42 protein-coding genes (2 of these 42 running past the window's edge) are annotated in these 57,671 nt (G+C 59.5%); 29 read left to right on the plus strand and 13 right to left on the minus strand.

Features of this window, described 5'->3' with window-relative positions:
* From ACM6IR_RS21555 to ACM6IR_RS21605, 11 genes are all read left to right on the plus strand, one after another.
* On the plus strand, positions 1–1,185 hold the 3' portion of the coding sequence (locus ACM6IR_RS21555; RefSeq protein WP_414909557.1) for an efflux RND transporter periplasmic adaptor subunit. The gene continues 135 nt to the left of window position 1, outside the view; 1,185 of the gene's 1,320 nt are visible here — the last part of the coding sequence; its start codon lies beyond the left edge, outside the window; the stop codon is at positions 1,183–1,185.
* Positions 1,186–3,282: a biotin/lipoyl-binding protein gene (locus ACM6IR_RS21560; RefSeq protein ID WP_414909558.1), complete on the plus strand. Its 2,097-nt coding sequence runs from the start codon at positions 1,186–1,188 to the stop codon at positions 3,280–3,282.
* A gap of 92 nt (positions 3,283–3,374) precedes the next feature.
* On the plus strand, positions 3,375–4,220 hold the full coding sequence (locus ACM6IR_RS21565; RefSeq protein WP_414909559.1) for a sulfotransferase family protein: 846 nt from the start codon (positions 3,375–3,377) through the stop codon (positions 4,218–4,220).
* Between the two features lie 51 nt (positions 4,221–4,271).
* Positions 4,272–13,409: an Ig-like domain-containing protein gene (locus ACM6IR_RS21570; protein WP_414909560.1), complete on the plus strand. Its 9,138-nt coding sequence runs from the start codon at positions 4,272–4,274 to the stop codon at positions 13,407–13,409.
* Positions 13,410–13,453: 44 nt separating this feature from the next.
* Positions 13,454–14,968 carry a TolC family protein gene (locus ACM6IR_RS21575; RefSeq protein ID WP_414909561.1) on the plus strand — a complete coding sequence of 505 codons (1,515 nt, stop codon included), beginning with the start codon at positions 13,454–13,456 and terminating at the stop codon, positions 14,966–14,968.
* A 196-nt stretch (positions 14,969–15,164) separates the two neighbouring features.
* Positions 15,165–15,773 carry an adenylyl-sulfate kinase gene (cysC, locus tag ACM6IR_RS21580; protein WP_414909562.1) on the plus strand — a complete coding sequence of 203 codons (609 nt, stop codon included), beginning with the start codon at positions 15,165–15,167 and terminating at the stop codon, positions 15,771–15,773.
* Positions 15,774–16,139: 366 nt separating this feature from the next.
* Entirely contained in the window at positions 16,140–16,328 is a 189-nt protein-coding gene (locus tag ACM6IR_RS21585) for a hypothetical protein (protein ID WP_414909563.1), read from the plus strand.
* Positions 16,329–16,636: 308 nt separating this feature from the next.
* Positions 16,637–17,008 (plus strand): bacteriocin, encoded by a 372-nt coding sequence (locus ACM6IR_RS21590; RefSeq protein ID WP_414909564.1) that lies wholly within the window; start codon positions 16,637–16,639, stop codon positions 17,006–17,008.
* Positions 17,009–17,470: 462 nt separating this feature from the next.
* Positions 17,471–17,932, plus strand: coding sequence for a glycine zipper domain-containing protein (locus ACM6IR_RS21595; RefSeq protein ID WP_414909565.1), 462 nt, complete (start codon positions 17,471–17,473; stop codon positions 17,930–17,932).
* Between the two features lie 128 nt (positions 17,933–18,060).
* Complete coding sequence (locus ACM6IR_RS21600; protein WP_414909566.1) at positions 18,061–18,246, plus strand: hypothetical protein; 186 nt, start codon at positions 18,061–18,063, stop codon at positions 18,244–18,246.
* A 105-nt stretch (positions 18,247–18,351) separates the two neighbouring features.
* On the plus strand, positions 18,352–18,564 hold the full coding sequence (locus tag ACM6IR_RS21605; RefSeq protein ID WP_414909567.1) for a hypothetical protein: 213 nt from the start codon (positions 18,352–18,354) through the stop codon (positions 18,562–18,564).
* 117 nt (positions 18,565–18,681) lie between these two features.
* On the opposite strand, the gene ACM6IR_RS21610 is transcribed toward ACM6IR_RS21605, so the two are convergent.
* From ACM6IR_RS21610 to ACM6IR_RS21620, 3 genes are read right to left on the minus strand one after another with little or no spacing between them, the layout of a single operon-like run.
* A complete protein-coding gene (locus ACM6IR_RS21610; RefSeq protein WP_414909568.1) occupies positions 18,682–19,077 on the minus strand; it encodes a hypothetical protein in 396 nt (131 codons plus the stop codon).
* Positions 19,078–19,083: 6 nt separating this feature from the next.
* Positions 19,084–19,485: a hypothetical protein gene (locus tag ACM6IR_RS21615; RefSeq protein WP_414909569.1), complete on the minus strand. Its 402-nt coding sequence runs from the start codon at positions 19,483–19,485 to the stop codon at positions 19,084–19,086.
* The gene (locus ACM6IR_RS21620; RefSeq protein ID WP_414909570.1) at positions 19,475–24,355 is read right to left on the minus strand and encodes an RHS repeat-associated core domain-containing protein; all 4,881 of its coding nucleotides are present in this window, start codon (positions 24,353–24,355) and stop codon (positions 19,475–19,477) included. Before ACM6IR_RS21620 ends, ACM6IR_RS21615 begins: the two co-directional genes overlap by 11 nt.
* Before the next feature lie 236 nt (positions 24,356–24,591).
* On the opposite strand from ACM6IR_RS21620, the gene ACM6IR_RS21625 reads away from it, so the two are divergent.
* On the plus strand, positions 24,592–25,287 hold the full coding sequence (locus tag ACM6IR_RS21625; RefSeq protein WP_414909571.1) for an HAD-IA family hydrolase: 696 nt from the start codon (positions 24,592–24,594) through the stop codon (positions 25,285–25,287).
* A 125-nt stretch (positions 25,288–25,412) separates the two neighbouring features.
* Here ACM6IR_RS21625 and ACM6IR_RS21630 read toward each other — a convergent pair whose 3' ends face one another.
* Entirely contained in the window at positions 25,413–26,159 is a 747-nt protein-coding gene (locus ACM6IR_RS21630) for a 3-oxoacyl-ACP reductase family protein (protein WP_414909572.1), read from the minus strand.
* Positions 26,160–26,284: 125 nt separating this feature from the next.
* On the opposite strand from ACM6IR_RS21630, the gene ACM6IR_RS21635 reads away from it, so the two are divergent.
* Positions 26,285–27,208: a LysR family transcriptional regulator gene (locus ACM6IR_RS21635; RefSeq protein WP_414909644.1), complete on the plus strand. Its 924-nt coding sequence runs from the start codon at positions 26,285–26,287 to the stop codon at positions 27,206–27,208.
* Between the two features lie 179 nt (positions 27,209–27,387).
* Here the strand turns inward: ACM6IR_RS21635 and ACM6IR_RS21640 are convergent, their stop codons facing one another.
* Positions 27,388–28,128, minus strand: coding sequence for a phosphoadenylyl-sulfate reductase (locus ACM6IR_RS21640; RefSeq protein WP_223487587.1), 741 nt, complete (start codon positions 28,126–28,128; stop codon positions 27,388–27,390).
* Positions 28,129–28,301: 173 nt separating this feature from the next.
* Between ACM6IR_RS21640 and thrH the strand changes: the two genes are divergently transcribed.
* Positions 28,302–28,919 (plus strand): bifunctional phosphoserine phosphatase/homoserine phosphotransferase ThrH, encoded by a 618-nt coding sequence (gene thrH, locus ACM6IR_RS21645; protein ID WP_414909573.1) that lies wholly within the window; start codon positions 28,302–28,304, stop codon positions 28,917–28,919.
* A gap of 87 nt (positions 28,920–29,006) precedes the next feature.
* On the opposite strand, the gene pabB is transcribed toward thrH, so the two are convergent.
* The 4 genes from pabB to ACM6IR_RS21665 all read right to left on the minus strand — a co-directional run bounded on the left by pabB (position 29,007) and on the right by ACM6IR_RS21665 (position 33,630).
* A complete protein-coding gene (pabB, locus tag ACM6IR_RS21650; RefSeq protein ID WP_414909574.1) occupies positions 29,007–30,353 on the minus strand; it encodes an aminodeoxychorismate synthase component I in 1,347 nt (448 codons plus the stop codon).
* A gap of 213 nt (positions 30,354–30,566) precedes the next feature.
* Positions 30,567–31,553: an alpha-L-glutamate ligase-like protein gene (locus ACM6IR_RS21655; protein WP_414909575.1), complete on the minus strand. Its 987-nt coding sequence runs from the start codon at positions 31,551–31,553 to the stop codon at positions 30,567–30,569.
* Positions 31,553–33,088 (minus strand): inactive transglutaminase family protein, encoded by a 1,536-nt coding sequence (locus tag ACM6IR_RS21660; protein ID WP_414909576.1) that lies wholly within the window; start codon positions 33,086–33,088, stop codon positions 31,553–31,555. The genes ACM6IR_RS21655 and ACM6IR_RS21660 overlap by 1 nt, the downstream gene beginning before the upstream one ends.
* 5 nt (positions 33,089–33,093) lie before the next feature.
* A complete protein-coding gene (locus ACM6IR_RS21665) occupies positions 33,094–33,630 on the minus strand; it encodes an ATP-dependent zinc protease (protein WP_414909577.1) in 537 nt (178 codons plus the stop codon).
* Positions 33,631–33,932: 302 nt separating this feature from the next.
* On the opposite strand from ACM6IR_RS21665, the gene ACM6IR_RS21670 reads away from it, so the two are divergent.
* From ACM6IR_RS21670 to prpD, 6 genes are all read left to right on the plus strand, one after another.
* Positions 33,933–34,652: a GntR family transcriptional regulator gene (locus ACM6IR_RS21670; protein ID WP_414909645.1), complete on the plus strand. Its 720-nt coding sequence runs from the start codon at positions 33,933–33,935 to the stop codon at positions 34,650–34,652.
* The gene (gene prpB, locus ACM6IR_RS21675) at positions 34,649–35,539 is read left to right on the plus strand and encodes a methylisocitrate lyase (RefSeq protein ID WP_162438309.1); all 891 of its coding nucleotides are present in this window, start codon (positions 34,649–34,651) and stop codon (positions 35,537–35,539) included. Before ACM6IR_RS21670 ends, prpB begins: the two co-directional genes overlap by 4 nt.
* A 199-nt stretch (positions 35,540–35,738) precedes the next feature.
* Positions 35,739–36,866 (plus strand): 2-methylcitrate synthase, encoded by a 1,128-nt coding sequence (gene prpC, locus ACM6IR_RS21680; protein ID WP_414909578.1) that lies wholly within the window; start codon positions 35,739–35,741, stop codon positions 36,864–36,866.
* Between the two features lie 203 nt (positions 36,867–37,069).
* Positions 37,070–39,664 carry a Fe/S-dependent 2-methylisocitrate dehydratase AcnD gene (gene acnD, locus ACM6IR_RS21685; RefSeq protein WP_414909579.1) on the plus strand — a complete coding sequence of 865 codons (2,595 nt, stop codon included), beginning with the start codon at positions 37,070–37,072 and terminating at the stop codon, positions 39,662–39,664.
* Between the two features lie 62 nt (positions 39,665–39,726).
* Positions 39,727–40,917, plus strand: coding sequence for a 2-methylaconitate cis-trans isomerase PrpF (gene prpF / locus ACM6IR_RS21690; protein ID WP_414909580.1), 1,191 nt, complete (start codon positions 39,727–39,729; stop codon positions 40,915–40,917).
* A 201-nt stretch (positions 40,918–41,118) separates the two neighbouring features.
* Positions 41,119–42,603, plus strand: coding sequence for a 2-methylcitrate dehydratase (gene prpD, locus ACM6IR_RS21695; RefSeq protein WP_414909581.1), 1,485 nt, complete (start codon positions 41,119–41,121; stop codon positions 42,601–42,603).
* Between the two features lie 96 nt (positions 42,604–42,699).
* On the opposite strand, the gene ACM6IR_RS21700 is transcribed toward prpD, so the two are convergent.
* Positions 42,700–43,632, minus strand: coding sequence for a DMT family transporter (locus tag ACM6IR_RS21700; protein WP_414909582.1), 933 nt, complete (start codon positions 43,630–43,632; stop codon positions 42,700–42,702).
* A 92-nt stretch (positions 43,633–43,724) separates the two neighbouring features.
* Here ACM6IR_RS21700 and ACM6IR_RS21705 point away from each other — a divergent pair, with 92 nt between their 5' ends.
* Complete coding sequence (locus ACM6IR_RS21705; protein ID WP_414909583.1) at positions 43,725–45,134, plus strand: PLP-dependent aminotransferase family protein; 1,410 nt, start codon at positions 43,725–43,727, stop codon at positions 45,132–45,134.
* A gap of 123 nt (positions 45,135–45,257) precedes the next feature.
* Here the strand turns inward: ACM6IR_RS21705 and ACM6IR_RS21710 are convergent, their stop codons facing one another.
* Positions 45,258–46,076, minus strand: a complete 819-nt coding sequence (locus ACM6IR_RS21710; protein WP_414909584.1) for a pyruvate, water dikinase regulatory protein — start codon at positions 46,074–46,076, stop codon at positions 45,258–45,260.
* A 174-nt stretch (positions 46,077–46,250) separates the two neighbouring features.
* Here ACM6IR_RS21710 and ppsA point away from each other — a divergent pair, with 174 nt between their 5' ends.
* The 8 genes from ppsA (at position 46,251) to ACM6IR_RS21750 (ending at position 54,469) form a co-directional block, all read left to right on the plus strand.
* Positions 46,251–48,626 (plus strand): phosphoenolpyruvate synthase, encoded by a 2,376-nt coding sequence (gene ppsA, locus ACM6IR_RS21715; protein WP_414909585.1) that lies wholly within the window; start codon positions 46,251–46,253, stop codon positions 48,624–48,626.
* A gap of 234 nt (positions 48,627–48,860) precedes the next feature.
* On the plus strand, positions 48,861–49,856 hold the full coding sequence (locus ACM6IR_RS21720) for an alpha/beta fold hydrolase (protein WP_414909586.1): 996 nt from the start codon (positions 48,861–48,863) through the stop codon (positions 49,854–49,856).
* A 115-nt stretch (positions 49,857–49,971) separates the two neighbouring features.
* Positions 49,972–50,463, plus strand: coding sequence for a ribonuclease E activity regulator RraA (gene rraA / locus ACM6IR_RS21725; RefSeq protein ID WP_414909587.1), 492 nt, complete (start codon positions 49,972–49,974; stop codon positions 50,461–50,463).
* A gap of 39 nt (positions 50,464–50,502) precedes the next feature.
* Positions 50,503–51,498 (plus strand): zinc transporter ZntB, encoded by a 996-nt coding sequence (locus ACM6IR_RS21730; RefSeq protein ID WP_414909588.1) that lies wholly within the window; start codon positions 50,503–50,505, stop codon positions 51,496–51,498.
* A gap of 63 nt (positions 51,499–51,561) precedes the next feature.
* Entirely contained in the window at positions 51,562–51,810 is a 249-nt protein-coding gene (locus ACM6IR_RS21735; protein WP_414909589.1) for a CrfX protein, read from the plus strand.
* Between the two features lie 2 nt (positions 51,811–51,812).
* On the plus strand, positions 51,813–52,637 hold the full coding sequence (locus tag ACM6IR_RS21740) for a mechanosensitive ion channel family protein (RefSeq protein ID WP_008027407.1): 825 nt from the start codon (positions 51,813–51,815) through the stop codon (positions 52,635–52,637).
* An 87-nt stretch (positions 52,638–52,724) separates the two neighbouring features.
* Positions 52,725–53,315: an RNA polymerase sigma factor SigX gene (gene sigX / locus ACM6IR_RS21745; protein WP_026331741.1), complete on the plus strand. Its 591-nt coding sequence runs from the start codon at positions 52,725–52,727 to the stop codon at positions 53,313–53,315.
* A 107-nt stretch (positions 53,316–53,422) separates the two neighbouring features.
* Positions 53,423–54,469 (plus strand): OmpA family protein, encoded by a 1,047-nt coding sequence (locus ACM6IR_RS21750; protein WP_414909590.1) that lies wholly within the window; start codon positions 53,423–53,425, stop codon positions 54,467–54,469.
* Between the two features lie 123 nt (positions 54,470–54,592).
* On the opposite strand, the gene cobA is transcribed toward ACM6IR_RS21750, so the two are convergent.
* Both cobA and ACM6IR_RS21760 read right to left on the minus strand, forming a co-directional pair.
* On the minus strand, positions 54,593–55,366 hold the full coding sequence (gene cobA / locus ACM6IR_RS21755; RefSeq protein WP_414909591.1) for a uroporphyrinogen-III C-methyltransferase: 774 nt from the start codon (positions 55,364–55,366) through the stop codon (positions 54,593–54,595).
* Positions 55,367–55,376: 10 nt separating this feature from the next.
* Positions 55,377–57,671: the 3' portion of a molybdopterin-dependent oxidoreductase gene (locus tag ACM6IR_RS21760; RefSeq protein ID WP_414909592.1), read on the minus strand. The gene runs 423 nt beyond the window's last position; only the last 2,295 of its 2,718 coding nucleotides appear in the window; its start codon lies beyond the right edge, outside the window — the gene reads right to left on this strand; it ends in the stop codon at positions 55,377–55,379.

A 57,671-nucleotide genomic window follows, 5' to 3' on the forward strand; every position in this document is an offset into this window, starting at 1 on the left:
TTTCGTCATGCGGCGCTGTTGATCGCCGGCAAGGTGTGCGCGGTCACGGGTGTCAGCGTCATAGAGCCGAATGCGCCATTTGTGGCGTTCGTCGAACAAGCGGTGGCGCAGTTGTTCAAGCTCGACCTGGTAAAACAGGCGCGGGTTGTACCGGCCACTGCGTTAAGCGGCTCGATTCAGGCCGACTGGCAAAGTCTTTCCGCTTCGCAGGTGTTTTGGCTGCCACTGATCGATCATCAGGGCGAGGTCTTTGGCGGTTTGTGGCTGGCTCGTGATTTGCTGTGGAACCCATCCGAGCAAGTGCTGCTGTCGCAATTGGGCGACACGTTCAGCCACGCCTGGCTGGCGCTGCAACCGCGTCAACCGTGGCGCCTGCGCTGGACTCGCAAACGTCAGGTCGCCTTGGCGGCGGTGTTGCTGCTGGGCTTGTTGATCCCGGTACGTCAGTCGGTGCTGGCGCCGGCCGAAGTCGTGCCACTTGGCGGTCGGGTGGTGGCTGCGCCGTTGGACGGGGTGATCGCCGAATTCCTGGTCAAACCCAACCAGAGTGTGAAGACCGGCGACTTGTTGTTACGTTTCGAAGGCACCACGCTCAAAGCCCAGGCCGATGTCGCCGACCGTGCCTTGGGCGTGGCGGAAGCCGAGCTCAAGGCCAACGCCCAGCGCGCCTTTGCCGACGCCGAGTCGAGTTCGAAAATTGATTTGTTGGCTGCCAGGGTCGAGCAGAAACGAGCTGAACGCGATTACGCCCGCGAACTGCTCAAGCGCAGCGAAGTCCGCGCCGAACGCGACGGTATTGCGGTGTTCGCCGACGCCGAGCGCTGGACCGGAAAACCGGTACAGACCGGCGAGCGTCTGATGGAAATCGCTGATCCGAATCAGGCGGAATTGCGCGTTGAGCTGGCGGTCGGCGATGCCATTGCACTGGAGCCGGGCGCGCAGGTGGCGCTGTTTCTCGACAGTGACCCCCTGCAACGCCATTTGGCCAGACTGGAGCGTTCGGCCTATGAGGCGCAACCGACTGCCGGCGGGCAGTTGGCTTATCGGCTCGATGCCAGTTTCGAGGCAGCGCCGCCGCGTATCGGTTTGCGCGGTACGGCGAAAATCTTCGGCGATCGCGCGCCGTTGGCGCTGTACCTGTTGCGCAAGCCACTGGCCGGTTTGCGTCAAAGTGTAGGCCTCTAGATGACACTGCCGAGCCTGCGCGCCGATTTACAGTTGCAGATGGCCGCCCCGGCGCTGGACGGGTCGCCGCGCTGGACCTTGGCCGACCCGCTACGCGGGCGCTACTTCAAACTCGGGGCCGCGGCCATGCGCTTGCTGCGTCATTGGTCTTTGGGCGATCCCGAGCAAGTGCTGCGCGCCGCCAATCGCGAACCGGGTTTGCCACTGGACGCCACGGAGCTTGAGCATCTGCTGAGTTTTTTGCGGGCCCACGACTTGATCTCCGCTCTCGACCCGCAACAGCGCGCCAGCTATGGCATCAAGGCCGCCGCGCAGCGTCAGAGTGTGTGGCAGATCTTGCTGCACCAATACCTGTTCTTCCGGATTCCACTGTGGCGCCCCGACGCTTTCCTCAATAGTGCATGGCCATGGCTCGCGCGTTTTGGCCCTGGTGCGCTGCGCTACGGTTTGCCACTGACACTGGGCCTGGGTGTATTTCTGGTGTCGCGGGACTGGCAGCGTTTTATCGCGACGTTCCCGCACTTGTTCAGCCTCGGTGGTGCGCTGGCGTTTGGCGCGGCGCTGTTCTTCGCCAAGCTCTGTCACGAGTTCGGCCATGCCTTCATGGCCAAGCGCGCCGGCTGCCGGGTGCAGAGTATGGGGGTGGCGTTCATGGTGCTGCTGCCGATGTTTTACACCGATGTCAGCGATGCCTGGCGGGTCAATGATCGTCGCGCGCGCTTGCTGATCGGCGCGGGCGGGGTGCTTGCCGAATTGCTGCTGGCGTGTATCGCCTTGCTCGCCTGGTCGCTGTTGCCGGACGGACCAGCGCGTACGGCGGCGTTCATGCTCGCCAGCGCGACCTGGCTCACCACGCTGGCAGTCAACCTCAACCCGTTCATGCGCTTCGATGGTTATTTTTTGCTCAGTGACTTCTGGGAGGTGGATAACCTCCAGGGCCGGGCATTTGCCTTGTGTCGTTGGCAATTGCGTGAGGCGTTATTTGGTTATGGTGCGCCGGCACCGGAGCCTTGGTCGCCATCAATGCAGCGACGTTTGCTGTGGTGGGGATATGGCTCGTGGCTGTGGCGCGCGGTGTTGTTTTTCGGAATTGCGCTGGCGGTGTATCACCTGTTCTTCAAGTTATTGGGGATCTTGCTGATGATGGTCGAGCTGGTGTGGTTCATCTTCTTGCCGGTTGCGCGCGAGTGGCGCGAATGGTGGAGCCGCCGCGAACAGGCCCATGCACCGCGGGCGTTTCTCAGTGGTTTGGGATTGTTGGCGGTAATTGTCGCGCTGGTGCTGCCGTGGCACAGCGCGGTGGAACTGCCGAGCATGCTGGAGGCTGGCCGGGCGCATGCCTTGCATGCGCCGGTGGCGGCACGGGTCAAACAGCTGAATGTCCGTGATGGACAGATCGTGGCTCAGGGCGATGTGCTGATTGAGCTGGAGTCGCCGGACCTGGATTCGCGTCAGGCCATCGTGCGCCGGGAAATCGAGATCCAGCAATTGCAGATGCGGCGTCAGGCCGGGCGCAGCGAAACCGCTGCTGATGCGGGTATCGTCGAACAGCGGCTGGCGGAGGCGGTGGCCGAGTACCGGGGATTGGCGGCGCAGCGCGAACGCCTGCTGCTGCGGGCCCCTCAGGCCGGCAAGGTGCGCGATCTGTTGCCGCAACTGGCCGTTGGCCGTTGGCTGTCGCCCAAAGACACCCTGGTTCGAGTTGTCGAAGAGGGCGCGCGACTGCGCGGTTATTTGGCCGAAGCCGAGCTGTGGCGGGTGGTCCCCGGTGCGACAGGACGGTTTATCGCCGAAGACCCGATGCACCCGGCGGTAGCGGTCGAGCTGACTGAAATCGACACCAACGGCGCGGCGGTTGTCGATCAGGAAGCGCTGACCTCCGACCACCACGGACCGATCGCCGTGCGCCGCGATCAAAGTCAGCGTGCCGAGCCTGTGCAAGCGCAATACGCGGTGCGGCTCAAAGTCCTCGACAGCATTGCCACCCCGGTGCAGCCATTGCGTGGTCTGGTGGTGTTGCAGGGGCGCAGTGAGTCATTGCTGGGTACCGCCTGGCGTCGATTGGCGGCGTTGGGCGTGAGGGAGAGTGGTTTTTGACGGGTACTTGCTTCGATTTGATATCAATACACCACTAGTTGGAAGGCAATATGTAGGCTACGCTTCGCCCTACAAAGGGACTTACGACTACGGTGAATGGATTGCAGCAATTCCATTTTATTTCCGGCTTGCCGCGCTCAGGCTCGACCCTGCTTTCTGCAATCCTCTTGCAGAACCCGCGTTTTCACGCCGGTATGACCAGCCCCGTCGGGGCCTTGTTCAGCGGCATTCTCGATCAGTGCAGTGCCGGCAGCGAGTTCGGTGCGGTGATCGACACACCGTTGCGCCGTCGCTTGCTGCGGGGGCTGTTCGATTCCTACTACGCCGACAAAGCCGATAAGCAGATCGTCTTCGACACCAATCGCCAATGGAGCTCGCGGCTCCCGGCGCTGAACGATCTGTTTCCCCAGGCCAAGGTCATCGCCTGCGTGCGCAATGTCGCCTGGGTCATGGACAGCCTTGAACGGTTGTATCGCGCCAATCCTTTTGAAAATACCAAACTGTTCGGCGATGCGGTCGAGCGCAACACGGTGTACAGCCGTTGCGAAACGCTGGCGCAACGCAATCGCCTGGTGGGATTTGCCTGGGCTGCGCTCAAGGAAGCCTATTACGGTGAGCACGCCGAGTCGTTGCTGATCGTCGATTACGACCTGCTGACCCAGGCCCCCGATCGGGTCATGCGGTTGATCTACGATTTCATCGGCGAACCCTGGTTCGAACATGACTTCAACCACCTGGCCTACGATGCGCCGGAATTCGACCAGGCGCTTGGGGTTGCAGGTCTGCACAAGGTCAGATCCAGGGTTTCCCTGGAGTCACGGCGCACCATTCTGCCGCCGGACCTGTTTGCGCAATACGCCGAACTGTCCTTTTGGCTCGATGGCTCTGCCAGCGCCGCCAATGTCATTCGTATGAAAGCCGACGCCGCTATCAGTTGATCGCGGCGTTTTCATTTGCGCGGTATGAACGTTCGAGTCTGGGTGAGCAGCATGTGGTGGAGCAAAGGCAAGTCGCGGATCACGGAGGGCGCACGCGTCCTGGCATCGCCATTGATCATGTCCCTGGAACCGCGAATGCTTTTCGACGGCGCGGTGGCGGCTACGGTTGCCGAGACCGCCCAGGCTGACAGCCACACCACCGCTGACGCCGCCAAGGCCCCGATTACCGATCACCCGGCTGCGAGCAAGGACACCCATGCCCAGGCCGACAGTGCGGCACCGGTGACACCAACCCCAACCGCCGTGCCGGGGCAGAGCGTGGTGTTCGTCGACGCCCGGGTCAAGGACGCCGACAGCCTGCTCAAAGGCGTAGCCCCCGGCACTCAGGTGATCCAGCTCGACGCGAGCAAGGACGGCTTGCAACAGATTGCCGACTACCTCGATCATCATCAGGGCGTCAGCTCGGTGCAGATCATCGCCCACGGCAACGCCGGTGACCTGTGGCTGGGTGACAGCTACCTGACGGCTGACAATGTGGCGGCCCGCAGCGCGGTGCTGGCCGAGATCGGCAAGGACATGAACGTCGGCGGCGACATCCTGATCTACGCCTGCTACACCGCCGAAGGTACGCGCGGCTTGAGTTTTGTCGACTCGCTGGCGCAGTTGACCGGCCGTGATATCGCCGCGTCCAACAACCGCACCGGCGTGGGCGGCGACTGGAACCTGGAAATCGCCACGGGCAACATCGAAAGCGCCAACGTGCTGTCGACAACGGCCATGAGCGAGTACCAATGGGGCCTGGCCACCTGGACTGCCAGCAACAACGCCAACACCGGCGTGGGTTCGTTGCGCGCCGCGATTGCCTCGGCGCAGAACGGCGATATCGTCACCTTCAACGCCAGCATGACGGTGCAGCTCACCTCCGAGCTGCTGGTCAGCAAGAACATCACCATCGAGGGTGACCTGAACCACGATGGCGTGGCGGATGTGACCCTGGACGGTCAGTACAAGACCCGAGTGATCGAAATCGCTTCGGGCAGCACCGTGACCCTCGACGGATTGGTGATCACCCGAGGCCTGGTTTCTGGTACGGGTGGCAATGGCGGATTTGGCGCGGCCGGCTCGATGGGCGGCGGGATTTTCAACGCCGGGATTCTGACCCTGAAAAACGTCAGCGTGACCTCCAACGCCGCTTCGGGCGGCGGTGGCGGCGGTGGTGTCACGGGCGCGTTCTATGGTGGTGGCGGCGGTGGCGGCGGTGGGTTGGGCGGCCAGGGCGGCGGCCACGGTGGTACGGCGGGGCCGGGCACCGGCACCTTGGGCGGTCAGGCGGGCGGTGGCGGCGTGGGCGGCTACGGCGGCGGTTACGACGCCGTTCACATGGGCGGCCGCGGCGGTACCAGCACCGGTGGTTCGGGCGGTATCGGGGTTGCCTATTACAGCAACGGCGGTAATGGCTCGACGGCCACCAATGGCACAATTTCCATCGGTGGCGGCGGTGGCGGCGCCGGTTGGGACAAGGTCGGTGGTGCGGGCGGCAACGCGGCCGGCGGGGTCTACAACGCCTTGACCGGTACCATGACCATCGTCGGTACGTCGCACATCACCAACAACATCGGTGCAGGCGGCGGCGGTGGTGGCGGTGGTGGTTACGGCAGCAACGCCAGCAACGGCGGGATCGGCGGCAGGGGAGTCGGTGCGATCTGGAACAAAGGCACCTTGCTGATCACTGCGGCCAACTTCGCGGCCATTTCCGGCAACGCAGCCGGCAGCGGTGCCGGCGGTCCGGCGCTGGGCGGGGGCACGACTGGCATCAGCCCTACGGCGGTAGCGACGATCTACAACGACGGTGGCGTCCTGAATACCGCGTATGCGCCTCCGGCCACCGCGACCATCGTGGTGGCGAACAGCGCCTTGCACATCGGTTCGACCTCGCTGGTGACCTTCACGTTCTCTGAGGCCGTGACCGGTTTCACCAACGCCGACCTGACCGTGGCCAACGGTACCCTGAGCGCGGTGAGCAGCAGCGATGGCGGGGTCACCTGGACGGCGATCTTTACCCCGAGTTCAAGCGTCACGGGCAGCACCAACCACATCATCCTGGACAACACCGGCGTCCAGACCGTGTCGCTGGGCGGCGTCGGCGTCGGCACCACTACGTCCAATAATTACGCCGTCGACACCGTGCGGCCAACGGCGACCGTTGTGGTCGCCAATAGCACAGTGAATATCGGCGGATCCACAGTGACCATTACGTTCAGCGAAGCGGTGACAGGTTTCAGCAACGCCGACCTGACTGTTTCCAACGGCACCCTCGGCACGGTGAGCAGCAGCGATGGCGGCATCACCTGGACCGGGACCTTCAGCCCGACCGCCAGCATCACCGACACCACCAACCTGATCACCCTGGATAACACCGGAATCGCCGATCTGGCCGGTAATGCGGGCAGCGGCACCACCGATTCGAACAACTACGCCATCGATACCGTGCGCCCGACCGCGACCATCGTGGTGGCTGACAGTACCCTCACGGCCGGTGAAACGTCGTTGGTAACCATCACCTTCTCCGAAGCGGTGAGCGGCTTCACCAACACCGACCTGAGCATCGCCAATGGCACGCTGAGCGCGGTGAGCAGCAGCGACGGCGGCATCACCTGGACCGCGACCTTCACCCCGACCGACGGGGTGTCCGATGCCACCAACCTGATCACCCTGAGCAACACAGGGGTCAGTGACCTGGCGGGCAACGCCGGCAGCGGCACCACCGACTCGGGCAATTACGTGGTCAACACCGCGCACCCGAGCGCGACCATTGTGGTCGCCGACAACGCCTTGAACATCGGTGAAACCTCGCTGGTGACCATCACCTTCACTGAGGCGGTGAGCGGTTTCACCAACGCCGACCTGGCCATTGCCAACGGCACGCTGACCGCGGTCAGCAGCAGCGATGGCGGTGTGACCTGGACGGCGACCTTTACCCCGAGCAACGCCATTACTGACGCCACCAACCTGATTACCCTGGACAACACCGGGGTCACGGCGGTCTCCTCGAGCAACGTCGGTATCGGCAGCAGCGTCTCCAATAACTACGCCGTCGACACCGTGCGCCCGACCGCGACCATTGTGTTCTCCGACACCGCGCTGAAAATCGGCGATACCTCACAGGTCACCTTCACGTTCTCTGAAGCCGTGAGCGGTTTCACCAACGCCGACCTGACGATTGCCAACGGCACGCTGACCGCGGTCAGCAGCAGCGATGGCGGCATCACCTGGACCGGGACCTTCACCCCGAGCGCCAGCACCACCGACGCCACCAACCTGATCACCCTGGACAACACCGGAATCGCCGATCTGGCCGGTAATGCGGGCAGCGGCACCACCGATTCGAACAACTATGCCATCGATACCGTGCGCCCGACCGCGACCATCGTGGTGGCCGACGGCACGCTCACGGCCGATGAAACCTCGCTGGTGACCATCACCTTCTCCGAAGCGGTGAGCGGTTTCACCAACGCCGACCTAAGCATCGCCAATGGCACGCTGAGCGCGGTCAGCAGCAGTGACGGCGGGATCACCTGGACCGCGACTCTCACCCCGACCGACGGGGTGGCGGATGCCACTAACCTGATCACCCTGAGCAACACGGGTGTCAGTGACCTGGCGGGCAACGCGGGCAGCGGCACCACCGACTCGGGCAACTACGTAATCAACACCGCACACCCGAGCGCGACCATTGTGGTCGCCGACAACGCCTTGAACATCGGTGAAACCTCGCTGGTGACCATTACCTTCACTGAGGCGGTGAGCGGTTTCACCAACGCTGACCTGACGATTGCCAGCGGTACGCTAACGGCGGTCAGCTCAAGTGACGGCGGCATTACCTGGACGGCGACCTTCACCCCGACCAACGCGATTACTGACGCCACCAACCTGATCACCCTGGACAACACCGGGGTCACGGCGGTCTCCTCGAGCAACGTCGGTACCGGCAGCAGCGTCTCCAATAACTACGCCATCGACACCGTACGCCCGACCGCGACTATCGTGGTGGCCGATAACGCGCTGAAAATCGGCGACACCTCGCTGGTGACCATCACCTTCTCCGAGGCGGTAACCAGCTTCACTAACGCCGACCTGACCATTGCCAACGGCACGCTGACCGCCGTGAGCAGCAGTGATGGCGGCATCACCTGGACCGCGACCTTTACTCCGAGCGCCAGCACCACCGACGCCACTAACCTGATCACCCTGGACAACACCGGAATCACCGACCTGTCCGGCAATGCCGGGAGCGGCACCACCGACTCCAACAACTACGCCATCGACACCCAGCGTCCGACCGCCACGATTGTGCTGGCCGACCCGACGCTGGCCATCGGCGACACCTCGCTGGTGACTATCACGTTCTCCGAGGCGGTGACCGGCTTCACCAACGCCGACCTGACGATTCCCAACGGTACGCTGACGGCGGTCAGCAGCAGTGATGGCGGTATCACCTGGACGGCCACGTTCACCCCGACCGTGGGCATCAACGATACGACCAACCTGATCACCCTGGCCAACGCCGGTGTGGCCGACGTGGCCGGCAATGCGGGCAGCGGGATCACCAATTCCGGTAACTTCACCATCGACACTGTGCGTCCGACCGCGACTATCGTGGTGGCCGACAACGCGCTGAAAATCGGTGAAACCTCGCTGGTGACCATCACCTTCTCCGAGGCGGTGACCGGCTTGACCAACGCCGACCTGACGATTACCAACGGCACGCTGACCGCGGTCAGCAGCAGCGATGGCGGTGTCACCTGGACGGCAACCTATACTCCGACCAACGCCATTACCGACGCCACCAACCTGATCACCCTGGACAACACCGGTGTGCAGAACGGTTCCGGTAACGTTGGCAGCGGCACCACCGACTCCAACAACTACGCCATCGACACCCAGCGTCCGACCGCCACGATTGTGCTGGCCGACCCGACGCTGGCCATCGGCGACACCTCGCTGGTGACCATCACCTTCTCCGAGGCAGTGACCGGCTTCACCAACGCCGACCTGACCATTGCCAACGGCACCCTGACCTCGGTCAGTAGCAGTGATGGCGGCATCACCTGGACCGCGACCTTTACTCCGAGCGCCAGCACCTCCGACGCCACTAACCTGATCAGCCTGGACAACACCGGCGTCACCGACCTGGCCGGTAATGCGGGGAGCGGCAGCACCGACTCGAACAACTTCGCCATCGACACCCAGCGTCCGACCGCGACCATTGTGCTGGCCGACCCGACGCTGGCTGCCGGTGAAACTTCGCTGGTGACCATCACCTTCAGCGAGGCGGTGACCGGTTTCACCAACGCCGACCTGACGATCCCCAACGGCACCCTGACCGCGGTCAGCAGCAGTGATGGCGGTATCACCTGGACCGCCACATTCACCCCGACTGCGGGCATCAACGATACGACCAACCTGATCACCCTGGCCAACGCCGGCGTGGCTGACCTGGCCGGCAATGCGGGCAGCGGCACCACCAATTCCGGTAACTTCACCATCGACACTGTGCGTCCGACCGCGACCATCGTGGTGGCCGACAATGCGCTGAAAATCGGTGACACCTCGCTGGTGACTATCACCTTTTCCGAGGCGGTGAGCGGCTTCAGCAACGCCGATCTGACGATTACCAACGGCACGCTGACCGCGGTCAGCAGCAGCGATGGCGGCGTGACCTGGACGGCGACCTTTACCCCGAGCAGCGCCATTACCGACGCCACCAACCTGATCACCCTGGACAATACCGGCGTGCAGAACGGTTCCGGCAACGTCGGTACAGGCAGTACCGATTCGAACAACTACGCCATCGACACCCAGCGTCCGACGGCGACCATCGTGGTGACAGACACTGCGTTGGGGATCGGTCAGACTTCGTTGGTGACCATCACTTTCAGTGAAGCGGTAAGCGGTTTTACCAACGCCGATCTGACCATCGACAACGGTACGCTGAGTGCGGTGAGTAGCAGCGATGGTGGTGTGACATGGACTGCCACACTGACCCCGGTGAACGGCGTCACCCACAGCGGCAATGTGATCGCTCTGGACAACACCGGGATTACCGACCTGTCCGGCAACGCCGGTACCGCCACCACCGACTCCAATACTTACGCTATCGACAGCCAGCGCCCGACCGCAACCATTGTGGTCGCCTCGCCAACGCTGGCAGCCGGACAGACGTCGCTGGTGACCATCACCTTTTCCGAGGCAATAACCGGTTTCGACAACAGTGACCTGAGCGTGCCCAACGGCACCCTGACCGCCGTCAGCAGCAGTGACGGCGGTATCACCTGGACCGCCACCTTCACGCCCACCACCGGCGTTCACGACACCACCAACCTCATCACCCTGAACAACAGTGGCGTGGCCGACCTGGCCGGCAATGCGGGCAGCGGAATCACCAATTCCGGTAACTTCACCATCGACACTGTGCGTCCGACCGCGACTATCGTGGTGGCCGACAACGCGCTGAAAATCGGCGAAACCTCACTGGTGACCATCACCTTCTCCGAGGCGGTGAGCGGCTTCAGCAACGCTGACCTGACGATTACCAACGGCACGCTGACCGCGGTCAGCAGCAGCGATGGCGGCGTGACCTGGACGGCGACCTTTACCCCGAGCAACGCCATTAACGACGCCACGAACCTGATCACCCTGGACAATACCGGCGTGCAGAATGGTTCCGGCAACGTCGGTTCAGGCAGCACCGATTCGAACAACTACGCCATCGACACCGTGCGCCCGACCGCCACCATCGTGGTGACGGACACTGCGTTGGCTATCGGCGAAACCTCACTGGTGACCATCACCTTCTCCGAGGCAGTGACCGGCTTCACTAACGCCGACCTGACCATTGCCAACGGCACGCTGACCGCCGTGAGCAGCAGTGATGGCGGCATCACCTGGACGGCGACCTTTACTCCGAGCGCCAGCACCTCCGACGCCACTAACCTGATCACCCTGGACAACACCGGCGTCACCGACCTGGCCGGTAATGCCGGGAGCGGCACCACCGACTCGAACAACTTCGCCATCGACACCCAGCGTCCGACCGCGACCATCGTGGTGGCCGACAATGCGCTGAAGGTCGGCGACACTTCGCTGGTGACCATCACCTTCAGCGAAGCGGTGAGCGGCTTCAGCAACGCCGACCTGACGATCCCCAACGGCGCCCTGACCGCGGTCAGCAGCAGTGATGGCGGTATCACCTGGACGGCCACATTCACCCCGACTGCGGGCATCAACGATACGACCAACCTGATCACCCTGGCCAACGCCGGCGTGGCTGACCTGGCCGGCAATGCGGGTAGCGGCACCACCGACTCGGGCAACTTCACTATCGACACCGTGCGCCCGACCGCGACCATCGTGGTGGCCGACAATGCGCTGAAGGTCGGCGACACTTCGCTGGTGACCATCACCTTCAGCGAGGCGGTCAGCGGTTTCACCAATGCCGACCTGACCATTGCCAACGGTACGTTGAGCGCGGTCAGTTCAAGCGATGGCGGCATTACCTGGACGGCGACCTTCACCCCGACGGCCAGTATCACCGACACCACCAACCTGATCACCCTGGACAACTCCGGGGTGCAGAACGGTTCCGGCAACGTCGGCGTGGGGACCACTGATTCGAACAATTACGCCATCGATACGCAACGTCCAACCGCAAGCATCGTGGTGGCCAACCCGCTGCTGGGCATTGGCCAGACCTCGCAGGTGACCATCACCTTCAGTGAGGTGGTCAGTGGTTTCGACCTGTCCGACCTCAGCGTGGCCAATGGCACACTGTCCAATCTGCTGAGCAGCGACGGCGGCAAGACCTGGACGGCGACTCTGACGTCGACCGCCACTATCAACGATGCCACCAACCAGATCGTGCTCGACACCGCCAATGTGGTGGATGCCGCTGGTAACGCTGGCAGTACCATTACCCTGTCCAACAACTACGTGCTCGACGCCGACCGGCCCACCGGGACCATCGTCGTCGCCAAGTCGCTCCTGGGCATCGGCCAGACCTCGCAGGTGACCATCACCTTCAGCGAAGCGGTGACCGGTTTTGATCTGTCCGACCTGAGCGTGACCAACGGTGCACTGTCCAACCTGGCCAGCAGTGACGGTGGCAAGACCTGGACCGCGACGTTCACACCGACTGCAAACGTGACTGACGCGACCAACCTGATTGTGCTCGACAACAGCAACGTGACCGACACGGCAGGCAATGCCGGGACGGGACTGGCCATCTCCAACAACTATGCGCTGGACAGTGATCGCCCCACAGCAACCATCGTCATCGACAACCCGAACCTGGGCATCGGCCAGACCTCGCAGGTGACTTTCACCTTCAGCGAAGCGGTGCAGCATTTCGATTTGTCCGACATCAGCGTGGCCAATGGCACCCTCACCAACCTGAGCAGCAGCAACGGCGGCAAGACCTGGACCGCCACCCTGACCCCGACGGCCAACATCAACGATGCGACCAACTTCATCGGGCTGGACAGCAGCAATGTGACGGACCGCGCGGGGAACGCGGGCACGGGCGTCGCGATCTCCAACAACTTCGTAATCAACACGGAGCCTGCAGCGCCCCCACCGGCCGTGGTGATCTCTTTCAGCGATCCGCAGTTCCGGATCAGCAATCCGACACCGCCGCAAAGTAATCCGAACGTGCCGTTGCAGCCGATTATCTTCACGCCGCCGACCGGCAATCTCGCTTCACCGCTGACCTTTGCACCGCTGTTCGAACAACGGGTACTGGGCGATGGCATTCGCCCACTGGGGGATATTTTCATCAATCGCGGCGCACTGAGCACAAGCTTTATCGCTCAGGTGTTCAGTAGCAGCGACAGCGGCGGTGAAGGTTCCGGCCACGGCTTCCTGGGTTTTGGTGGCGGTGATGGCGGGGTGTTTGGTGTCAGCACGCTGTCGAGTCTGTTCAGCCACGAATCGAGCAGTGGCGACAGTTCGCTCAACGGGTTCGGCGACAGATCGATCCAGCGCAGCGGCGATGCTGCTCAGGGGCTGCACGGTGTATTCGGGGCATTGACCCTGGGCGAGCAACTTCAACAACTTGAAAACACTGAAAAGCAGCAGATCAAGGCACTGGCAGCAGCGCTGCAACAGGTCGGCATCAGCGAAATGCAGGCCTGAATAAAAAAACTTAAATTTATGCAGCACCCAGGGATGGTCCAAGGATGAAAAAAAGTCAGAAATTATTCGGTGCCAGCTTGCTGGCACTGGCAGTCAGTGGATGTGCGGTGACCAGTGAGCCGATTGAACGCAGCGTCAGCGAGCAGCGCGCCAAAAGCGATTTGGCGAGCATGTACAGGGATCAGGAGCCCCTCAGCGGCCCATTGACGTTGCACCAGGCCATGGCTCGAGCGGTGAAATACAACCTTGAAGGCCGGTTGAAAATCATGGAAGAAGCGTTGGCCAAGCGCCAACTCGACCTTGCCAGCTTCGACATGCTGCCGCGCATGGCCCTGGACGCCGGTTACGTGGGGCGCAACAACACCAGCGGCTCCAGCAGCCAGAGCGTGAGCACCGGCGCCCAATCCCTGGAACCATCGACCTCTCAGGACCGCGACCGCAGAGTCGCCGACCTGACCATGGTGTGGAACGTCCTCGACTTCGGTGTCAGCTATATCAACGCCAAGCAACAGGGCGATCAACGGCTGATCGTTCAGGAGCGTCGGCGCAAGGTCGTCAACACCATCGTTCAGGACGTGCGCTCGGCCTATTGGCGGGCGGTGGCCGCTGAACGCTTGCTCAAGCAGATCGACAGCCTGATGGCGCGGGTCGATGCAGCACGCGACAACAGTCAGAGCATGAGCGAGCAGCGCATCGGTGACCCGGTGCAGGCGTTGGGATACCAGCGTTCGTTGATCGAAGCCACGCGCCAGCTCGAAGAGCAGCGGCGGGCACTGTCGTTGGCGAAAACCGAACTGGCGACCCTGATCAACCTGCCCATGGGCACCGACTTGACGCTGGCGACGCCGGAGGACTACCCGATTCCGGAACTCAAGGTCGGCATGGACAGCCTTGAGCAAGAGGCCCTGGCCAGCCGTCCGGAACTGCGCGAGCAGGATTATCAGGCGCGCATCAGCGCCGCTGAAACCCGTAAAGCCATGCTGCGGCTGCTGCCGGGGCTGGAGTTCTCCGCCGGCGGGCATTACGACAGCAACTCGTTCCTGGTCAACGACAAGTGGGCCGACTACGGGGTTAAAGTCACCTGGAACCTGTTCAACGTGATCTCCGCCCCGGCGGCCATTGACGTTGCCAAGGCCGGCGAAGAAGTGGCCAAGGCGCGCCGTCAGGCAATGTCGATCGCGGTGCTCGCGCAACTCTACGTGGCTAATGCCAACTACCGCGAAGCGCTGCGTCAGTTCCAGACCAACCAGCAGCTGTCGAACATTGACGGGCAGATTCTTGGCCAGTTACGTAACCGCCATCAAGCTGCGGGTATCGGCGAGCTGGATCTGATCCAGGGCGAACTGAACACTTTGCAAGCCGACCTGCGTCGCGACCTGTCGTATGCCGATTTGCGTAACGCGTACGGGCAGATCTTCGCCAGCGCCGGGCTCGACCCGCTGCCGGATCAGGTGCAATCGACCCAAGTGCAATCGATCGCCACGGCACTGGCCAGCCGCGAGGACGCGTGGGCCGCTGGCAACATCACGGTGCCGCCAGCGCATGTCCAGACCAAGTAACCGGCTGGCCCGACGGTCAGCGTCAGTCGGGTACAGCGACAGGGTCGATGACGCGCGCGGCGTTTTCCCAACTTCCGGTGACGGTGCATCTACGCGTATAGTCAAATCGTGCCAGCATGAGCCATCAACGCGACTGGGCTCATCGCTGGCCGGAATTACTTCTACCCCCTCTGATGTGTTCCTCGAGTCCTTGAAGATGTATAAAAACCTGACTGCGGTACCGCACGCGCTGAGCGCGTCGGACCGCAAAGCGCATTATGGCCACTGCGGTGCGGTATTGTGGCTGACCGGACTGTCCGCTTCGGGTAAGTCCTCCTTGGCCATGGCGTTGGAAGTCGCTCTGATGAAGCTGGGCTATTCCTGTTACGTGCTGGATGGCGACAATGTGCGCAAAGGCCTGAATGCGAACCTCGGCTTCAGCGCCATAGACCGAACCGAGAACATCCGCCGCGTCGGCGAGACCGCGGCCTTGTTTGCCGATGCCGGTCTGATCTGCATTACCGCGTTCATCTCACCCTACCGCGAGGATCGCGCACGGGCACGTGATGCAATCGGCCCGATGTTCCATGAAATTCATATCGCCGCCGACCTTGCGACCTGCGAAGCCCGTGACCCCAAGGGGTTGTACAAGAAGGCCCACGCCGGCGAGCTGCTGGAGTTCACCGGTGTCAGCGCTCCGTACGAAGTGCCGGAACATCCCGAACTGGCCCTTGATACGAGCCATGAGCCGATCACGACGAGTCTGCACAAGCTAGTCAGTTATGTAACCCGCCATATTCCTCTTGGCGAGCCATCAGCTTCTTAAAACAGGCTGAACTGGCAAGGGTTCATGTGGAGATCGTCAAGCTGATGGCTGAGCAGCGCACGGGCGGCGGGTTAAACACAGGCTGCGGGACCTGGCGCGGTTCGGCGAGATGCTGCGCAATGATGGCAGCCAGCAATTCAGCTAACGACCCCGTAACGTTGCCGGCGTTTGACGCGTTGGCTCAGTATTTATCCAGGTTGCCTTGAGGCCAGTTGAGGTCAGTCAGAAACAGGCCATTCGTCGGGCGTGCAGGCAACTGAATTACAAGTCCAGTAATGACCGGCTAGTCTCAGAATCTTGGTGGTCGATATTTTTCAGGCAAATTGGGCTTGCCGGTATCGATCCCGCTTTTGAGAGGGGCGAAATATGGCTGATCCGTATATCGAAGACGATGGGGCAGAATTTCCGATCAACAATTGCGTGCAGTGTGGCCAGACCGAATATGTGGTGGGCTTTGGTGATGATGAGGCCAAGCTCGGCAAGATGAAATCCAAGGCGCCCCAAGGGCCGAAGGCGAAATTTTTACCCAAGGTAGCGGCTCCTGTGAGGAAGTAATTCATCACCAGACCAACCCCGCCATCGAGCGGGGTTTTTCAAGCCTGAAGGATGTGTGACTGGACTTGTTGAACGTCGCAACTTTCACAAACTTTTCACACCGCGCTACGTAGGCTCAACTCATCCGTTAGAAAGCAACACCTGGCCCGTTCCCCAGCGGGCTTTTTTTTGCCTGTCATAAAACCTTTTCCAAAAAAACTGTCCAATCGACGCCAATAGTGAGGCGGCGACGGATTTTTGTGGACGCTACCTCCTCTGGAGCATTTAATCCCCGGCCTTTTTGTTTCTCTTTTTTTGAGGTTTACGTCATGCGTTTAACACTGCCCGCTCTGGTTTTGGGGCTTTTGGTTGCTCAAGGTGCGATGGCTGCTAGCGACGGCACTGCCGCGGTCGGTGGCGGTCTGGGTGGCGCATTGGGTAATGTGGTTGGCCAGAAAATGGGCGGCAGCACCGGTGCGGCAATCGGCGCTGGCGTGGCGGGCGCGGCGGGCAGTGCTGTTACAGCACGTAAAGGCAGCCGCACTAAAGCAGCCATTGGTGGCGGTGTCGGCGCGGCCGGTGGTTCGATCATCGGTAACAGCCTGGGCGGCAAGACCGGTTCCACCATTGGCGCAGGCTTGGGTGGCGCATTGGGTGGCGGTGTAGGTAGCAACCTGGCCAAAGGTCACAAGGGTCACTGATTCTGATTGATCGGCTTAGCGGGGCTGGGTTGATGTACCTGGGGCTTTGCTTGGGTGTATATCCGTTTTTTGGGTAACGGCGGCTATGGGTTCCGCCCTTACGGCGGGTCACTTTGAAAAGCCTGTGCGGCCCAACCCAACCAAACGCTTCTGCCCCTTTCGTTCGGTGCCTCGCTCCGGTCCTGCTCCGTGGGCCCGGAGTGAGGGCATGCCGAGCCTAGGCGAGGCACCGAATGGAGGGGCACAGCCTTTTGGTTCCTTTTTGGCGTTTGAAAAAGGGACTCGCTGTAAAAGCGAAACCGCCAGCAGCCGCTACCAAAGAAATGGATATGCCCCCAACCCCAGCCCCAAGCTTTCTTAAGTAAACAGCATTGCTACGTGATGCCATGCATTTTGGTTAATGAACGTTTCCATCTCCAGCGCCTCGAACCCATATACCCCAATAAAAAAGCGAGGCACACCATGACATCGGAAGCCAACGGCAAGACAGTTAAAAGTTTAAGTGCTCAACGTTTGACGTTGTCCGCGTTTATTTTTGGACTTTTGGTCGCTCAGGGCGCGATGGCGGCCGGTGACGGCACCGCCGCAGTGGGCGGTGGTATTGGTGGTGCGCTGGGTAACGTGGTGGGCAGACAAATGGGCGGCAGCACGGGTGCAGCAATTGGCGCCGGGGTGGGCGGTGCGGCCGGCAGTGCAGTGGGTGCGAAAAAGGGCAGTCGCACAGAAGCGGCGGTGGGTGGTGGGTTAGGCTCGGCGGGTGGCTCGGTGATCGGCAATAGCCTCGGCGGCTCAACCGGTTCTACCATTGGCGCAGGCCTGGGTGGCGCGGCGGGTGGCGCGGTCGGCAGCAACCTGGGCAGTGACAACGACGGCTCCCATTCCGGTGGTGGCCACAAACATAAGCACAAAAATAAAAATCATTGACTCGACATCGACGGATTACAGAAACCCGGCCCGGCGCCGGGTTTTTCGTATCTGTCCATAGGCGGTCGGAACGTTTGGCCGCGGGTCGCCTCGAACGTGATACATCCCTGAATGTTGTGAGGCATGCCATGACTCCAGAAACCAAAGGCAAGGAAGAACAAGGCCCGAGCGAACCTCCATTCATCAACGACCCCGGCAACGAAGATCCGGGTTCATTGATGGACGACGCGACTGTGCCGCTCAATGACTCGGATGACGCAGGCGACGTTGGAAACATCGAGCATGAAGAGGAAGAACAAGACGATGAAGATTGATCTGATGAGGGGGCAGGTCGACCGATCGTCTCTTTGATCGAACGCTCGCCTGATTGGGGCCTCGAACTTTCAAGGTCTGCTTTTCAGGCCTTTCGAGAGGTGCTTATGAACGCTGATCCGAAAGACGCCGACATCGATGACACCCCTGAATACCCGCTGCCGTCACCTACCAATTCGTTGAGTCGGGATCAACGTCCGCCGGATGATGACACTGCGGTGGAGCAGGTGCCGGATGATGATGTGAAGCGGGGGGATGTTGAGGCGGATCCGGATGATCCGGATATTGCTGGGGATGATTGTTCGGGGGAGCCGAGTTGAAAGCCACTCCATCGTAAATTGCCGCTCGTTGAATGCGCGGCAATTTTCTACAGTAATTGATGCTATTTTTTCTAATGCTTGAAAGGCGGCCTATTAGTTTTATTATTGGTATTAATTTTATTTTGGTGTTAATGATTTTAACCAATTTATATAGAACTCGTTCTGTTCTTTCGGTGTTTTTGAAATATTACTTTCTTCATAATCAAATATATGAACTATATCGTCGAATGTTGCGGATTTTTCCATGGTTAATTCGTATGCAACCATTCCACGACCCATCTGGGAGCACATCCTTGAGGGGAAAACATTTAATTTAGCCCCTTTGCATAGAAATTTTATTTCAGAGAATTCTTTTCTTATTTTTGCAAGACACAAAAATAAATCGTGATCTGTATAGATTTTTCGGAAACCGCTTTCCCTCAAAAAGCTCAGTCGAGATTCTCTCCGATTAATTTCAATCCTAGCGGTTTCAATTGATCTCCCTGTATCCAGTTTGATTTCGTATGTTTTCATATTTTATCAATTGTTATCTTTTCTGATTGACTCTAGCCAGCGGAAAAAATATTCCTTCTGTAGCTTTGGGTCATTGATTATATCTTTGTCGTCATAGTCGAATATATTAACAAGATTTTTTCTTGTTGCACGGACACCTAGTTCGTGTTCGTATGCCATTATTCCGGATGTCATTTGCGATGACATGCTAGAGGGACGTACGTTGATTTTTGCCCCTTTACAAAGGAATTTTATTTCAGGTAGCTCTTTGATTATTTTTCCTAGACATTCATAGATGTCTAGACCAGTGAATACCTTTGTCCAGCCGCTTTCGAGTGTCAGGTGTATGGCCGGCGTACGCTCGTCGTAATCCAATACAGCGGCTTCTGGTTTACCATCTACTAATATGGGGATTTTCTTAATTGTCATTGACCAAGTTCCTTGCCGGGTTCGGAATCGAGTATCCCATAAAGCTACCATCCTTTTTTAGAGGGGTGGCACCTAGGATGTCTTCACGTTTTACTCTGTTGGGTATTGCTATCTCATACTCGTAACTATAGGGGATGTCGTCTGGATGTAATACTTTGTTAACATCGTGACCATTGATTTTTTTTAATGTGTACAAGTAGCCCTTTTGGGTTCTGTATCTCGTGCCGAAATCAATGCCAACCTCTCGATCAGTGGAGGTGCTAACAAAGTTGCTTGGCGGATTACGGTTGTCCCAGACATGAAGCAACAGATCTGTACTTTCACCTAAGCTTTCGAAGCCGGTGTTAAAAATTTCATCCGGTTGACGAAGATCTCCACGGTAAAGATAGTCGATTTCTCCTTTCGGAGATGGAAGAGCAACACCCCCCTCATCAACCCCAACCTTCCCAGCCGGATCCCCATCCCCCGGCCTCTTACACCCACCCACCCCCGGACAATCACTCAACCCCAACGGATCAACCCACCCAGTCGGGTTCAGCGCGTACCGGTACGCATTCAATCCACCCGCCAGCTTGACCGGGTCCTGCGTCAGGTACCGTCCAACCTCCGGATTGTAGTAACGATGCCGGTTGTAATGCAGTCCCGTCTCCGCATCGAAGTACTGCCCTTGGAAGCGCAGTGGCTGATCAAGTACTTGACAGGTGTCGCGGTTGAGGCGGGTGAGGCGGCCGTAGGCGGTGTATTGGGCGGCCCAGACGATGTCGCCGCTGTAGTCGGTGAGTTCCTGGGGGGTGCCGAGGTGGTCGAGTTGGTAGTAAAACGGGCACGCCTTGCGCGGGCCTTTGCCGTCGAGCATGGCCAGAGGGCGGAAGGTACCGGGTTCGTAGAGGTAACTGCGGTAGTGCTCGTGACTGCTTTCGGCGACGAGGCGGTCGCCCTGCCAGAAGAATTCGGTGGTTTTGCCGTCGACGGTTTTGCTGATGCGGCGGCCGAAGGCGTCGTAGCGGTAGCTTGCCTGGCTGCCGTTGGGCAGGGTGGCGCCGATCAGCCGATGCTGGCAGTCGTAACGGTATTCGGTGACGAGTTTTTGGGCGGTGCCGCGCCGTTCGCGAATCAGGTTGCCGAAGGCGTCGTAGTCGTAGTGCCGATCGCCTTGCATCAGCAGGCGGTTGCCGTTAATGGTGGTCGGGCCCGGACGATCCTGCATCAGCAGGTTGCCGGTCGGGTCGTGGGCGAAGGTTTCCGGTTGGTGATCGCGGGAGTGGTGGACGCGGATCAGGCGACCGAGAGGGTCGTATTGGTAGTTGCGTTGGCCGAGTCGCGTGTCGGCAATATGTTCGAGGCTGCCGTTGGCGCTGTAGGCATAGTCGCGGCGATACAGCGATTGTCGGTTTTGTCTGACGTTGTGGGCGTTCAGGCGACCCTGGTCGTCGTACTGGTAGTCACTGAGCAACAGGCCTTGTTGGCGGTTTTGTTCGCGGCCGGCGAGAAAGGTATGCGACGTCAGTCGGGCGCCATTCAGGTCGATGGCGATAAGGGCGCCGCCCTTGGCGTGCCGGTAATCGAGTTTGCTGTTGTCCGGCAAGCGCACATGGTTGAGCTGGCCACAGGCATCGTAGCGGTAACGCAAGGTGCCCCAGCCCTGATGCTCGGTGATCAGGCGATCCTGGGTGTCGTATTCGAATTCCAGTGGATGGTCGTGGCCATCATCGACATTAACCAGTCGGCTGAGGCTGTCGTAGCGATATTCGACGTTAACGCCATCGGGCAGGGTTTTAACCAGCAGGCGTCCCGCAGAATCACGTTGATAGGCGGTAATCAGCTGCGACCCATCGTCGCCGAACTCGGTTTTTCCCAGCAGATGACCATTGAGGTCATAGGCATACGCAGTGCGTCGGCCATCGAAGCCGGTTTCCTGTCGGATCAATCCATTTGGCGTGTAGTCCAGCTGATATTTTTCGCCGGATTCATTTTCGATCTCGGTCAGTCGAAGCTGGGCGTTGTCGTAGCGATAACGCAGTTGCGTGCCATCGGGATTGATCCGGCGACTGACGAGGTGCAGTTCATCCGCGTACTCAAAGCGGGTAACGCGGCCCAGTTCATCGCGTTCGGCGGTGATCTTGCCGTAGGCGTTGTAGCTGAAGGCGCGGCTGGCACCGGTGGGCAAAATCGTCTGGATCAGCCGTCCGACGGCGTCCCATTGGTACTGGAAAACGGCACCGTATTCGTCCTGACGGGTAATCAGCCGTCCCAAAACATCGTAGGAAAAACGCCGTTGACCGCCGTCCGGCAAGGTTTCTTCGATCCATTGGCCCAACCCGTTCCAGACGAAGGTGTGGCGGCTGTTGTCCGGGTGGCGGATCGACAGCAAACGCCCTTGGGCATCGTAGTAGTAATGGGTGACGTGCCCCTCGGGATCGATTGCCTCGATCACCTGACCCTGGGCATTTCGTTGATACTTCCACACTGCTTTGCCGCGATACCGCGCCAGTAGGAAACCGTTGCGATATTCGTAGGACGTCGACTCGCCTTCGGGCGGAATCAGAGCGGTCAGTCGTCCGATCTCGTCGTAGTGGTATTGGGTAATCGCCCCCAGCGGACTCTGTTCGGCAATCAACCGGCCCTTGTCGTCGTAGGCCTTGCGGTGTTCTGCACCATTGGGCTCGACCCGCCGCACCAGCCGCGCCTGATCGTCGTGCTGGTAAACCTCCTCGCTGCCATCGGCGTGTTTAACAACAACACTGCCCTTGTCATCCCAGGCGTAGGAAGTGTCCATTTGAGAAAACGACGCCCAGTGCCGGACGCATCTCGCGGCTTTGCCAGACCGTTCCCACTCCCAATAAAAACTGGCCCCGCCGGCCAGCTGTCGTTGAAGAATGACGTGCTGGTTGTCGTAGTCGTAGCGTTCGTTTTCGCCCGCTGCATTGGTCGCTTCGACCAAGCGATGGCAAGCGTCATAGCGGTAGGTAACCAGTGTTTGCTCGGTTCGCCAGGCCTCTTCCAGCGTGTCAGCCGGCTGAAAGCTCTGATAGTCGACGGCGACTATCTGTCGGCGCTCGTAGCGCAACCTCAGCGCACGCCCTGCGCCGTTGTCGAGGCGTTGAATCCTGTCAGCGGAATCCCTTTGCACCGTAAGCCGGTTGCCGAAGGCATCGCTGATTGCCGTCAGCCGTCCCGTGCGAAAGTGGTAAAACCGCGCGGTCTCGCCCGTCATGGCGAGGATCAGTTCCTCAGGCTCTCCCCCGAGATAAATCGCTGCCCGCGACAGGCTGTTGTGAATCGTCGGGCGCTCGACACTGGGGAGAGGGAAGGTCGTACGGCGGTTCTCGTGATCGATCCAGATGACGGAATCGCCATTGATTTCCAGCCGATGCGCGAGGGAATGACTCCAGCCGAACCCGAGGCCACCATCAATCTCCGTCGCACTGGTGCGGTAGAGCCGGGTAAAGTCGAAGGGCAAAATCCCGTCCAGCGAACCATCGGTCAGTGTCAGCAGTTCTTCGCCGGTGACCATCGATACCGGGCAGCCGCTGGTACAGGTCAGCGGTGCGCAATCGGCGCTGTCGCCATTGGGGTTTTTCGCCTGGTCCGAGGCATCGTCGCGATGTTCCTGCCGCCCCAGGCGGGTCTGGGGTTCAGATTTGGTGCGAGCGATGGCAAGCGGATTTTTCAGTCGCACGGCCGGTGAGTCAGCGGCGGTGATTTGCAACGGAATGACAGGCGCAGGTTTGTGCGGTGCATGTCTGGCATTGACCATCAACGGCTTGAGCGCGGCAGCGTGATCGGTCAGGTCAGTCCTTGCCGTCAGTTCGGCCAAGCGCGAACCCGCACCCGCCAGCCATTGCCGGGCTCGCACGGACGTGATCTTGCTCAGCACTTTGGCGCTCATGCCGAGCTTCAAACCCATAGGGCCGGTGAGGCACACCAGCAGGAAGCTGATCAGTATTTCTGTGCGAATTTGCGCGACGACTTCGGCGATGTATTGCGGCGGCAGCATGTTCAGCCAGCTGGTGAACGCCGCGAGATGAATGAACATCAAGGGTTCGTCGCTTAACATCAGCAACACATTGGCGATGGCTTCAGACGAAGCGTTCAACAATGACTCAAGTTCGGCCTCGGTCAGGTACTCAAGGAGTTTTTCGCTGTTGGCTTGCAGGTCCGACACCAGGGCATAAACCTGCTTCACGTCATCCCACACACCGTGCAGCGACTTCTCGACACCCCGCCAGTCGGCCTGTTGCAGCATGCGGTAGCGATCAGTAAAACCGGCCCCGGCGAAGTCGGCCCATGAAGGTTCGAATTCGCTCGTCCACTCGTGACGCAGCCAGCCTTCCAGGTGGCTGATGACGCCTTGATACGAGGCATAGAGCGCTTTGACGTGATCAGTGGAAACGTCAGGAAAGAAGGTGATGCGATAACGCAGGTTGCGCTCGCAATCGGAGATTTCCAGAATGCCGCCGGGGCCGATCTCGTGATACCTCGGCTCGCCAAACGTCTGAGTACCCGCCACGTCGGAAATCAACGGTTCGAGCATCACCGGCGTATTGCCAATCGGTACAAACCGCGCAGCGTCGAACATGTGCACCAACGTCAGCGGTCCGCTGGCCGGGCATGAGGTGACGGTCGAGCTCACAGGTGTGGTGGAGTTTTTGGGCGCGATAAGCCGGACTTCATTGCCGACCTTGAACACTTGCTCGATATTCAGCGCCGTGCCCGTCCAGAAGCTTTCAGCCCAGGCATCGTAGTCATTGAGGCAGAGTCGAAAGTCACGGAGCAGCGCTTCAACATCCGGCTGCTCGGGGTTCATGGCTGCGACCACCAGCAGTCCGATGGCATTGTTCAAGGCCAGGACCTTGTCAGGAACGAACATTCGCAGCCCCTCGCGCGGATCAATTTTGAACGCGAGACTGTGCGGGGGATCAGCAAGGAAAGAAGTCGGGAAAGGTGGTATTTGGTGTAGGGCGAATCGCTAAATCCTGGTTGGCGTCGGGCACTGGCCGTTGCTCTATGCCAGCCGTGCTCGCTATGCTGCTGAAACCTTTAATCGATCACGGAGCTGGCCGTACTTGAGCCGCCCGGGATGTCATTAAAAACGGATCAGATGCGATGAGTGCACCGCTGAAAGAAATCGGCCCGATCAAGGCTGTGATTTTCGATATGGACGGCTTGCTGCTGGACACCGAAGGTATTTACACCGAGGTCACGTCCATCATCGCCGAGCGTTACGGGCGGACGTTCGACTGGAGCGTCAAACAGAACATCATTGGCCGTGGCGCGGAGGATTTGGCGCGTTATGTGGTCGAGGCGCTGGACCTGCCGATGACCGCCGAAGAGTTTCTGGTTATCCGCGAGCCGCTGATGCGTGAGCGTTTTCCTACCGCGCTGGCGATGCCCGGCGCCGAGGAGCTGGTTCGGCATTTGAAGGCCCACAATATTCCGATTGCAGTGGGTACCAGTTCTTCGCGCCAGTCGTTCGGCCAGAAAACCACCTTGCACCGTGACTGGTTTGCGCTGTTCGACTTCATCGTTACCGCCGATGACCCGCAAGTCACCGCTGCCAAACCGGCGCCGGATATTTTCCTCACGGCGGCGCGACGCTTGGGCGTTGCGCCCGAAGATTGCCTGGTGTTCGAGGATTCGCCGTTTGGCGTCACCGCGGCGAAAGCGGCGGGGATGACGGCGATTGCCATTCCCGACGCGGCCATGGCCGACGAAAAATACGCACACGCCGATGGCATTCTTCGTACGCTGAAAGCGTTCAAACCGAGCGCTTGTGGGTTACCGGCGCTCGAATGGACCTGACGACGGGAAATGTGGGAGCGAGCTTGCTCGCGATGGCGGTCTGTCAGTCACATCATTGCTGGATGTGCCACCGTCATCGCGAGCAAGCTCGCTCCCACATTTGATTTGCGTTTGGCTGATCCGTATCAGGCGCCGAAACCACCGTCGATGGTCAGGCTCGCACCGGTGATATAACCGGCTTGCGGGCCGACGAGGTAGGCGACGAAGCTGGCGATTTCTTCTGCTTTGCCATAACGACCCACGGCCATTAACGGGATCAGGCTGTCGGCGAAGTCACCGTGGGCCGGGTTCATGTCGGTGTCGACCGGGCCCGGTTGCACGTTGTTGATGGTGATGCCACGCGGGCCGAGGTCGCGGGCCAGACCTTTGGTCAAGCCGACCAGCGCTGATTTGCTCATGGCGTAGGGACCACCACCGGCGAAGGGCATGCGGTCGGCGTTGGTGCTGCCGATGTTAATGATGCGGCCACCTTCGGTCATGTGTTTGGCGGCGGCCTGCGTGGCGATGAACACGCTGCGCACGTTGATGGCGAGGGTTTGATCGAAGTCTTCGAGTGTGAAGTCCTCAAGCGGTGCCACCGCCAGCACGCCAGCGTTGTTGACCAGGATGTCCAGGCGACCGAAGGCTTCAACGGTTGCGGTTACGGCGCTGCGAATGGCCTCGGCGTCGGCACTGTCAGCCTTGATGGCGAGCGCTTTGCCGCCGCTACCGGTGATGCTGTTTTGCAGTTCTTCGGCTTTGGCTGTGGAACTGACGTAGGTGAAGGCAACAGCCGCGCCTTCTTCGGCCAGGCGTTTGACAATGGCTGCGCCGATGCCGCGAGACCCGCCTTGAATCAAAGCCACTTTGCCGCTGAGGTTCTGAGTAGTCATATCGATCTCCAACGTCCCGAGGCGAGATGCCTCGGTTGATGGAGCCTAGTATCGATTCAGGATTACAGGCTGTGTAGCCGGTAATTGCGATAGTCTGTGTAAACCAAAAGTTTATAGTCGTGCCTATGGAAACCTTCAGCAGTATCGAATGCTTTGTACGTAGCGCCGAGGTCGGCAGTTTCGCCGAAGCCGCGCGCCGCCTGAGCCTGACCCCGGCGGCAGTGGGCAAGAGCGTCGCCAAGCTTGAGGCGCGACTTGGCGTGCGCTTGTTCCAGCGCAGCACTCGGAGCCTGACACTTACGGAAGCCGGCCATCTGTTTCTCGGCGAAGTCAGCGCCAGCCTGCACACGATCCAGAACGCAGTGGCCAACCTCGCCAGCGCCGAAGGACGCCCGGCGGGCACGTTGAAAGTCAGCATGGGCACGGTGTTTGGGCGCCTCTACATCGTGCCGTTGCTCGGGGAGTTTCTGCGGCGCTTTCCGGCGATCAATCCTGATTGGCATTTCGATAACCGCCAGGTCGACCTGATCGCTCAAGGTTTCGATGCGGCGATTGGTGGCGGATTCGAACTGCCTCCGGGCGTGGTGGCGCGCAAGCTGACGCCGGCGCATCGGGTGTTGGTGGCGTCAGCCGACTATTTGGCGGAGCGGGAGCCGATCGTTGAGCCTGACCATCTCAAACTTCATGACGGGATTCTGATTCGGTCACCGCAGACCGGTCGCGTTCGATCCTGGCAGTTGACCAGTCGCACTCAGCAACACAGCCCGTTGACGCTAAAGGCGCGGATGACCATGAGTGATTCGGAAGCGGCTTGCGCGACGGCGGTCCAGGGTTTGGGGATTGCGCTGGTGAGCATGCCGTTCGCAGTCAGTTATCTGGAGGCGGGGACACTGCAGCGAGTGTTGCCGGACTGGTATGTCGACGATGGCAACATTTCTATCTATTACTCGGAGCACAAATTGTTGCCAGGCAAGACCCGGGCGTTTGTGGATTTCGTCATCGAGCAGTTTGCGGAGCGGGGGTTGGGGCAGCGGTTTAGTGCGGTTTGAGCCAGATTTTGGACCGCGTTATCGTTCTTCGCGAGCAGGCTCCCACAGGGGATTTGTGAGCGACACAAATCAACTGTAGGAGCGAGCTTGCTCGCGATAAGCCCGAGAACGCAGCGGGGGTGTCAGGACTGCCGCGTTATCGTTGACTACAGCTACAGGGAATTACATTAAACCGGCGATTACGCTTTCGATTTGCTGATGATATTCCCTGCATGCAACCCGCATTCTTTCTGCGTCGCTTCTTCCCACCACCAACGGCCTTCACGCTCGTGCTGGTTCGGCAACACCGGGCGGGTGCAGGGCTCGCAGCCAATGCTGATGAAACCGCGCTCATGCAGGCTGTTGTAGGGCAGCTCAAGCATGCGGATGTAACCCCAGATCTCCTCGCTGGTCATTTGCGCCAACGGGTTGAATTTGTACAGGGTGCGTTCCGGGGTGGAGAACGCGGTGTCGATTTCCAGTACTGCAACGGCGCTGCGAGTGCCAGGGCTCTGGTCCCGGCGTTGGCCGGTGGCCCATGCGGTTACCCCGGACAGTTTGCGACGCAGTGGCTCGATCTTGCGGATGCCGCAGCATTCGCCATGACCGTCCTTATAGAAACTGAACAGGCCCTTTTCCTTCACGAACGGTTCAAGTTTCGTGTGGTCCGGCGACACCAGTTCGATGTCGATCTTGTAGTGCTCGCGCACCTGATCGATAAAGCGATAGGTCTCGGGATGCAAGCGGCCGGTGTCGAGGCTGAACACCTTGACGTTCTTGTTCAGCTTCCAGGCCATGTCTACCAGCACCACATCCTCGGCGCCGCTGAAAGATATCCACAGGTCATCGCCAAACTCGGCAAACGCGAGTTTCAGGATGTCCTGGGCGGATTTGTTGGCATAGGTCGTGGCGAGTTCCACGACATCGAACGATGGGCTCATCAGGGCGGCTTCCTACAGGTCGTTGGCGCTGGGCGCTCTATATAGGCCAGATGGTAACAAAATCCTGCGGTCACTGGTGTGCCCTCTGCGTTGCGCAGGATGGCCTGAGTCGCTAGAGTTCGGCAGTCTTTTTGCTCGCTCGACTCAATAATCACTACAAATGGGAGTGTCTTGTGGAAATTGCCTGTCTGGATCTTGAAGGTGTGCTGGTCCCGGAAATCTGGATCGCCTTTGCCGAAAAAACCGGGATCGAATCCCTCAGGGCGACTACCCGGGACATTCCCGACTACGACGTGCTGATGAAGCAACGTTTGCGGATTCTCGACGAACACGGCCTGAAACTGACCGACATTCAGGAAGTGATTGCCACGCTCAAGCCACTCGATGGCGCCATCGAGTTCGTCCACTGGCTGCGTGAACGCTTTCAGGTGGTGATTCTGTCGGACACGTTCTACGAATTTTCCCAGCCGCTGATGCGTCAACTGGGCTTCCCGACCTTGCTCTGCCATCGTCTGATTACCGATGATTCGGGGCGGGTGACCAGCTATCAATTGCGTCAGAAAGATCCGAAGCGTCAGTCGGTATTGGCGTTCAAAAGCCTTTATTACCGGGTGATCGCGGCGGGGGATTCCTACAACGACACCACGATGCTGGGCGAGGCGGATGCAGGGATTTTGTTCCATGCGCCGGATAACGTGATTCGTGAGTTCCCGCAGTTTCCGGCGGTGCACGGCTTTGCGGAGTTGAAGCAGGAGTTTATCAAGGCTTCTAATCGGGCGTTGAGTTTGTAGTCGTTTTCGAGGACGCCTTCGCGGGCAAGCCTCGCTCCTACAGGGATCAGCGATCAATTGTAGGAGCGAGGCTTGCCCGCGAAGCTCTTAAAGGTTTTGCAGGGTATCGAGCAGCACCTTCACCTTGGTAATCGATTCCTGATACTCGGCCTGCCACTGCGAATCCGCCACGATCCCGCCACCGCCCCAGCAACACACCTGCCCATCCTTGACCAACAAGCTGCGAATCGCGATGGAACTGTCCATCTCGCCGCGCACGTCCAGGTACAGCAAGGAACCGCAGTACAACCCGCGCCGCGTCGGCTCCAGCTCATCAATAATCTGCATCGCCCGAATCTTTGGTGCTCCGGTGATCGATCCACCCGGAAAGCTGCCGGCGATCAGGTCCAGTGCATCGCGGTTATCCGCCAGTTCACCGGTCACGCTGCTCACCAGATGATGCACGTTCGGATAACTTTCCAGGCTGAACAATTCCGGCACCCGCACGGAACCGATGCGGCAGGTACGACCAAGGTCGTTGCGCAACAGGTCGACGATCATCAGGTTTTCTGCGCGATCCTTGGGGCTGGCCAGCAGTTCGGCGGCGTTCGCCGCATCTTCGGCGGCGTTCAGGCCCCGCGGGCGGGTGCCTTTGATCGGCCGGGTTTCCACGTGGCGTTCGCTGACTTTGACGAAACGCTCCGGCGACAGACTCAGTATGGCGCCGCCGTCAGGCAGGCTCTGGAAACCGGAAAACGGGGTCGGGCAGGCTGCCCGTAGCGCAACATACGCGGTCCACGGATCCCCTTGGCACTCGGCGCGGAAACGCTGGGCAAAGTTGACCTGATAGCAGTCACCAGCCTGGATGTACTGTTGAATACGCTCTAGCGCTTGTCGGTATTGATCAGCACTCAGGTCGGCGCTCATCGGGGCTTTCAGTTTGAAAGGTTCGAGCGGTTCAAGCGGTTCAAGCGCAGGCTGACTAAATAACGCGATCAGGCGCTGACGTTCGCTATCGATCAGTGACGGGTGGAACATCAACTGACTGGTCATCCGTTGGTGATCACTGATCAGTGCCCAATCGTACAGCCCGAAACGCGCATCAGGTAATTGCAGGTCATCGCGCGCCTGACTCGGCAGGTTTTCCAGATGCCGGCCGAAGTCGTAGCTCAGGTAACCGATCAGGCCACCGGCGAAGGGCAGGTCTAAAGGCGCAGACGCTTCACCGAGCCGTGTCAGATTGTCGCGAAGGCGCTGCAGGAAATCAGCACCACTTTCGTCAGGTAACACCGCCAGTTGTTCCAGCGGCCAGGCACTGAGCAAGTCATAGCGCCCACGCTCGGCACTTGGCCGGCCACTGTCGAGCAGCACGGCACCGGGGGCATGACGAATCGCCGCGAAGTACTCAGCGGGGTTGGCGCGATAGGGGAGCGGGTGAACAGAACAGGTCAGCATGGGCGGGGCAGATCAGCCATCGAGGCGGGGTGGCGATTGTAGTCTCCTCGGGGAATTGCTCCTAGAGGGGATGTCGGCAATTGGCAGATTGGGGGCAAGGTTGACAGATTTGGTGACTATTAGTCAGTCTTCGCGGGCAAGCCTCGCTCCTGCAGGTTACGCAGTCCTTGTAGGAGCGAGGCTTGCCCGCGAAGGCCGCGACTCAGTCTTGGATCAACCCTCAACCGCAGGAATATGCCCAAACATTTCCTGAACAAACTTGACCCGTTCCTGGGCCGTCTCGGTCATCCCGCGAGCCTTCAACTCTCCCAGTCGCGCTTCGACCGCGTGCGTACGCAACGTCAGCCCGCAATGATTGGCAATCTGAATGTTCAGTCCCGGCCGGGCATTTAGCTCAAGAATCAGCGGCCCTTTCTCCTGGTCCAGCACCATGTCGACACCGATGTAACCCAGTCCGCACAGCTCATAACAGCGCGCGGCGAGTTTCATGAAGCCGTCCCAGTACGGCAACTGCACGCCATCCACCGCGTTGGTGGTGTCCGGGTGTTTGTTGATGATGTTGTTCAGCCAGGTGCCGCGCAGGGTCAGGCCGGTGGCGAGGTCGACACCGACGCCGATGGCGCCCTGGTGCAGGTTGGCCTTGCCGCTGGACTGACGCGTCGGCAAGCGCAACATAGCCATCACCGGATAACCCATCAACACAATGATGCGAATGTCCGGCACGCCTTCATAGCTGATGCTCTTGAAGATCTGGTCCGGGATCACGCGGTATTCGATCAGCGCGCGGTCACGGTGACCGCCCAGGGAATAGAGACCGGTCAGGATGCTGGAAATCTGATGCTGGATTTCCTCATGGCTGATGATCCTGCCAGACACCGTGCGATAACGGCCCTCGAAGCGGTCGGCGATCACCAGGATACCGTCACCGCCTGCGCCCTGGGCCGGTTTGATCACGAAGTCGTTGCGCCCGCCGATGATCTCCTCGAGGTTGTCGATTTCCTTCTCGGTGGAAATCACGCCATACAATTCCGGGACATGGATCCCGGCGGCGATGGCGCGCTCCTTGGTGATGATCTTGTCATCGACGATCGGGTACAGACTGCGTTTGTTGTACTTGAGCACGTAGTCCGCGTTGCGCCGATTGATCCCCATGATGCCCTGGGCTTCCAGGGCCTTCCAGGTCTTCCAGAGACCGAACATCAGGCATCAACCTTTTTCAGGAACGCCTTGAAACGTATCAGTTCGGTCAAGCGATAGCCGCGATAGCGACCCATGGCCAGCATGAAGCCCACCAGGATCAACAGTGTCGCCGGGAAGGTGAACACGAAGTAAACCAGTTCCGGCACGGTCATGATCAGGTGCCCCAGGGACGCCGCGAACAGCGTGCCGATCGCCACTTTCATGGCATGGCCGGAACCGCGCTCTTCCCAGGTGATCGACAGGCGTTCAATGGTCATGGTCAGAATGACCATCGGAAACAAGGCCACCGATAACCCGCGTTCCAGGCCGAGTTTATGACTGAACAGGCTGATGGCCGCAATCAGCACCACCACGAACGTCAGCACCACGGACAGCCTCGGCAGCATTTGCAGCTTCAAGTGTTCAAGGTAGGAACGCAGCGATAGCCCCAGCGCCGTGATGATCGTAAACAGCGCAATACCGAAGCCGAGCTGGGTTTCGCGGAAGGCCAGGGCGATCAGCACCGGGGTAAAGGTGCCAAGGGTCTGAATACCGATCAGGTTGCGCAGGATCAGGATCACCAGCACGCCAATCGGGATCATCACCATGATCATGAAGGTCTGCTGGGTTTGCAGGGGCAAACCGTACAACGAGTATTCGAGGAAGTTGGCGTCGGTGTTTTCGTCGGTCAGCTTGGCCAGACGAATGGCGTTCATTTCACTGTTGTTCAGGCTGAACGTCACATTGGCTTTCTTGCCGCCATCAACGGTGATCAGGTTTTCATCGCCGGTCCACCACAGCAGGCGGTCTGTCGGCAGGCCCTGTTCCCCGGTTTCCGGGTTGAAATACAACCAATCGGTACCGTTAAAGCTGCGCAGCCAGAGTTCCGGAGTTTGTGGTTGGTCGGCCAGCAGACGAATGGTGTGGACCTTTTCCACCGGCACGTGGGCGATGGACAGTACCAGTTCGACGATTTTGGCTTTGTTCACGGTGGAGGGATCGCCGCCCAGCAGCAGTTTCACATTGTCGTCGTTGAGATTGTTGACACGCTTGATGGCTTCGCCGACCAAGGTTTCAACATCGGCCGAGTGCTGGCGAATCGGCGCGAGCAGGGCTTCGGCAGCGATTTTTTCCGGACCTTCCACCGCAATGCTGTCGCGGAAAGTCGGGCCTTTGATCTTGGATTTTTCACCGGTGTAGCGCTTGGTCAGCACCAGGCGGTAATAAAGGGTCTGGTTGCCTTTGGCCCGACGCGCCGACCAGGTCACCTTGCGGTTACCGTCGACACGATTCACGGCCACGCCGTAGTTATTGGAGATGAAGCTCTCGTTGAGGCTGACGTAATCGCGGCTCAGCGGTGGCACGAACATCTGGATCTTGACCGGGTCCTTGGCATTGGCGACGAACTCGACCTTGGCGTCGATGTTCCACAAGTCGTCGGTGGCGTCTTCGGTCACGGGAATACCGAGCACGAAGATTTGATAGGCCGTAACTGAAATGCCCAGGATCACCAGAGTGGCGATCAGCAGTTTCAGATGGAGAGTAAGAGAGCGCATTGGAATTACTCTGCGGTATGAGCGTCGGTGGCGCAGGCGGGTTTGCCAGCAGCGTATTTAAGACTGGGGTCGACCAGCGCATCGAAACGTTTGAGTGCTTCGGAGCCGATCAGGAGCGGGTATTGAAAGGCGCTGCGGTCGGTCAAATTCACTTCGATGCTGCGTAAAGCCGAGCCCATGCAGATATCCAGTTCGATCACCGGACGGGCGGTGTACATCTTGCCTTCTTCCGGGTCGTAGTCACCGGCCCGGCGCTTGATTTTGCTGACCCGGGCCAGCGGTCGTTCGATCGGGTGCGAATGAGCGGTGTCGATGGCCAGATAAAAGCGCACCCAGGATTCGCCATTGCGTTTGAAACGTTTGATGTCGCGGGCACTCAGGGAAGCGGTTTTTGCCCCGGTGTCGAGCTTGGCAGCGACTTCCAGGTCGATGCCGTCCAGGGACGCGTACTCATTGAGGCCGTATACGGTCTTTTCCCCCGCTGTGGCAAAACCGGGCAGGCAAAGAAGATAAAGGAAGGTGGGGAAAGGCTTGAGTCTCATAAATCCTGGTGCGCAGCGGTACGTACTTCGATTCAAGGCCCAGGCATTGCTGCACAAGCTCTCTCGTATGCCTAACAGCTCTTTGTGACAGGCAGTGCCGATGTCACAAACAAATGCGGGCGGCATTCTAGCACGGTGGTTTTATGGCGCCAGCGTTGGCGGGCGGCTATAAACAGCAGTGCAACTTCGTTATGGCGCGGTTGGTTCTTAGACGATTGTCGACAATACGTATTTTTTCTTTGACTCTTTGGCCTGTATTCGCTAATTTTTGCGGCATTAGCTTTCAAGGTGTCGACAATATGCTGGATCAACTCGATCCCCCGGTCATTACGCAAGACGATTCGGAAACGCTTTCCGAGAATGTCTTCCGGCGCATTCAGGCCGCCATCGTCAAGGGTGAAATTGCACCGGGCAGCAAGATTTCCGAGCCGGAGCTAGCGCGCACCTATGGCATCAGCCGCGGGCCGTTGCGCGAGGCGATCCACCGCCTGGAAGGCCAGCGCCTGCTGGTTCGCGTGCCGCACGTCGGGGCGAGGGTCGTTTCGCTGAGCCATGCCGAGCTGCTGGAACTCTACGAAATCCGTGAATCCCTTGAAGGCATGGCCTGCCGCCTGGCCGCCGAACGCATGACGGTCGAAGAAATCGACGAACTGCGCCGCGTCCTCGAAACCCACGAGCGCGATGAGGCGTTTCAGGCCGGCAGAGGCTATTACCAGCAGGAAGGCGATTTCGACTTCCATTACCGAATCATCCAGGGCAGCGGCAACCGTACCCTGACTCAGATGCTTTGCGGCGAGCTCTATCAACTGGTGCGCATGTACCGCATCCAGTTTTCCACCACGCCCAATCGCCCGCACCAGGCCTTTGCCGAGCACCACCGAATTCTCGATGCCATCGCCGACCGTGACGGTGAACTGGCCGAGTTGTTGATGCGCCGCCACATCGGCGCCTCCAAACGCAATATCGCCCGTCACTACCAGGACGGCGCTAACCCGACAGCCACTGAACGAGGTGAGTCATGAGTTCCAACAAGAGCACTCCAGGCCAGCGTTTCCGCGATGCGGTCGCCAGCGAACATCCGCTGCAAGTCGTCGGCGCGATCAACGCCAACCACGCACTGCTGGCCAAGCGCGCCGGTTTCAAGGCGATTTACCTGTCGGGTGGCGGGGTGGCTGCCGGCTCCCTCGGAGTGCCAGACCTGGGCATCACCGGCCTGGATGACGTGCTGACCGACGTGCGCCGGATCACCGACGTCTGCGACCTGCCGCTGTTGGTGGACGTGGACACCGGTTTCGGTTCCTCGGCGTTCAACGTGGCGCGTACCGTAAAGTCGATGATCAAGTTCGGCGCGGCGGCGATTCACATCGAAGACCAGGTCGGCGCCAAGCGCTGCGGTCACCGCCCTAATAAAGAGATCGTGTCGCTGCAGGAAATGGTCGACCGTATCAAGGCCGCCGTCGATGCGCGCACCGATGACAGCTTCGTGATCATGGCCCGTACCGACGCCCTGGCAGTCGAAGGCCTGGAATCTGCCCTGGATCGCGCCGCGGCGTGCATCGAGGCCGGTGCCGACATGATCTTCCCGGAAGCCATCACCGAGCTGGACATGTACAAGCTGTTCGCCAACCGCGTGAAAGCGCCGATCCTGGCCAACATCACCGAGTTCGGCGCGACGCCGCTGTACACCACCGAGCAACTGGCCGGTGCCGATGTATCGCTGGTGCTGTACCCGCTGTCGGCTTTTCGCGCGATGAACAAGGCGGCGGAAAACGTCTACACCGCGATCCGTCGCGACGGCACGCAACAGAACGTCATCGACACCATGCAGACCCGCATGGAGCTTTACGATCGCATCGACTACCACACCTTCGAGCAGAAGCTCGATGCGTTGTTCGCGGCGAAGAAGTAAAGACGGACGAATTCCTGTAGCAGCTGCCGAGCCTGCGAGGCTGCGTTCGAGGCCGAAGGACTCGCCAAACCGGGCACCGCGCAGGCAGGTTTTACGACTGCTTCGCAGCCGGACGCAGGCTTCGCCAGCGGCTACAGATGTGCGATGTAAATCTGAAAAAATTGCAGATTCCCTAACAAATTCAAGATTGGAGACAGCAATGGCCGAAGCAAAAGTACTCAGTGGCGCCGGGCTCCGTGGCCAGGTTGCCGGACAAACCGCATTGTCCACCGTGGGCCAGTCGGGCGCCGGTCTGACCTATCGCGGCTACGACGTTCGCGAGCTGGCGGCTGACGCACAGTTCGAAGAAGTGGCCTACTTGCTGCTTTACGGCGAACTGCCGACCCAAGCACAACTCGCCGCTTACGTCAGCAAGCTGAGCAAGCTGCGTGACCTGCCGCAAGCCCTCAAAGAAGTATTGGAACGCATCCCCGCCGACGCCCACCCGATGGACGTGATGCGCACCGGTTGCTCGTTCCTGGGCAACATCGAACCGGAGAAAGACTTCTCCGAGCAGCACGACGTGACCGACCGCCTGCTGGCCGCGTTCCCGGCGATCATGTGCTACTGGTATCGCTTCAGCCACGACGGCAAGCGCATCAGCTGCGTGAGCGACGAACAGTCCATCGGCGGTCACTTCCTGCACCTGCTGCACGACAAGAAGCCAAGTGAACTGCACGTCAAAGTGATGAACGTTTCGCTGATCCTCTACGCGGAACACGAGTTCAACGCTTCGACGTTCACCGCGCGGGTTTGCGCTTCGACGCTGTCGGACATGTTCTCCTGCATCACAGCGGCCATCGGCTCCCTGCGCGGTCCGCTGCACGGCGGCGCCAACGAAGCGGCGATGGAAATGATCGAGCGCTTCAGCTCGCCTGAAGAGGCGATCAAAGGCACCCTCGGCATGCTCGAGCGCAAAGACAAGATCATGGGCTTCGGCCACGCGATCTATAAGGACAATGATCCGCGCAACGAGGTGATCAAGGGCTGGTCGAAAAAACTCTCGGACGAAGTGGGCGACAAGGTGCTGTTCCCGGTTTCCGAAGCCATCGACAAGACCATGTGGGAGCAGAAGAAACTGTTCCCGAACGCCGACTTCTACCATGCGTCGACATACCACTTCATGGGCATCCCGACCAAGCTGTTCACACCGATTTTCGTCTGCTCGCGCCTGACCGGCTGGGCGGCGCATGTGTTCGAACAGCGTGCCAACAACCGCATCATCCGCCCAAGCGCCGAATACACCGGCGTTGAACAGCGCAAGTTCGTGCCAATCGAACAACGCTGACCGGGGGAGGCTTGAACTGGTTACTGGACCGACCGAGACCCCTGTAGGAGCGAAGCTTGCTCGCGAAGACGGACCGGCATTCAACATTGATGTCGACAGTCAGATCGCTTTCGCGAGCAAGCTTCGCTCCTACAGGGGATCGGGGGCAGTTCAGCAGCGGTGCCAGGCCCCCCTTTTGAAATTACCGTGACCGAGTCCTGACGATGAACACTCAATTCCGCAAATCGCTGCCCGGCAGCCATCTGGATTACTTCGACGTCCGTGCGGCTGTCGAAGCCATCCAGCCTGGGGCCTATGACACCCTGCCATACACCTCCCGCGTGCTGGCGGAAAACCTGGTGCGTCGCTGTGACCCGGCCACGCTCACCGAATCCCTGAAGCAATTCATCGAGCGCAAGCGCGACCTCGACTTCCCGTGGTTCCCGGCCCGCGTGGTGTGCCACGACATTCTTGGCCAGACCGCGCTGGTCGACCTCGCCGGCCTGCGTGATGCCATCGCCCTGCAAGGCGGCGATCCGGCACAAGTGAACCCGGTGGTGCCGACGCAATTGATCGTCGACCACTCCCTGGCCGTCGAGCGCGGTGGTTTCGATCCGGAGGCGTTCGAGAAGAACCGCGCCATCGAAGACCGTCGCAACGAAGACCGTTTCCACTTCATCAACTGGACCAAGAAGGCGTTCAAGAACGTCGACGTTATCCCGCCAGGCAACGGCATCATGCACCAGATCAACCTGGAGAAAATGTCTCCGGTGATCCAGGTGCGCGACGGCGTGGCGTTCCCCGACACCTGCGTCGGCACCGACAGCCACACCCCGCACGTCGATGCCCTGGGCGTGATTGCCATCGGTGTCGGTGGTCTGGAAGCAGAAAGCGTGATGCTCGGTCGCGCGTCGTGGATGCGTCTGCCAGAAAGCGTCGGCGTCGAGCTGACGGGCAAGCTGCAACCCGGCATCACCGCCACTGACATGGTGCTGGCGCTGACCGAGTTCCTGCGCAAGCAGAAAGTCGTTGGCGCATGGCTGGAATTCTTCGGTGAAGGCGCCTCGGCCCTGACCCTGGGCGACCGTGCCACCATTTCCAACATGGCCCCGGAGTACGGAGCCACGGCTGCGATGTTCTACATCGACCAGCAGACCATCGACTACCTCAAACTCACCGGCCGTGAAGACGAGCAAGTGCAGTTGGTCGAAAATTACGCCAAGACCACAGGCCTGTGGGCCGACAGCCTGAAAGGCGCGCAATACGAGCGCGGGTTGACCTTCAACCTGTCCTCGGTGGTGCGCAACATGGCCGGCCCGAGCAACCCGCACGCCCGCGTCGCGACGTCCGATCTCGCTGCCCAAGGCATCTCCGGTCAGTGGGACGATGTACCAGGCCAGATGCCGGACGGCGCGGTGATCATCGCCGCCATCACCAGCTGCACCAACACCAGCAACCCGCGCAACGTCATCGCGGCCGGCCTGCTGGCGCGCAATGCCAACAAGCTCGGGTTGACCCGCAAGCCGTGGGTCAAATCGTCCCTGGCACCGGGTTCCAAAACCGTGGCGCTGTACCTCGATGAAGCGGGCCTGACCACTGAACTGGAGCAACTGGGCTTCGGCGTCGTGGCGTTCGCATGCACCACGTGCAACGGCATGTCCGGCGCGCTGGATCCGGTGATTCAGCAAGAGATCATCGACCGTGATCTGTACGCCACTGCCGTACTGTCCGGTAACCGCAACTTCGATGGCCGGATTCACCCGTACGCCAAGAACGCCTTCCTTGCATCGCCGCCTTTGGTCGTGGCTTATGCCATCGCCGGCACCATCCGTTTCGACATCGAAAAAGATGTGCTGGGTGTGGTCGACGGCAAGGAAATTCGCCTGAAAGACATCTGGCCGAGCGACGAAGAGATCGACGCGGTGGTCAAGGCTTCGGTCAAACCGGAGCAGTTCCGTCAGGTCTACATTCCGATGTTCGCCATCCACGAAGACACCGGCCCGAAAGTGACGCCGCTGTACGACTGGCGCGAAAAGAGCACCTACATCCGTCGTCCGCCGTACTGGGAAGGCGCACTGGCCGGCGCGCGTCCGCTCAAGGGCATGCGCCCGCTGGCGGTGCTGCCGGACAACATCACCACCGATCACCTGTCGCCGTCCAACGCGATCATGCTCGACAGCGCCGCCGGCGAATACCTGGCGAAAATGGGCTTGCCGGAAGAGGATTTCAACTCTTACGCCACTCACCGCGGTGATCACTTGACCGCTCAGCGCGCAACCTTCGCCAACCCTAAACTGTTCAACGAAATGGTTCAGGAAAACGGCAAGGTCAAGCAGGGTTCGCTGGCTCGCGTCGAGCCGGAAGGCAAAGTGATGCGCATGTGGGAAGCGATCGAAACCTACATGGATCGCAAGCAGCCGCTGATCATCATCGCCGGTGCCGATTACGGTCAGGGTTCGTCCCGCGACTGGGCGGCCAAAGGCGTGCGTCTGGCGGGTGTGGAAGCGATTGCGGCCGAGGGCTTCGAGCGCATTCACCGCACCAACCTGGTGGGCATGGGCGTGTTGCCGCTGGAATTCAAACCGGGCACCGACCGCCACACCCTGGCCATCGACGGCAGCGAAACCTACGACGTGATCGGTGAGCGTACGCCGCGCGCCGATCTGACGCTGGTCATCCATCGCAAGAACGGTGAGCGCGTCGATGTGCCGGTGACCTGCCGTCTCGACACCGCCGAAGAAGTGTCGATCTACGAGGCCGGCGGCGTACTGCAACGTTTCGCCCAGGACTTCCTCGAAGAATCGGCGGTCGCCGTCTAACACAGGCTGTGCGGACACGGGACTTCAAGTCCCGTGTCTGTTTTCAAGGAGTAAGGAGCACCATGGCTCACGCACCTCAGATCAAGATTCCCGCCACTTACATGCGTGGCGGCACCAGCAAAGGCGTGTTCTTCAGCCTGAAAGATTTACCCGAAGCGGCACAGATTCCGGGCCCTGCCCGCGATGCCTTGTTGCTGCGTGTCATCGGCAGCCCCGATCCGTACGACAAGCAAATCGACGGCATGGGCGGCGCGACCTCCAGCACCAGCAAAACCGTGATCCTGTCGAAAAGCATCAAGGCTGATCACGACGTCGATTACCTGTTCGGTCAGGTCTCGATCGACAAGCCTTTCGTCGACTGGAGCGGCAACTGCGGCAACCTGTCGGCGGCAGTCGGTTCATTCGCCATCAGCAACGGTCTGGTGGATGCCAGCCGCATTCCGCAGAACGGCATTGCCGTGGTGCGCGTGTGGCAAGCCAACATCGGCAAGACCATCATCGCCCACGTGCCGATCACCAACGGTGAAGTGCAGGAAACCGGCGATTTCGAACTCGACGGCGTGACCTTTCCGGCGGCTGAAGTGCAGGTCGAATTCATGGACCCGGCGGCGGAGGAAGAGGGCGGCGGCGGTTCGATGTTCCCTACCGGCAATTTGGTCGATGACCTCGAAGTGCCCGGCGTCGGGACCTTCAAGGCGACCATGATCAATGCCGGCATCCCGACGATTTTCGTTAACGCTGAAGACATCGGCTACACAGGTACCGAGTTGCAAGGCGCGATCAACGGTGATCCGAAAGCCCTGGCGATGTTCGAGACCATCCGTGCCTACGGCGCGCTGCGCATGGGGCTGATTTCGAACCTGGACGAAGCGGCCAAGCGTCAGCACACGCCGAAAGTGGCGTTCGTTGCCAAGCCAGCCGACTACGTGGCGTCCAGTGGCAAGGCGATTGCGGCGGGTGATGTCGACCTGTTGGTTCGCGCGCTGTCCATGGGCAAGTTGCACCACGCGATGATGGGCACGGCAGCCGTCGCTATCGGTACCGCCGCCGCCATTTCCGGTACCTTGGTCAACCTCGCGGCAGGCGGTATCGAACGCAATGCCGTGCGCTTCGGCCATCCGTCGGGCACGTTGCGTGTAGGGGCAGAAGCCAGCCAGGTGAACGGTGAATGGACCGTGAACAAAGCCATCATGAGCCGCAGTGCGCGGGTGCTGATGGAAGGCTACGTCCGTGTGCCGGGCGATTCGTTCTAATCCCGACACCAAATCCATGTGGGAGCGAGCCTGCTCGCGAAGACGGTCGGACATCCAGCATTGATGTCGAATGACCCACCGCTTTCGCGAGCAGGCTCGCTCCCACAGGTGATTGCATTTTCAAAATAAGAACGCAGTAACTAGCTGAGATTGTCCCTGAACCGAGGTCCCATCAACGAACCACTTCAAGAGTGATCGAACATGAGCGCCAACGTCGACCTGAACAACCGTCCCGACTACGACACGGTCCTGCAGGACATTGCCGATTACGTCCTGACTTTCAATATCGAATCCAAAGACGCGTTGGATACCGCCCGCAACTGCCTGATCGACACCCTCGGCTGCGGCCTTCTGGCCCTGCGCTTCCCCGAATGCACCAAGCACCTGGGCCCCCTCGTTGAAGGCACCGTCGTCCCGTTCGGTGCCCGCGTGCCGGGCACCAGCTTTCGCCTCGACCCGGTCAAAGCCGCCTGGGACATCGGTTGCATCGTCCGCTGGCTCGACTACAACGACACCTGGCTCGCTGCTGAGTGGGGCCATCCGTCCGATAACCTCGGCGGCATTCTCGCAGTGGCCGATCACCTGTCGCAAAAACGCCTGGCCAATGGCGACACGCCGTTGACCGTTCGCGCCGTGCTCGAAGCCATGATCATGGCCCACGAGATTCAAGGCGTTATCGCACTGGAAAACTCCTTCAACCGTGTCGGCCTCGATCACGTGATCCTGGTGAAAGTCGCCTCGACCGCCGTGACCGCCAAGCTTATGGGGGCCAATCGCGAGCAGTTGCTGTCCGCGTTGTCCCATGCGTTCGCCGACGGCCAGGCGCTGCGCACTTACCGGCATGCGCCGAATGCCGGGTCGCGCAAATCCTGGGCGGCCGGCGATGCGTCCAGTCGCGGCGTACGGCTGGCGGACATCGCCATGCGTGGCGAGATGGGCATTCCCGGCGTGCTGTCCGCCAGGCAGTGGGGCTTCTACGATGTGCTGTTCAGCCACACCAACAACGACCTGGCGCTCAAGCCTGAAGGCAAGCGCACGTTCAGTTTCTCCCGCAAGTACGGCAGCTACGTGATGGAAAACGTGCTGTTCAAGATCAGTTTTCCGGCCGAATTCCACGCCCAAACCGCTTGCGAAGCGGCGGTAACCCTGCACCCGCAAGTCAGAAATCGTTTGCACGAGATCGACAAAATCGTCATCACCACACACGAGTCGGCGATTCGCATCATTTCCAAGGTCGGCCCGTTGGCCAATGCCGCCGACCGCGATCACTGCATTCAGTACATGACCGCCGTGCCACTGGCCTTCGGCAATTTGGTGGCGGAGCAATACGAAGATGATTTCCACGCGGCACATCCGATCATCGACGTGCTGCGCGACAAAATGGTCATCGTCGAAGAGGCGCGTTATACCCGCGAATACCTGGAAGCGGACAAGCGCTCCATCGCCAATGCCGTGCAAGTGTTCTTCAAGGACGGCTCCAGCACCGAAAACGTGGTGGTTGAGTACCCGATCGGTCATCGCCGTCGCCGTACCGATGGCATCCCGTTGCTGGAAGAAAAATTCAAGATCAACCTGGCGACTCGCTTCCCGGCCCAGCGTAGCGCCGAGATTTTTGCGTTGTGCAAGGATCAGGCGACGCTTGAAGCCACCCCGGTCAACCGCTTCATGGACCTGTTCATCATCTAACCGGATATACATGATTCCTGTAGGAGCCAGGCTTGCCGGCGAAGACGCTCTCAAGGGCGCCTTCGCCGGCAAGCCTGGCTCCTACAAGGGGGCGTTTTAGCCTTTCAACCATTTTTCGACCGGTAGCTTGGTGATCGCAAACCCCGTCAGCAAAATCGCCGAATACATCATCAGTTCCCGGGAAAGGGGTTGCCCCTCGTACCAGGCGCCGATGACGACGGCGAACACCGGGAAAATGATGAAAACAAATGACAGGATGATCGGGCTCAGCCTTTTGAGCAGCAGGAAATAGACAATAAACCCACCCACCGATGCCACCAGCCCCAGATAAAGCAGGGCGCTCCACGAGCGCAGGCTGATTGCAGCAAACACCGGCGCTTCGGCATTCAGGCCCGCGACAAACAGCATCAAACCGGCGATGCCGATCGGCAGGGTGTTGTAGGTGATCACACTGATCGCACTGCCGTGTTTTTTGGTCACCACGTAGCACAGCGCATGCATCATCGCCGCGCAGAGAATCGCCAGCACCCCAAACCATTGTGCATCGTCCAGGTGCAACCCTTGGCTGCGAATAATCATGAACAGACTGGCGAAGCCGATGACGATGCCGAGCACTTGGGAAGGGTAGATTTTCTCCCGCAGAAACAGTGCGCAGAACAGCAGGATGAACACCGGCATGCAGCTGAACAGCAGTGCGGTGAGCCCTGATGAAACGTGCATTTCCCCGTAGTTGAGCAAGTAGTACGGCAGGCTGAAATAGGACAGCGTCACGAAGACGAAAAACCAGCGGCTTTGCCTCGGGAACAACAACGGTTCACGACGTAAAAGCGCAAAGCTCAGGAAGAGTGGGAAAGCGATCAGGAACCTCAGGCCGGCAGCGGTGAGCGGCGGCACCGTTTCTACCGCGATCTTGATGCCCAGCCATGTCGTGCCCCAGCTGAGACAAACGATCAAGAACAGCACGCTGGTCAGCGCGGCGGCTAGCCAGGGTCTTGCAGGTCGTGAAGGTGTACTGAGGGCAATTAACATGATCGAGCTCCTTTTATCGTCGCAATTGACCTTCATCTGCAAAAGGTCTATCCCTGATTGAACCTGTTTTAAGCACGCTATTCGGGGCTTGAATGACTGTCAAAGTAAGTATTGCCATGGTGTCAATCCTGCGTGATGGCCTCGCCAATGGCCTGGGCGTGAAATACAAACGCCTGGCCGACGCCGTTGAGAAAGGCATCACTGAAGGGTTGATCGAGCCGGGCGGTAAATTACCGCCCCATCGACTGTTGGCCGACAGCCTCGGCGTGACCATCGGCACCATCAGTCGCGCGTATGGCGAGCTGGAGCGTGTGGGATTGGTCGTTGCTCGTGTAGGAGACGGCACCTATGTCCGTCAGCGCGGGATGGAGCGGCCGCGTGACAGTGGCTTTCGCAATGTGAGTGATGAGCCGCAGCCGTTTTTTGACATGAGCCGCAATCAACCGATTCCCGGGGAGGAAGGGTTATTTTTGAGTCAGAGCTTGCAAGCACTGGCCCTTGATCCCGCGGCGTTGCAGCGCATCGGCGGTTACACCGCTGAAGCTGGATTACCACACTATCGTGCGGCGGGCGCGAACTGGCTGCGACACAATGAGTTTGTTGCGAATCCTGAGCAGATTGTCTGCGTGAACGGCGGCCAGCATGGCCTGTTGTGTGCCTTGACGGGGCTGTTGAAGGCGGGTGACACGTTAGTCACGGAGCACCTGACTTATCCGGGATTGATCAGCGTCGCACGCCTGCTCGGGATCAAGCTCATCGGCGTCGTAATGGATGCGCAAGGGCTGATGCCTGACGCCCTGGATGAGGCATGTCGCAACCACCGCGTGTCAGCGCTGTATTGCACGCCAACAATCCAGAATCCTACGGCGGCAGTGATGTCTGTCCCACGGCGCGAGGCGATCGTTGAAGTCTGTCGTCAGCACAATCTGCTGATCTTCGAAGACGAAGCCCACGCGGTATTGGCTCAACAACGACCGTTACCCTTGAGCCATTTCGCCCCGGAGCGCTCGGTGTTGATCGGTAGCCTGAGCAAAGCGGTCTCGGCGGGGTTGCGGGTGGGCTACCTGCATGCGCCGCAACCGTTGATCGGACGCTTGAGCGCGGCGGTGCGCGGGACGTGCTGGATGGCTAGTCCACTGATGCTGGAGGTGGCGAGTCTGTGGATAGAAAATGGCACGGCGGAGCAGTTGTTGCGCTGGCAGACTATCGAGATCGGTCGGCGCAAGGCCTTGGTCGCCGGGCGGTTGGAGGGGGTGGCGTACAACACTCACCCTCACAGTCCGCACTTCTGGATCGAAGTGCCCGACCCGTGGCGGGCGTCGCAGATCGCGGCGGAGCTTAAGGAGAATAATTTTCTGGTGGCGACTGCCGAGATGTTTGCGGTCGGGCAGGGGGCGGTGCCGCAGTTCATCAGGGCAAGTGTGTGTAATACGGCGGGGGATGATCGGTTATTGCTGCAGGGGTTTGAAGCGCTGGTGGGGGTACTGACTGAAACCGTGTAATCGTTCTTCGCGAGCAGGCTCGCTCCCACATTGGATCTCAGTCGTACACAAATGCTGTGTCCACTGAAGATCAACTGTGGGAGCGAGCCTGCTCGCGAAAGCGGTGTAACTATCGCCAATTAACTACTTGAACCGCCGCTCCACCCCTTTCTCCACCAGAATCTTCGCCGAAATCTCTTCCACCGAAAAATGGGTGGAGTTGATGTGCGGGATGTTCTCGCGGCGGAACAGGTTCTCCACCTCGCGCACTTCAAACTCGCACTGGGCGTAGCTCGAATAGCGGCTGTTGGGCTTGCGCTCGTTGCGGATCGCGGTGAGGCGATCCGGGTCGATGGTCAGGCCGAACAGCTTATGCTGATGGGCGCGCAGGGTGGCGGGCAGTTGCAGGCGCTCCATGTCGTCTTCGGTCAGCGGGTAGTTGGCCGCGCGGATACCGAATTGCATGGCCATGTACAGGCAGGTCGGGGTTTTGCCACAACGGGACACGCCCACCAGGATCAGGTCGGCCTTGTCGTAATAGTGCGTGCGCGCGCCATCGTCGTTGTCGAGGGCGAAGTTCACCGCCTCGATCCGCTCCATGTAATTGGAGCTGCTGCCAATGGAGTGGGACTTGCCGACGGTGTAGGAAGAATGCTCGGTCAGTTCCTGTTCCAGAGGGGCCAGGAAGGTCGAAAAAATGTCGATCATGAAACCATTGGAGGTCGCGAGGATCTCACGAATATCCTGGTTGACAATGGTGTCGAAGATGATTGGCCGAAAGCCGTCGATTTCGGCGGCTTTGTTGATTTGTTGTACCATGGCCCGCGCTTTATCCGCGTTGTCGATGTACGGCCGCGTGAATTTGCTGAAGGTAATGTTTTCGAACTGCGCCAGGAGGCTTTGACCCAGGGTTTCGGCTGTAATGCCCGTACCATCGGAGATAAAGAAAGCAGATCGTTTCATTTGCACCTTGGGCCTTAAGCTAGTGACGAATCTTGGATATGATAGGCGCGATTTGCTGGCCGCCAATGGCCGGCATTCTCACTTATTTTCCAGGTCCAGGCCATACAGCTGGCAAACGCTCTCTTGAGCAGCCGGCTTCTGAGCTTTTCCAACACAGTTAGTGGAGAGATCACCTTGGTAGAGTACGTAGTTTCCCTCGATAAGCTCGGCGTCCATGATGTAGAGCATGTGGGGGGCAAGAACGCATCCCTGGGCGAGATGATCAGTAACCTTGCAGGTGCCGGTGTATCGGTGCCCGGTGGCTTTGCCACGACAGCTCAGGCTTATCGTGATTTTCTGGAACTGAGCGGCCTTAACGATCAGATCCACGCCGCCCTGGATGCCCTGGACGTCGACGACGTCAACGCCCTTGCCAAGACCGGTGCCCAGATCCGTCAATGGATCATGGAAGCCGAGTTCCCCGAGAAGCTCAACGCCGAAATCCGCACCGCGTTCGCCACGCTGTCGGCCGGCAACCCTGACATGGCTGTCGCCGTGCGCTCTTCTGCGACAGCCGAAGACTTGCCGGACGCGTCCTTCGCCGGTCAGCAGGAAACCTTCCTGAACATCCGTGGTGTCGAAAACGTCATTCGCGCCGCCAAAGAGGTGTTCGCTTCGCTATTCAACGACCGTGCAATTTCCTACCGCGTGCACCAGGGCTTCGACCACAAGCTGGTTGCCCTGTCGGCCGGCGTGCAGCGCATGGTCCGCTCCGAAACCGGCACCGCCGGTGTGATGTTCACCCTCGATACCGAATCGGGCTTCCGTGACGTGGTGTTCATCACCGGCGCCTACGGCCTGGGTGAAACCGTCGTACAAGGCGCGGTGAACCCGGATGAGTTCTACGTTCACAAAGGCACGCTGGCCGCTGGCCGTCCGGCCATCTTGCGCCGCAACCTGGGCAGCAAAGCCATCAAGATGATCTACGGCGAAGTCGCCACGGCCGGCAAGTCGGTCAAGACCATTGATGTCGACAAGGCTGATCGCGCACGCTTCTGCCTGAGCGACGCCGAAGTCAGCGAACTGGCCAAGCAAGCAATGATCATCGAACAGCACTACAAGTGCCCGATGGACATCGAATGGGCCAAAGACGGCGACGACGGCAAACTCTACATCGTTCAGGCGCGTCCTGAAACCGTGAAGAGCCGCACTCAGGCCAACGTGATGGAACGTTACCTGTTGAAAGAAACCGGCACCGTGCTGGTAGAAGGTCGCGCCATCGGCCAGCGCATCGGCGCCGGCAAAGTGCGGATCATCAAGGACGTGTCCGAGATGGACAAAGTCCAGCCAGGCGACGTTCTGGTGTCCGACATGACCGACCCGGACTGGGAGCCGGTGATGAAGCGCGCCAGCGCCATCGTCACCAACCGGGGCGGTCGTACCTGCCACGCAGCGATCATCGCTCGCGAGCTGGGCATTCCGGCCGTGGTCGGTTGCGGCAACGCCACCCAATTGTTGAAAGATGGCCAGGGCGTGACTGTTTCCTGCGCTGAAGGCGACACCGGTTACATCTTCGAAGGCGAACTGGGCTTCGATATCAAGAAAAACTCTGTCGATGCCATGCCGGATCTGCCGTTCAAGATCATGATGAACGTCGGCAACCCGGACCGTGCCTTCGACTTTGCACAACTGCCGAACGCCGGTGTGGGCCTGGCCCGTCTGGAGTTCATCATCAACCGTATGATCGGTGTGCACCCCAAAGCGCTGTTGAACTACGACGGTCTGCCGCAGGACATCAAGGAAAGCGTCGACAAGCGCATCGCCGGTTACAACGATCCGGTCGGCTTCTACGTAGAGAAACTGGTCGAAGGCATCAGCACCCTCGCTGCAGCGTTCTGGCCGAAAAAGGTCATCGTGCGTCTGTCGGACTTCAAGTCCAATGAATACGCGAACCTGATCGGCGGCAAACTGTATGAGCCAGAAGAAGAAAACCCGATGCTGGGCTTCCGCGGCGCCTCGCGTTACATCAGCGAAACGTTCCGTGACTGCTTCGAACTCGAGTGCCGCGCCCTCAAACGCGTGCGCAACGAGATGGGCCTGACCAACGTTGAAATCATGGTGCCGTTCGTCCGTACGCTGGGCGAAGCGAGCCAGGTCGTCGACCTGCTGGCCGAAAACGGTCTGGCCCGTGGTGACAATGGTCTGCGCGTGATCATGATGTGCGAATTGCCGTCCAACGCGATTCTGGCGGAAGAATTCCTCGAGTTCTTCGACGGTTTCTCCATCGGCTCCAACGACCTGACTCAGCTGACGCTGGGTCTGGACCGTGACTCCGGGATCATCGCTCACTTGTTCGACGAGCGTAATCCGGCGGTCAAGAAGCTGCTGGCGAACGCCATTGCCGCATGCAACAAGGCTGGCAAGTACATCGGCATTTGCGGTCAGGGTCCTTCGGACCACCCGGACCTGGCCAAATGGCTGATGGAGCAGGGCATTGAAAGTGTTTCACTGAACCCTGATTCCGTACTGGAAACCTGGTTCTTCCTGGCTGAAGGTCAAGCCCCGGCTTGATGATGTGAGTGAACGGACCGGCTATTGACTGCAATGCCGGTCACTGTAGGAGCGAGCTTGCTCGCGATGGTCGTTAACGATGACGCGTGCTTGTTGGAAAAACGTGGTGTTCTGAAGTCCATCGCGAGCAAGCTCGCTCCTACAATGATTGGCGGCGCGGTCGATGACCGGTTCTTTTAAGATTCAAGTAGGGCGGGCTCCTCCGGAAGCCGCCCTTTTTTGTGCAAGAGCATTATGCAAAGCAGCAGCAACCTATTTCCTGTCGCCCTGATCAGCGCTGAACGGCGCGGCGATCTGAGCGAAGACGTTTATCGTTTGAAACCCGGTAACAGCCCTGACGGCACGGTGGAGCTGGCCGTGACCCGCCTGGGCATGGCTGACGAGCCTGCCGTGCGTGGCGTGCCGGTGATCCTGTTGCACGGCAGCTTTTCCAATCGCCGGTTCTGGTTTTCGCCCAAAGGCCTGGGCCTGGGGGCTTATCTGACTCGCTTGGGATTCGATGTGTGGATCCCGGAAATGCGCGGTCATGGCCTGTCCCAGCGCAACCAGGCTTACCGCAAGAACCGCGTCGCCGACTACGCTCGTTATGATCTGCCGGCCATTGGTGCATTCGTGCGTGAGCAAAGTGGCCAGGTCCCGCACTGGATCGGTCACTCGCTGGGCGGTATTACCCTGGCGGCGGCGTTGGGTGGTGAGTACATCGGCGAGCCGGTCGTGGCGTCCGCGGCGTTCTTCGGTACGCAAGTCAGCCGCACCTACTGGCCGTTGAAAATTCCGCCGGTGGAGTGGAGCGGGCGCTTCATTCTCAAACGTTTTGCCCAGCTGTCCGGTTCACGGCTCAAGCGCGGTCCGGAGGACGAGCCAATTGGCCTGGCCCTGGAAAGCATGCGCTGGTATGGCTTGTTCGGACGCTTTGGCGATGCCGACAAGGATTGGTGGGCCGGGCTGGCCGAGGTCAAGTTGCCGATACTGGCTGTCAGCGCAGCGGGCGATCATCAGGACCCGACCTGGGCCTGTCGCAAACTGTTCGATCAGATCGGTTCCGAGCACAAGCAATTCATCAACCTGGGCCGCGAGCAGGGCTTTGGCGACAATTTTGGTCATGTGGAAATGCTTGTCAGCAAAGCTGCGCAGGCTGAAGTCTGGCCACTGGTGGCCCGCTGGCTGACGGATCAGCAGACACCATTGCTCGGTGATAAACCGGATTTGGCCACAACAATCCGAGCCTGACGCTCTATCAAGGGCATTTCGCTCTGATCGGCTTGCGGATAAGATATGACGCGTTGAGCTTTTTCGGTCACTTTGCGACATCCTCGATTGTCTTCCTCTTTACAGGAGTTTCTCGATGAACCATTACCTCACGCCTGACCTGTGCGATGCCTATCCGGAACTGGTGCAGGTGCTGGAACCGATGTTCAACAATTTTGGCGGTCGTGATTCCTTCGGCGGCGAAATCGTGACCATCAAGTGTTTCGAAGACAACTCGCTGGTCAAGGAGCAGGTCGAGCTCAAGGGTAATGGCAAAGTGTTGGTCGTCGACGGTGGCGGGTCCCTGCGTCGGGCGCTGCTCGGCGACATGCTGGCCGAGAAAGCCGCAAAAAATGGCTGGGAAGGGCTGGTGATCTACGGTTGCATCCGCGACGTCGACGTCATTGCGCAAACCGATCTCGGTGTACAGGCCTTGGCCAGTCATCCGATGAAAACCGACAAGCGCGGTATCGGCGATCTGAACGTTGCGGTGACATTTGCGGGCGTGACCTTCCATCCGGGCCATTACATTTACGCGGACAACAACGGCGTGATCATCTCGCCAAGCCCGCTGAAGATGCCTGAATAAAGCGTCGATGCGAATTTTCGTGGCAAAAACGGGGTGAGGATGTTCGAGGAAGAAAACGCGCAGTGGGGGCTGGTACATGCCCTGGTGCTGGACGGTAAAGGCGGCGCGCGTTCGATAGCCCGGACTGAACTCGATGATTTGCAGCTGCAGGCGCATGAAAGCCTGTGGCTGCACTGGGATCGCAGTCACCCGCAAACACAGACCTGGCTGCGAAAATCCAGCGGTCTGAGTGAATTCAGTTGTGACCTGCTGCTCGAAGAGAACACCCGGCCGCGTCTTCTACAGCTTTCGGACAGCGAACTGCTGCTATTTTTGCGCGGGATTAACCTGAACCCGGGTGCAGAACCGGAAGACATGGTATCGGTGCGGATCTTCGCCTCGGCACAGCGGGTTATTTCCCTGCGTCTGCGTCCATTGCGCGCCACCGATGAGTTGCTGGTGCAGCTCGGCGAAGGCAAAGGGCCGAAAACCGCTTCCGAGCTCATTCTTTATATGGCGCAGAACCTCACCAATAAGGTGCAGGATCTGATCAGCTGCCTCTCGGAAGTGGTCGATGAGGAAGAAGAAAAGCTGGATGCCGACGAACGGTATACACCCGAGCATGGGGCTGTTTTGCAGATCCGTCGCAGGGCTGCTGGATTGAAGCGGTTTCTCGCGCCGCAACGAGATATTTTCGGTCAGCTGACGCGGACAAAGCTGCCGTGGTTCGTTGAGGACGACGGCGATTACTGGAACGAATTGAACAACAGCCTGACTCGGTATCTTGAAGAGCTGGAATTGACCCGGGAGCGGGTGGGGTTGGTCCTTGAGACCGAAGACCGGCGATTGAGCGTGCGGATGAACCGCACGATGTATCGCTTCGGGATCATCACCGGAATCTTTTTGCCGATGAGTTTCCTGACCGGTTTGCTGGGTATTAACGTCGGCGGTATTCCGTTCTCCGGGAACCCTTATGGCTTCTTGATTGCTTGCCTGATGATGGTCTCGGTGGCACTGGCGCAGTGGTGGTTATTCCGACGTTTGCGCTGGGTCTGAGGGTGAGCCATGTGACCTGGGCAAATTTGGCCGCGTCTTTCACAGACATCACGAGAGGTGCGTATGCACGATCCGTTTGAACAGTCTTTGCGTGACATGCTCAAGGCATCACCGTCCACCCGGGACGACGATGCATGCCTGGGGCGTGTACTGAAAACCGCCAACCGCCAGGTCGGCGCCGGTGATTTGTTCAGCCTGCTGGGCCGCTGGTTGCCCGCGTTGATGATCGCCCTGAATAACGGATCGGCCCATGTCTTGCCGGTTTCCCGTCACCGTAAACCTACTGTTCGCACTGCTGATAAGGCTGATTGAATATGGAACTTGATCTCTGGACACAGAGCCTCGTCACTGCAATGACTGCGTTATGGACCAAGGTTGCGAACTTCATTCCGAACCTGTTTGGTGCGCTGGTCGTGCTGCTGCTGGGGTTCGTCGTAGCCAAGTTGCTGGACACATTGCTTTCCAAGTTACTCGCCAAACTGGGCCTTGATCGCCTGATGGGCGGCACCGGTCTGACCAAATTGCTGTCCCGCGCCGGCCTTCAAGTGCCGATCTCGACACTGATCGGCAAGATCGTCTATTGGTTCGTTCTGCTAATATTTTTGGTTTCTGCTGCAGAATCTCTTGGACTTGAGCGAGTCTCAGCTACGCTTGACATGCTGGCGTTGTATTTGCCGAAGGTATTCGGTGCCGCGCTGGTGCTGTTGGTAGGGGTATTGCTCGCACAACTTGCCAATGGACTGGTTCGCGGTGCAGCCGAGGGAGTAGGGCTGGATTATGCTGCTGGCCTGGGGCGAATTGCTCAGGGCCTGGTCATCATCATCAGTATTTCGGTTGCGATCAGCCAGTTGGAGGTCAAGACTGACCTGCTTAACCATGTGATTGTGATCGTTTTGATTACTGTTGGCCTGGCTGTAGCATTGGCCATGGGATTGGGAAGCCGGGAAATTGCCGGCCAGATTCTTGCGGGAATTTACGTGCGTGAGTTGTACCAGGTTGGGCAACAAGTACGTGTTGGCGAGGTCGAAGGTCAGATCGAAGAGATCGGCACGGTTAAAACCACATTGCTGACCGACGAGGGTGAGCTAGTCTCTCTCTCCAATCGGATCCTCCTGGAGCAGCATGTGAGTAGCCGCTAACCCGGCAAACCCTGCTAATGTATGCCGCCGCAAAATGCCCTGAATGGGCTGCGGCGGACATTGACCTGACTGTCGGCCCGACTTGTTTTGAATAAAGCTCAATCGCTCTCTACGCGCTACGACCCCCGCGAGCTCTCTGATGAGGAGTTGGTCGCGCGCTCGCATTCCGAGCTGTTTCACGTGACACGCGCCTATGAAGAACTGATGCGGCGTTACCAGCGAACATTATTTAACGTCTGTGCACGATATCTTGGGAACGATCGCGACGCAGACGATGTCTGTCAGGAAGTGATGTTGAAGGTGTTGTATGGCCTGAAGAATTTCGAGGGCAAATCGAAGTTCAAAACGTGGTTGTACAGCATCACCTACAACGAATGCATCACACAGTATCGGAAGGAACGGCGAAAGCGTCGCTTGATGGACGCTTTGAGTCTTGACCCCCTTGAGGAAGCGTCCGAAGAAAAGGCGCCGAAACCCGAGGAGAAGGGTGGACTTGATCGCTGGCTGGTGTATGTGAACCCGATTGACCGTGAAATTCTGGTGCTACGATTTGTCGCAGAGCTGGAGTTTCAGGAGATCGCAGACATCATGCACATGGGCTTGAGTGCAACAAAAATGCGGTACAAACGCGCTCTAGACAAATTACGTGAGAAATTTGCAGGCATTGCCGAAACTTAGTTCGGCGCAAATATCTCTTACGTGTAGGCAAGTTCTGATAGACTTGCCGCCGAGTTGTCCCCCGGTTTGAGGGACTGCTTTACAATCACCAGATGGGGATTTAACGGATGAAACTGAAAAACACCTTGGGCTTGGCCATTGGTACTCTTATTGCCGCTACTTCTTTCGGCGCACTGGCACAAGGCCAAGGCGCAGTTGAAGGCGAGCTCAACTACGGGAAAAAGTACAACGACAGCGTTAAGAACGTTGAAGACGGCTACACTCCTGGCGCCTCCATCGGTTACTTCTTGACCGACGACGTATCGTTGAACGCTACCTACAACGCTGATGACTACACCCGTTCGAACAACAACACTGGTAATCAGAAAATCCGTGGCGACCAGTTTGGTCTGAACGCTCAGTACCACTTCAACAACGCTGGCGACGCTCTGCGTCCTTACGTTCAGGGTGGCGTTAAGCACGGCAGCATGACCAACGTAGCCGCTGACGGCCACACTGGTCGTGATCAGTCGACTTTCCTGACTGCTGGCGCTGGCGTTAAGTACTACTTCCTCGAAAACTTCTTCGCCCGTGCTGGCGTAGAAGCTGACTACAAGCTGGACAACGGCAAGTGGGACTACATCCCATCCGTGGGTCTGGGTGTTAACTTCGGTGGCGGCAACAAGCCTGTTGCTGCAGCTCCAGCACCAGCTGAAGTCTGCACCGACAGCGACAACGATGGCGTGTGCGACAACGTTGACAAGTGCCCGAACACCCCAGCCAACGTAACTGTTGACGCTGATGGCTGCCCGGCAGTTGCTGAAGTTGTTCGTGTAGAGCTGGACGTGAAGTTCGACTTCAACAAGTCGGTAGTCAAGCCTAACAGCTACGGCGACATCAAAAACCTCGCTGACTTCATGAAGCAGTACCCATCCACCACCACCACTGTTGAAGGTCACACTGACTCCGTCGGTCCTGACGCTTACAACCAGAAACTGTCCGAGCGTCGCGCTAGCGCCGTTAAGCAAGTTCTGACCAACCAGTACGGTGTTTCGCCTTCCCGCGTTCAGTCTATTGGCTACGGCAAAACCCGCCCAGTTGCTGACAACAGCACTGAAGCTGGTCGCGCTGTTAACCGTCGCGTAGAAGCGAAGGTTGAAGCTCCAGCTAAGTAATTAGCTCGCAGCTCTGAGAAAAGCCCAGCTTAGGCCGGGCTTTTCTTTGTCTGCGATTTGGATTGTTGCAGGAGCGAGCTAGCTCCGGGCGGCGTTCCGACGAAGGTCGTCAACGAAATCGCTTTATGCCTGACACGCCGTGGCGTACTCCGGTTCATCGCGAGCTCGCTCGCTCCTGCAATTCATTGCATCACCGGCCGCAACAGCTCCGATGACCAAAATGGCCGGGCTCTTGAGTTCGAAGGCGCAGGCATCTTCTTCCATGGCTGTCAGGTCACTCCGACATTCGCGCTGATGTGGCAGTGAAGCGTTTTCAATCATCGCCACGGGCGTATCTGCCGCCATTCCACCCGCCAGCAGTTGCTCGCGAATCTCGCTCAGTCTGGCCACTCCCATGTACACCACCAGCGTCGTACCGCCTTGAGCCAGGGCTCGCCAGTTCAGGCTGCTGTCGTCCTGAGTGTGGGCGGTCACCAGCGTCACGCCGCGCGCCACCCCCCGCAAGGTCAGCGGAATACCACATTGCGTCGCGCCAGCCAGTCCGGCGGTGATGCCATTGACCAGTTCGACATCGATCCCGCGCTCGCGCAACCACTGTGCCTCTTCACCGCCTCGACCAAAAATGCACGGGTCGCCGCCCTTGAGTCGCACCACGCATTTACCGTGACGGGCATAACGCAGCATCAGGCGATGAATGAATGCCTGAGGCGTGGAGCGACAGCCCCCGCGCTTGCCCACGGGAATGATCCGCGCCTGAGTGCAATGCTCCAGCACCGCGTCATTCACCAGATCATCGATCAGCACCACATCCGCTTCCCTCAACGCCCGTACCGCCTTGAGCGTCAGTAATTCCGGATCCCCAGGCCCTGCACCTACCAGCCAGACTTTTGCGCTCATGGTCTTTTCCTTACGCGATGACGGCGACGGGCTGCGCGGTGGCAGCCAGCAAACGTTTGATTTCCGGGACGCAGGAGCCGCATTGCGTGCCGCAACCCAATTCTTGTTGCAAACCCTGCAAGTCCAGGCCACGGCTGATGCCGGCGCACACTGCGGTTTGGCTGACGTTCTTGCAGTTACACAAGGTTTTGTTGCCGGCGACCGGCGTATCGATGTTGCCCGGTGGCGCGCTCAGCGGTGCGAGCAGCCAGCGCCGCAGTTGTTCGTCGGCGCGACCTTCCATCCACAGGTTCTGCAACCAGTGTTGGGCGAGGGTTTCGCCGGCCAGGCGAATCGCGGTGATCCTGCCGTTTTCGATGCGTACCCGTTTGCCGATGGAGCGCCGTGGGTCGTCGTAGGCCAATACCGGGCCTTCGTTGAGTCCCAGGCAATGATCGATCTCGCGCAACAGTTCCGTCTGCGGCGCTGAGGCGCTGGCAGCGCGTATGAGCAGCGCGGGGCGTTCCCGACCTGTCAGGCTGAGGCTTACGTAGGAAAACGCCTCACAAAGCGGTCGTAGCGTCTCAAAATGTTGTTGAACATCGCCCTCGATCAGGGCGAAGAGATGCCAGGGGAGGTGCACGGGCTCCAGGCGCACACCGCTGTGCTTGAGTTCCGGTTGTTTCGACAAGGGATCGAACGCCGGTTGGGTGATCGCATTAACGCCGCCCTTGAGGAAGCGGTCACCCCAATGCATGGGCAGAAATGCCTGTCCCGGGCGCACACCATCGTCGCTGCCCACCGCGACAATCACGGCGCCGCGACGACTTTTCAGGCTGACAAGGTCGCCTGATTGCAACCTGTGACGGCGCATTTCATCCGGGTGCAGGCTCAACACGGCTTCACTGACGTGGCCGAAAAGTTGCGCGGCGGTGCCGGTGCGGCTCATGCCGTGCCATTGATCACGCAGGCGGCCAGTGATCAGGGTCAGTGGAAAACGTGCATCACGTTGTTCCTTGGCCGCGCGGTAAGGGTCGGCCACGAACTGCGCTCGACCGCTGGCCGTCGGGAAAACCCCGTCCAGGTACAGCCGCGCCGTCCCTGCGCTGGCGCCCTCGGGGAACGGCCATTGCTGGGGGCCGAGGCGGTCAATCAGGTCATGACTGAGCCCGGACACGTCCAGGTCACGCCCGCGGGTCAGTAACTTGTACTCATCGAACACCTGCGCCGGCGTTTCAAAGGCGAACAGACTGATGTGCTCAGGGCGTAGATGTTTTTCCAGGCGCTGTGCGAAATCCACCGTGATAGCCCAGTCGGGTCGTGCTTCACCGGGTGCGACGATCGCCGGCCGGACATGGGAAACACGCCGTTCGGAGTTCGTCACCGTGCCTTCCTTTTCTCCCCAACTGGCGGCTGGCAGCAGCAGGTCGGCGAACGCTGCGGTTTCGGTGGTCCGAAAGGCTTCCTGTAGCACCACGAACGGGCAGGCTAGCAGTGCCGCGCGCACAGCACCCTGATCTGGCAGCGATTGCGCGGGGTTGGTGCAGGCAATCCACAGTGCCTTGATCTTGCCGTTGCGCACCTGCTCGAACAGTTCGATGGCGGTGAGACCTGCGGTCTCGGGAAGTTGCTCGACGCCCCAGTAAGACGCCACTTCGGCGCGATGTTCGGCATTGGCGGCGTCGCGATGACCCGGCAACAGGTTCGACAAACTGCCGGTTTCCCGTCCGCCCATGGCATTCGGCTGACCGGTCAGTGAGAAAGGTCCCGCACCCGGACGGCCGATTTGCCCGGTGGCGAGGTGCAGGTTGATCAACGCACTGTTTTTCGCGCTGCCGGCGGTGGATTGGTTCAGCCCCATGCACCACAGCGACAGGAAGCTCGGTGATGTGCCGACCCATTGCGCACAGAGTTGCAGTTGCTCAATACCGATACCGCAGAGCTGGGAAACCATTGCCGGCGTGTAATCGCGCACCAGGCTTTTCAGCTCGGCCAGACCTTCAGTGTGGGCGTTGATGAAATCACGGTCGACCCAGTCTTCCCACAGCAGCAAGTGCAAAATCCCATGGAACAAGGCAACGTCGGTGCCTGGCAAAATCGCCAGGTGCAGGTCAGCCAAATCGCAAGTGTCCGTACGACGTGGGTCGATCACGATCACTTTCATGTGCGGACGGCGGGATTTGGCCTCTTCCAGGCGACGAAACAGCACCGGGTGGGCGTAGGCCATGTTGCTGCCGACGATCATCACGCAGTCGCTCAATTCCAGGTCTTCGTAGCTGCACGGCGGTGCATCGGCCCCCAGACTGCGTTTGTAGCCCACGACCGC

It is taken from the genome of Pseudomonas sp. IT-P253 (assembly GCF_949768125.1).
GTDB lineage: Bacteria > Pseudomonadota > Gammaproteobacteria > Pseudomonadales > Pseudomonadaceae > Aquipseudomonas.

What these genes read in the sequence shown, in the direction of transcription:
- ACM6IR_RS21620 (WP_414909570.1), bottom strand. Translation starts at nt 24,355, where the DNA reads ATGTTCGTTCCTGACAAGGTCCTGGCCTTGAACAATGCCATCGGACTG.
- pabB (WP_414909574.1), bottom strand. Translation starts at nt 30,353, where the DNA reads ATGCTGACCTGTTCTGTTCACCCGCTCCCCTATCGCGCCAACCCCGCT.
- ACM6IR_RS21655 (WP_414909575.1), bottom strand. Translation starts at nt 31,553, where the DNA reads ATGTTCGGTCTCTGGAAGACCTGGAAGGCCCTGGAAGCCCAGGGCATC.
- ACM6IR_RS21630 (WP_414909572.1), bottom strand. Translation starts at nt 26,159, where the DNA reads ATGACTACTCAGAACCTCAGCGGCAAAGTGGCTTTGATTCAAGGCGGG.
- cysC (WP_414909562.1), top strand. Translation starts at nt 15,165, where the DNA reads ATGTATAAAAACCTGACTGCGGTACCGCACGCGCTGAGCGCGTCGGAC.
- ACM6IR_RS21720 (WP_414909586.1), top strand. Translation starts at nt 48,861, where the DNA reads ATGCAAAGCAGCAGCAACCTATTTCCTGTCGCCCTGATCAGCGCTGAA.
- ACM6IR_RS21615 (WP_414909569.1), bottom strand. Translation starts at nt 19,485, where the DNA reads ATGACAATTAAGAAAATCCCCATATTAGTAGATGGTAAACCAGAAGCC.
- ACM6IR_RS21735 (WP_414909589.1), top strand. Translation starts at nt 51,562, where the DNA reads ATGCACGATCCGTTTGAACAGTCTTTGCGTGACATGCTCAAGGCATCA.
- ACM6IR_RS21740 (WP_008027407.1), top strand. Translation starts at nt 51,813, where the DNA reads ATGGAACTTGATCTCTGGACACAGAGCCTCGTCACTGCAATGACTGCG.
- ACM6IR_RS21665 (WP_414909577.1), bottom strand. Translation starts at nt 33,630, where the DNA reads ATGAGACTCAAGCCTTTCCCCACCTTCCTTTATCTTCTTTGCCTGCCC.
- ACM6IR_RS21705 (WP_414909583.1), top strand. Translation starts at nt 43,725, where the DNA reads ATGACTGTCAAAGTAAGTATTGCCATGGTGTCAATCCTGCGTGATGGC.
- prpF (WP_414909580.1), top strand. Translation starts at nt 39,727, where the DNA reads ATGGCTCACGCACCTCAGATCAAGATTCCCGCCACTTACATGCGTGGC.
- prpD (WP_414909581.1), top strand. Translation starts at nt 41,119, where the DNA reads ATGAGCGCCAACGTCGACCTGAACAACCGTCCCGACTACGACACGGTC.
- ACM6IR_RS21590 (WP_414909564.1), top strand. Translation starts at nt 16,637, where the DNA reads ATGCGTTTAACACTGCCCGCTCTGGTTTTGGGGCTTTTGGTTGCTCAA.
- ACM6IR_RS21640 (WP_223487587.1), bottom strand. Translation starts at nt 28,128, where the DNA reads ATGAGCCCATCGTTCGATGTCGTGGAACTCGCCACGACCTATGCCAAC.
- ACM6IR_RS21635 (WP_414909644.1), top strand. Translation starts at nt 26,285, where the DNA reads ATGGAAACCTTCAGCAGTATCGAATGCTTTGTACGTAGCGCCGAGGTC.
- ACM6IR_RS21605 (WP_414909567.1), top strand. Translation starts at nt 18,352, where the DNA reads ATGAACGCTGATCCGAAAGACGCCGACATCGATGACACCCCTGAATAC.
- ACM6IR_RS21625 (WP_414909571.1), top strand. Translation starts at nt 24,592, where the DNA reads ATGAGTGCACCGCTGAAAGAAATCGGCCCGATCAAGGCTGTGATTTTC.
- acnD (WP_414909579.1), top strand. Translation starts at nt 37,070, where the DNA reads ATGAACACTCAATTCCGCAAATCGCTGCCCGGCAGCCATCTGGATTAC.
- ACM6IR_RS21600 (WP_414909566.1), top strand. Translation starts at nt 18,061, where the DNA reads ATGACTCCAGAAACCAAAGGCAAGGAAGAACAAGGCCCGAGCGAACCT.
- ACM6IR_RS21585 (WP_414909563.1), top strand. Translation starts at nt 16,140, where the DNA reads ATGGCTGATCCGTATATCGAAGACGATGGGGCAGAATTTCCGATCAAC.
- ACM6IR_RS21750 (WP_414909590.1), top strand. Translation starts at nt 53,423, where the DNA reads ATGAAACTGAAAAACACCTTGGGCTTGGCCATTGGTACTCTTATTGCC.
- ACM6IR_RS21570 (WP_414909560.1), top strand. Translation starts at nt 4,272, where the DNA reads ATGTGGTGGAGCAAAGGCAAGTCGCGGATCACGGAGGGCGCACGCGTC.
- ACM6IR_RS21710 (WP_414909584.1), bottom strand. Translation starts at nt 46,076, where the DNA reads ATGAAACGATCTGCTTTCTTTATCTCCGATGGTACGGGCATTACAGCC.
- ACM6IR_RS21610 (WP_414909568.1), bottom strand. Translation starts at nt 19,077, where the DNA reads ATGAAAACATACGAAATCAAACTGGATACAGGGAGATCAATTGAAACC.
- ACM6IR_RS21730 (WP_414909588.1), top strand. Translation starts at nt 50,503, where the DNA reads ATGTTCGAGGAAGAAAACGCGCAGTGGGGGCTGGTACATGCCCTGGTG.
- ACM6IR_RS21560 (WP_414909558.1), top strand. Translation starts at nt 1,186, where the DNA reads ATGACACTGCCGAGCCTGCGCGCCGATTTACAGTTGCAGATGGCCGCC.
- ACM6IR_RS21660 (WP_414909576.1), bottom strand. Translation starts at nt 33,088, where the DNA reads ATGCGCTCTCTTACTCTCCATCTGAAACTGCTGATCGCCACTCTGGTG.
- ACM6IR_RS21595 (WP_414909565.1), top strand. Translation starts at nt 17,471, where the DNA reads ATGACATCGGAAGCCAACGGCAAGACAGTTAAAAGTTTAAGTGCTCAA.
- prpC (WP_414909578.1), top strand. Translation starts at nt 35,739, where the DNA reads ATGGCCGAAGCAAAAGTACTCAGTGGCGCCGGGCTCCGTGGCCAGGTT.
- ACM6IR_RS21575 (WP_414909561.1), top strand. Translation starts at nt 13,454, where the DNA reads ATGAAAAAAAGTCAGAAATTATTCGGTGCCAGCTTGCTGGCACTGGCA.
- cobA (WP_414909591.1), bottom strand. Translation starts at nt 55,366, where the DNA reads ATGAGCGCAAAAGTCTGGCTGGTAGGTGCAGGGCCTGGGGATCCGGAA.
- prpB (WP_162438309.1), top strand. Translation starts at nt 34,649, where the DNA reads ATGAGTTCCAACAAGAGCACTCCAGGCCAGCGTTTCCGCGATGCGGTC.
- rraA (WP_414909587.1), top strand. Translation starts at nt 49,972, where the DNA reads ATGAACCATTACCTCACGCCTGACCTGTGCGATGCCTATCCGGAACTG.
- ACM6IR_RS21700 (WP_414909582.1), bottom strand. Translation starts at nt 43,632, where the DNA reads ATGTTAATTGCCCTCAGTACACCTTCACGACCTGCAAGACCCTGGCTA.